The sequence below is a fragment of the Cytobacillus firmus DS1 genome (assembly GCF_000565285.1).
Taxonomy (GTDB): Bacteria; Bacillota; Bacilli; order Bacillales; family Cytobacillaceae; genus Cytobacillus; species Cytobacillus firmus_A.
In genome coordinates, this window is the sequence record NZ_APVL01000022.1 from 1 (window position 1) to 57,671 (window position 57,671).

Genomic DNA, 57,671 nt, shown 5'->3' on the forward strand with positions numbered 1-57,671 from the left:
ACATGAGCGACATGGTCAACTTTTGGGTTGACATTTACATATATAAATGATATTTTGAATTTTTCATCCAAAGTTTATTAAAAATTTCTATCGCTAAGTCCAATCTCTTTAATTTAGGCGAAACCCCAACGATTCCCAGATTATAAATACTTCCTTTTCTCTTTGGTTTTGAGAAATGAGTTGAATCCACTAAATTGTATATTATAGAGGTTTTTGAAATGGGAATATTAAATATCTTGATCAAGGACTGTCTAAGGTGAGGTGAGATAAAAATGATATGATTGACATTATTGTATTTAATTTTTTGGGGTAAACTTGAAAGTCTTTCTTGTCCAAGCATTCTAATTATTAGTTTCTGATCCCTTGTTTTATTGTTAGAATACCAGACAGCATTTCCCAGCCCCCATTCACAAAAAATGATTTCTGCCCAATTCAGTAATTCTTTGCTTTTATTAATATCATGATCCGTATGGCTTAACCATTTATCAATTCTTAGTTTATATTTCTTATTATCTTTGAGAAAATCAATGATATGTTTAGCAAACTTTAGGTCGTGTCCTGCTATTAAGATATGAATCATAAGAATCCTCCTTTGTAGATAAATGTTTTATATGGAAACAATTCTTTTGTGTCTGTTCATTTTATTGGGGACAGGCAGCCTATCATTTTTTATAAAATTGTAAGGGTCGATTGAAAATTTTGCTGTCTTTCTAAACTTCCTGTGAAAAATATCTTTGTTAAACAGATCCATTAGTCTGGTTTGATATTGTTCAATAACAGAATGATGAATGATGGCAGCAACATTCAAGACTTTTGAAGTATAAGAATACTTAAAGCGCGAATTCATTAAATCGATTTGTCCTGTTTTATCGTAAAATTGAAAATAACTTCCTTTTCCCACTATAGTAGCATTCGAATATATTGCTCCAATTAACAAATCGGTTAAGAAATAAGGACCATAATAGTTACCTGGATCCAAATATGTTATATAATCATATCTGTCTACTAAATCTGATATTTTACCCTTTCTGTTTGTGATTCTAATAATGTTGCATGCAAAAGTTTTATTGGCTATTTTTATCATGGAATTTGTAAATGAATCTCCAACAAAAACGGTTAAGGTCTTATTAGAATAGTCTTGGCTATTAAAATATTTATAAACAGTGTCGATTTGTTCCAAATTATTCGCATAAGAGATTACTTGAACTTTATGATTATAGGGTGTAATAACCGAAATCCCGCAATTTTTTGCTATTTTGTAAAGCCTATGGCCATATGTGTGCTGATCATAAATTTTTCTTATTCCCTGAAGCTCTTTTTGCTCTCTCCACCAGGTATTATTTATTGCCTTGTTTAGAATTGTATTAATATTTCTCCTCTCTTCAGCTACAGAGACGATATTCATAAACCACCTTTCGATAGCCGGAGAAGCGTTACTGACCACTTTAATGCCTGAGCCTAAAAGCTCGAATATTCTCCTTGAACACATAGAAGGGGAGTTTTTAACAGAATTAACATTGATGCATACTTTATATTCCTTACTGACGTCTACTAATTTTTTATATGGAAGGTTTCCAGCAATAAATCTTTTATATTTTGGTGGAAATCGGTAATTTGTGGATTTAACAAAATAATTTCGATCATAAATATCTAATCCATATTTTGTTGAAACATCTAAAAGCACATTCATGTCCTTTGTTCTTTCTGGATGCTGGGTCCCATAATAACTGCCGGAAAAACAAATATTTCGGTTTTTATAGTTTTTAACCCTTATTGGGTTATGAATTTTAGGCTGCGCAGCAAATGGCAGGACATCTATAGGAGTGTTATGAACTTTCTCTTGGTATTTAATCTTGGAATTTTCATCTGTTGTATAGATATAATCAAAGTATTTTGCATGATTAATAAATCTGTTAAAGTGTACTGGGTCCTCTTTATTCCAAAACACAGTTGGTATATGATTTTGTTTACACCAATGAAGCAGTTTTCTTAAAGGCTTTTCTTTATCCTCATGATAATAGCCAACTCGCCCTGTCCATTGCTGATCATTGCCTTGCCAGGCTGATTCAACAAAAAGAAGATCAGGACGTTCTTTGGTGAAAATATCCATCCAATCATTCGGTCCAATTTTTATTAAATTGCATTCTGGCCGAAAGCATTCATACGAAAACTCGTCAAGAATACAGGCAACTCTTAAATTTTTTAATGCGATAGCCATTTCTCTGCCTCCATTTCATGTTTTATTAGCGTAATGGTGTGCCGATTTGAAGGCACTTATATCCTGCAGCAATCATTGAATTTTTATTGACAATATTCCTGGTATCTATTAATATCCGATTCCTAAACAAATCGGATAGAATCTTAAATTCCTGTGTTTTATATTGATTATGATCAGTTAAAATAACTGCACAATCAGAAGTGTAAACTGCCTCTTCAATGGTTTCGCATTTCCCCTCTAACTCTTTTTGTACGTATGGATCATGCCATTTTATGTCATAGCCTTTTTTGCGAAGTTTATCATATATGACCAGGGCAGGACTCTCGCGGAGATCGTCGATATTCCCTTTATAAGCCAACCCCAATAAAGTAATAATAGGAGATGAAATGCCTTGTATAGCTGATTCTATTAAATTCACAATTCGGTCTGGAGTACTTTCATTAATTTCTCTTGCTGCTGTAATTAATTTTGTTTCATCGGGAGCTTGTTCGATAATGAACCATGGATCAACAGCGATGCAGTGTCCACCAACACCCGGTCCAGGTGCATGAATATTTACTCTTGGATGATAATTTGCAAGAGTAATGGCCTCCAGCATGTTGATTCCGTATTTCTCTCCAATCATAGCCAGCTCATTTGCAAGAGCTATATTTACATCGCGATAGGTGTTTTCAATCAGCTTTACCATTTCTGCTGTTTTTGCATCTGTCATATAAATATTCCCTCTAACAAAATGCTTGTATAAAAAAACGGTGCGAAGACAGGATTCTTCATTTATTCCACCGACGATCCGGTCATTGTTTATAAGTTCTTCAAATAATTTCCCCGGCAAAACCCTTTCAGGGGAGTGGGAAACGAAAATTTCGTCTCCTATTTTAAAGGTTGATTTCTCCAGAATAGGGATTAAGAAATCTTCTACAGTCCCAGGCGGCACGGTAGACTCTAAAATAACTAAGGAACCTTTTTTAAGATAAGGCAAAATTAAGCTGCAGGCAGAGTAAACATAATTTAAATCTGCTTTTTTGTCAGATGTTAAGGGTGTCGGAACTGCCAAAATATATGCATCTGCTTTAATAGGAGATGTTGATACAGTCAGCTTTCCTTCTTCCATTACCTTTACTAATTTATCCTGCAGGCCAGGTTCTTCAATATGAGCTTTATGCTCATTTAGTAATTTGGTTACCTCTGGATTTATATCCACTCCATGAACTTGCAGTCCGTGTTCTGCAAACATGACAGCGGTAGGCAAGCCGATATAGCCTAACCCCATTACACATAATTTCATGATGTCATCACCTATTTTTTATATTTATTCTTATTTAATATATGGCTATCAGACAAGGTTTGTATGGTTTGCTACCCACCAGCATAAAAGATAGACTAGTGACATGAATAAATAAAACCAAAAAAAATATCCTGTTTCCAGGATTCTTAAAATTGGATTCTGAATTTTCTGAAATACCAATCATCATCGTATTTTCTTCTATTAATATATTTATGCCGCTGTCTAAGAACACCGTCTTGTTTGACCTGTTTTTCAATTATAGCCGGCCTTACCCCAGTAATTAATTTCTTGCATTTCTCTATTCTTTCATAATTAAAGTGGGAATAAGCCATTCTAAGAAGATTATAGGAAACTTCTTCATTTGAAACTTGATAAGGGTGTGATTTCCTGAAAAGATGGAGAATTCGGACCTCAGGCAAAACACTGCACCTGTAACCAAACAGCCAAAGTCTGATGGAGAGTTCCACATCCTCATGCCCCCAAGTTCTAAAACCTTTTTCAAAGCCTCCAATGTTAAAGAATACCTTCTTGAAAATGATAAAGCAGCCGCCTGGAATAATTGCTGTGTCGAATAATCCCGGCCTTTTTTTATTCCATTTTATTCGTAAGTTCCTGCTTAGGGACATGCCATACCCAATAAACTTAGGATCTCCAATTGCTGCAATTGCCGGAGCAACAGCATCTGTATGCCTCTTTTCAAGAGGTACGATAAGACCGTCAAGCCAATAATCTTCAAACTCCAAGTGCGCATCACAAAAGGCCAGGTATTTTCCTTTAGTATGTTCAGCGCCAAGGTTTCTTGCTCTTGCAGCACCAATTCCGTTTGTACGAATAAGCTTTACTTTATGTTTATAGGTATCTATGAATTTGCAGCACCCATCTGAGGAGGCATCATCTGCCACAATAACTTCAAATGAAATATGGGTTTTTACTGAAAACAGGGAATCCAAGGTGCTTTTCACATTCGCTCCTTCATTTTTGACAGGGAAAATGATAGACACTTGTGGTGTCGCCGACACAATCTTCACTCCTTACAAAGTTCATTTACAGTTGTTCTTGTATCATATGATTGTGCGTATAGCATGGTAACGGCGCAGGTTAAGGGTTGTTTTGTCATATCCATCCTATTTGAATTCATACAATGAGAAAGGAATGAAATTACGGAAAAAGGTGATATCAATGAAAGTGAATGTATCGTATTTGGGTAAAGAAAAAGGGTCAGCTGATTTTTCTTCTTTGCCGTCATTGATTTTATATTGTTCCAGACATGGACTTGACACGACATGGTCAAGGGAAGAAAAGACACTATACATTGACAGCCCCCAAAAAAATCAAACTCTTCTTCTGACAATGGAAGGAGGGGAAGATTCAGATGTGCTGCAGGAAACATCCTCTATGATGAAGGAACTGCTGAAGAATTCAGGAATTGTACTAAAAACTGAAAATGACCAGAAGGAGTACGAAGGAACTGGTTTCCATGTTCATTTGGAATTTACTAATAGTGAACATATTGTCATTACATGCAAAAATTCAGAAATCATTGCGGTCATTCAAAAGCATTGCAGGAAAAAAGTTTCAAGCCGGCCATATGTCTTTTTTAAAACCGATGGAGCTCCACATAAAGGGGGCCCTTCAATATCCTGTGAAATCCCAGTCAATTTTAGTGGTTTAGAAGAATTCCTAATTCAGCTGCAGGCTGCTATTCTGGAACATTTTATCGGCAGCAGTGAGCTGCTTAACTGGGTGGGGCTCGAGACCGTAGTTGAGCTTTTCAGCAGCGGGGCGCCAGAGAAGAAAAAACAACGGCAGCAAAAAAGAACTCCAGACAATCGCCCGGCTGAGATAAAACCACAGGAAGAGGCTAAGGGTGAAGGTTACTTTAATTATACGATTCGCCCTCATTCCAACAACGAAAAATATACATTGATTACAGACCTAGTCATTAAAAATACGGGTACTGCTGTGCTTCATAATCCGATTGTTTGCCTTAGGGTTGATCCTCCGGCTCAGGTAGAAATCGGAGGGCAGATCCTCCCGCCGGAGATGGTTGAGGTATTGGCGGTTCAGGGAACAGAAGGCACGAAGGGCTGGCAGTATGCAAATGATGATTGGCTTCAGGAAGGCTATGAAAAAGGAGTGTTTTGGATCAGGCCTATTGACACCTTATCCATTAATCCTGAAGAAAATGATGGCATTTATCAATTTCATTTAAATTTTGATAAATTGGAAAAGGGAACATGTACAGTTGAAGCATTTGTTTATTTCAGGGAGCAAGATGTAGCATTTAAGGCTATGAATGACATAAGCTTCGCTTTTTAAGCTGAGGGAATCCATTATTCTGGATTCTCTTTTTTGTTTTGTAGTATTCTAGAATACTAAGCAGGAAATAAAGTTTGAGGATTGATCATACATGCTGATAAAAAAAATTAATGGGCTGCTCCTGACGTTCTTAATAGCAAGTATCTTCGCGATGCTCATTTACCAATATTTAAAACCGGCGGATTTTAAAGAAGTTCCGCCCCCGACAGCACTTCACCCTCTCGTTGCTGAAAAGAAAGATGAACTTATTGCTCTTGCTGCCGGCAAAGGCATTAATGTAGTCATTACCCAGGATTTCAGAAGCATAGAAGAACAGAATGCTTTATATGAAAAAGGCCGCACTGCTGAGGGAAATATTGTTACCCATGCAAAAGGGGGGGAATCCTACCATAATTTTGGCCTGGCGATTGATTTCGCACTGATGTCCGTAGATGGCCAGGTGATTTGGGATATGAAATATGATGGCAACGGCAACAGCCGGGCGGATTGGGATGAGGTCGTTGAAATTGCAAAGGACCTTGGTTTTGAATGGGGCGGGGATTGGACACAATTCAAGGACTATCCTCATCTTCAAATGGATTTCGGTCTTTCTATCTGGGAGCTGCAGAGAGGGAAGAGGCCGCCTGAAGCTGAAAGATAATAAAAGAAACTGCACTCGAGTGCAGTTTCTTTATTTGCTAAATGATCATCTCCGATTGTACATAGTGATACAGCAGTTTAGCCGTATTTTCAATCGAATCCTCATGTGTACGCTCAAAAGCATGTGATGAATCAATTCCTGGGCCGATCAAGCCGTGTACGATATCATGGCCGGAACGGATGGCTGCTGATGCATCAGAACCGTAAAATGGGTAAATATCCAGCTTGTACTCGATTCCATTTTCTTCGGCAAGCTGCACGAGACGCTTTCTTAATTCGTAGTGATAAGGACCGCTTGCATCCTTCACACAGATGGAAACGGTATACTCATCAGTCGATTGGCCATCACCCATCGCACCCATATCAACAGCCAGGTATTCCACAGTCTCCGGTGTGATATTGGAATTGCCGCCATAGCCGATTTCTTCATTATTTGAGATAAGGAAATGGGTTGTGTACGGCAGCTCAATGTTCTCTGTTTTCAGCTGTTTAATCAGCTGAAGAAGGATCGCAACACTTGCCTTGTCGTCCAGATGGCGTGATTTAATGAATCCTGCCGGTGTCGTCTGTACCCGCGGGTCAAAGGAGACAAAGTCCCCAACTTCAATGCCCAGTGCACGGACATCCTCTGCATTATGGACTTTTTCATCAATGCGGACTTCCATGTTTTCCTGGTTTCTTTCAGCTTTTCCGGCATCTTTATAGACATGGACTGAAGTCTGATGCATCAGGATGGTGCCGGTGAATTTATTGCCTGAAGAAGTTTCGATTTCGCAATATTCGCCTTCAATCGAGTTATATTTGAATCCGCCGATCAGGTCAATCTTCAGGCGTCCGCTCGGCTTTATTTCCTTAACAATCGCGCCAAGGGTATCAACGTGCGCAGTCAGCATTCTGTGATTATTTTCGTCTTTTCCAGGAAGGGTTGCAATAAGTCCTCCTTTCCGGTTGCGCTTCGTTTCCACATTAAGCTCGTTTAAAAAATTTTCTACATATGTAATCACTTCATTTGTATTTCCGGAAGGACTTGGAATTGAAACAATCTCTTTTAATAAGCTGATCGTTTCTTTTGTACTCGGGTACGCCATTCAAAAACTCCTCTCAAATTATTCTCACGCAATTCTTATTATACTGTTATTTGTTGGGATAAGCATGTGCTATGAATAAAAAACTGCCATAACGGCAGTCAATTTGATTAAATCTCTTCGGATAGCAGGCTTTTCCTTGTTCTTAATCGGTAAAACCTTCTGAAGTCTTTTACGAGAACCTTTATGACAGAATAAAAAGGTATAGCAATCAGGATTCCGATAAATCCATAAATCGATCCTGCTGCCATTAAGATAATAATGACTGTAAGCGGATGGAGGTTAAGTCTTTTGCCCATCACATGAGGTGAGACGAGATTGCTTTCAAGAAGCTGAACTGAAATCAGTACCATGATAATTTTCAATACCATTCCCGGTCCCTGCAATAACCCGATGAATACTGCAGGAATGATTCCGAGTACAGGACCAAGAAAAGGGACAACAGTCAGGAACATCGCAAACACAGCTAATATCAATGCGTATTCCAATCCGATAATCATATATCCGGCATACATTAGCACGCCATCGACGACTGCCACAATAAACTGACCGGTTACATAGGAAAATAAGGTCTTGTCTATATCCCCCAAAATCCGCTGGCCTTCTTCCTCGTGTTTGTCAGGAAGGTATTTTAGGAGAAAAGGCCTGAGCTTGTGGTCATCCTTAAGGAAGTAGAAAAGGATAAAAGGTACAACAACGATGACAGTGACAATACTAGTAATGGTAGAAAAAACTTTCATTACGTTTTCTCCTGCCCCTGATAAAAGTGTTTCCAGGAAGTTCAGTACTTTATTTTTTACGCTGTCATAGGAGAACATGCCCATGTTATTTTCCTCAACCACTTTCTCTGTTTCATCCGACAAGTCTTCCATCTTAGTAGGCAGATTTTCGCTGATTTCTGCTATCTGGCTGCCAATTGTTGTGCCGAGCAGATTATAACCTAAATATCCTAAACCCAGGACCGCAGCAAAAATAAGCAGAATGCTCGCTGTTTTTGGCACAGCCCTTGAAACCAGCCTGACGAGGGGTCTTAGTATATAGTAAAAAATGCCGGCAATTAAAACAGGGAAGAAAATAGTTGCAATCAGGGCACGGATCGGCCATAAGAAATAATCAATTTTCCCAAGGAGAAAAATGATGATTAACATTAATATGGTGCCTGCTGCATATTTAAAAAATGGTTTATTGATCCACATGCATATACCCCAACCCTTATATATATATTTACTACTCACTGTTCCTTTTTTTAAACAGTATTAAACACCGGTTTAAGAATCTATGTAAGAGGAATAGTTTAAGAATGAACTATAAAACAGGTGAGGGAATCTGCCGATGCAATTTTTTAAGAATGTTACCATGCAGGAAATACTGCTGTTTTTATTGTTTGCAGGAATGATATTGACTGCCAAATGGACAGTTAACTTACTAGTGAAAAAGAGGAGGGGCAAGTCGGTCCAGAATGACCGGATCATGCAGGGTGTTTCATCACTCGTGAACTGGGCTGCTTTTTATGGAATCATCATTCTATTCCTGTTCTATTTTTCAAGGGAGAAATGGCTTTTTTATACCTTGTTCACAGCAGGGGAAGTAGATATGACGCTATATTTAATAATTGTAGCGTTTTTGACAGTCTCGCTCGCAAATCGGATGGTAAAAGTATTCACCAAATATGTATTAACATCTGTATATGAATTCTATGGAGTTGATCGGGGACTCGGCTATTCATTCAACAGAATGATCTATTATACCGTCATGATTGCAGCGCTCGCCATCAGCCTGACAACGGTTGGGCTTGATTTAACAGCGGCTGCTGCCATACTGGGTGTTCTCGGTATTGGGATAGGGTTCGGAATGCGCAATATTGCCGGTAATTTTATTTCAGGCATTATCATCCTCTTTGAACGGCCAATTGAAATTGGGGAAGTGATTGAGATAAACAACAAAATCGGTAAAATAGAAAGCATCCGTCTCAGATCCACTATCGTCCGCACAGCTAAAGAGGGAACCCTGATTGTGCCAAACCAATACTTTATCGAACAGATCATTAAAAACAGGACAGGCTCAGAAATGCTTGCACAGGTTCTAATCAGCGTTGCGTATGGCACTGATACAGATAAAGTTGAAAAGCTTCTTAGAGAAGCAGTGAACGTGGAAATGCCTAAAACAGAAGGGGTTTTAAATGCACCTGCACCAGATATACGTTTTGTGGATTTCCGCAATAAGGCCATGGACTTTTTAATTGAAGTGCCTGTTGCAAACTTTGAAACCAAACAGAAATTTGAAAGCCGGCTCAGACATGTAATTGCAGAGAATTTTTATAAAAACGGGATCGAACTTGCTTCAGCCCAGCTGCTGCCTGATGAATGAAGGGTTCATGCAAAAGGGAGTAATACGAAAACACCAGCCGCTCAGGGGCTGGTGTTTCCATAAGTGTAACCTATTTCCCTAACAAAGCTTTCACGCCAAGATAAAGAATGGCAAGACCAAAGATGATCATAGCCAGACTGCCGACAATGGTGAAAAAGCTGGCAATGCCTGAAGTAATAACTGCAGAAACAGGTACCATTGTCAAGCCATAGCCTGCAAGCATACATGCAAGATATAATAATGCCAATTGATACATTATAGATCCCTCCCTTCCATACTAAAGTATGAACAGGAAGGATTCTTGCTTGGTCTAATATCCCGAATCTTCCGAATAACACAAAAACAGTTCTTTAGAATTATTTATTGATTCTTATTTGCTTCCTGTACAGCTATGATTTTCAGGGCAGTTAATTCTTCCTCCGATAATCTTTCTGTTAAAAGACTGTATAATTCATTCTGCTCTTCAGCAGTCAGTCCGCCTTTTACTTTTGAGACACTCTGCTGGATTTCATCAATCGTAAAGCTTTCTGAAATCTTTTTCACAGCCTCTTCTTTTGTCTTGATCGGCAATGATGTCTTTTGAAGATTTACAGCTTTTAAATCATCCTCACTGCTTCCAAGCAGGACTTCTACATTTGGATCACTGGCAAGCATCTCCAGATCATCCTCAGTGATGCTGCCGGCAACTTCTGTCATTACTTTATTTGATATGAAATTCATTGAAGCAAAATAGATGAGAAAACCCAATAGAATGAAAGACCCTCCAGTGATTGTCCAAAAAATAATTTTTTTCAACTTTTTGTACTGCTCAAGAAACGAACAGTTCCGTTCACACTCCTCCCATTTTTTCTTCTTATTAAATTGTAAATGGTCATTTCCTGCTTTTGCAATTCTTTCTTACCTACAGAACATATGTGCTATAATTGGGGCATAGTAAATTAAGGGGCCGTTTCAATGAATAATAAGGTAAAAATATCAGTAAGATCTCTGGTTAAATATGTATATAAGAGCGGCAGCATTGAAACAGGCTTCCGTTCTGCAGTGCCGCTTTCAGAAGGAACAAGAATTCATCAGAGTATTCAAAAACTGTATGGAGAAGAAGATCAAAAAGAAGTGTATCTGCATGCAGAATTAAACTTCAATCACCTCGAATTTCAGCTAGAAGGAAGATGTGACGGAATTATCATCAAAAATGGCGAACGGATTATTGATGAGATTAAGTCTGTATCTCTCCCTCTTTCGGACATTGATAAATTTACATATCCTGTCCATTGGGCTCAGGCTAAATGCTATGCTTTTATGTACGCAAAAGACCATAATATTCCAGATGTGACAGTTCAAATAACATATGTACATGCTAAAACAGATGAAGTGAAAAGATTTCAGCAAAGCTATTCTTTTTTTGAACTGGAAGAATTCATAGTGCATCTTCTCGAATCCTATTCTCCCTACGCAGAATTAAGGCTTCGGCATCAAAAGGATTTAATTAAAGGTCTTCAGGAACTGACTTTTCCTTTTTCAGCTTATCGAAAGGGCCAGAGGAAATTTGCAGGAGCAGTATACAAAAGCATTGCCGAAGGGAAAAACTTATTTGCCAGCGCACCTACAGGCATCGGCAAGACCATTTCAACCCTTTTTCCAGCATTAAAAGCCATTGGGGAAGGACATATTCAGAGGATTATCTATGCCACGGCTAAAACCATTACCCGTCAGGCTGCAGAAGGGGCCATTAGCCTGATGAGGGATAATGGATTGAATCTTAAATCGGTCACCATCACCGCCAAGGACAAAATTTGCTTTAAGGAAGATACCAATTGCCACAAAGACAGCTGTGAGTTTGCCAATGGATATTACGACCGGATCAACCATGCTATACTTGACCTCCTGAAGAATGAGAACATGATAACCAGAACGACAATTGAAAAATATGCAATGAAGCATAAAGTCTGCCCTTTTGAATTTTCATTGGATGCTGCATATGCCGCTGACGCCATTATCGGTGATTATAACTATATTTTCGATCCGAGGGTCTCGCTTAAGCGACTGCTTGAAGAGGAGAAAAAGAAAACGGCGCTTCTGATCGATGAAGCGCATAACCTTGTGGACCGCGGTAGGGAAATGTATTCAAGCTCGCTTGAGAAATCAGCCTTTTTTCAATTGAGCAGAAGCTTTAAGGGGAAGGATGAAAGGATTCAAAAAAGTGCAAAACAGATTAATAGAATTTTTATTAAATTAAAAAAGAAATGTGGTGAAAATCAGGAAATCGCAGAAAATGATTCTCCTGAAGAACTTTTTGAAGTTCTTGAGGAATTTGTTCAATATGCCGAAGACTATCTGGGGCAAAACAGAGACAATGCGGATGAAGAAATGCTGGAGGTATTCTTTGCTGCCCAGAACTTTATCAGAATAGGAAAACTGTATGATGAAAGGTTTGTAACGTATATTCAAAAGCAGAGGAATGACCTGATCATCAAGTTATTCTGCCTGGATCCATCGTATCTTCTACAAAAGGCCAGAAAAGGATTTAAAGCGGCTATCTTTTTTTCAGCTACCTTAATACCTTTAAATTATTATTTGGACATGCTTGGCTTTCAAGAGGGAGATTTTATTTTATCCGTTCCTTCCCCCTTCTCAAAAGATCAGGCTAAAGTTTACATACAGCCGCTTTCCACAAGATATCACGACCGGGAAGGTTCTATCGGACCTATCGTCAGTACAATTAAGAGCATGTTAAAGGAACAGAAGGGGAATTACTTGATCTTTTTTCCATCTTATCAATATATGGAGAATATCTATCGGCGGTTACTCGATGAGGAACTGCCGGTACATACAATCATTCAAAAGACTGGAATGGATGAAGGGGAAAGGGAGGAGTTTCTGGGTGCATTTCAGCCAAATCCTTCCGAAACTTTGTTGGGGTTCGCCGTCATGGGCGGCATTTTTTCAGAGGGAATTGATTTGCATGGAGATAGGCTGAACGGTGTATTCGTGGTGGGTGTAGGGCTTCCTAAGCTGGGATTTGAACGCAACATTATGAAAGCATATTTTCATCAGCAAGGAAAAAACGGCTATGATTATGCCTATACTTATCCTGGAATGAACAAGGTTCTGCAGGCAGGGGGCAGATTGATCCGTTCTGAAGACGATACAGGAATGATTGTTTTAATGGATGACAGGTATGTGCAGGCAAAATATCAGGCCATGCTGCCTGAGGAATGGAAGGATTTTAAAGTATTAAGAGGTTAAAAACATCCTGCTCAAAGAGCAGGATGTAAGCTTATTGTTTAGTAATGACAGGACCTTTTGGTGCCTGGATTTTTCCGAGCGCTCTTTCGAAAACCGGATAAAAGATTTGTACGACAAGTCCAAGTGTTAATGTTACCACGATTGTGCCTACTCCGATTGCACCTCTGAATAAAAACGCAAGCAGCAAAGCAAAGCTTTCGCTGATGATCCTTGAATTCCGTAAGTTTAATCCGAATCTTGTGTGTATGGCTACCATTAATGTATCCATCGGGCTTGCGGGAAATTTGGCCTGAAGATAGATGGCAACGCCCATTCCCATCGAAAGGATTCCAAGGAACAATGTGATTGATTGCCCTGCCAATGTCTGCGGCGATAGGTCACTAAAAATGATGAGAAGCCAAAAGTCAATCAATGCACCAATAATCAAAATGGAAATGGCTGCAAGGACTTCAGGCTTTTTTTTCATTAGAAAGGCATTTATAAAAATGAGTACGATTCCATTTATAAAAACAAAGGTGCCAACTGTTAAGTTAAACAATTGCGATTCACCAACAGCCAGGGCATCCCATGCAGATGCTCCGAGGTTTGACCTGATAATCAGCGCTACACCCATTGTCAGGATCAGCATCCCAATAATAAAAAATAATAGACGTTCTTTCATGAAGACTCTCCAATCCAACGATGTTTAATTTTAGCTTGGCCCTTTTTAAAATCAATACTCCTTCAGCAATGAAATTATGAAGGGAAAATTCATTTTACCATATAAAATATATTGGGTAACAGCACATATTATTAAAAATTGTTGGTTTTTGCAGGAAAAAGGCGAAAGATATAAAGGTTATATCCATTTTCATCGATTTAAAAATGTGCTATATTATTTTACATTCGTTCACCATTTATTAATGTGTATTTACAAAAATTTTACATAATAAAAACTTAGCCGCTGCTAAGTTTTTCGCATGTGTACAATTTAAGAGGTGAAACCAACAAATGAGAAAGTTATTTAAATCGCCAACCCAATTGGCGAAAAGCAGCCTTGCTGTATTCTTTCTGACTGTTATCCTTTTTTGGCTAAAAACGTATGTAGCCTATCGCATTGAGTTTAACTTAGGGATCAATAATGACATTCAGAGATTTTTGCTGTTTTTGAATCCGTTAAGTTCTACACTGGTATTTCTGGGATTCGCTTTGTTTTTCAAAGGGAAATGGCAATCCGGCATGCTTATTGGCTTGAATTTATTCTTATCCTTTCTGCTTTATGCGAATGTCGTTTATTATCGATTCTTCAACGACTTTATAACAGTCCCCGTATTAATGCAGGCAAAAGTAAATGGGGGACAGCTGGGAGATAGTGCTCTGTCGTTAATGTCTCCTTGGGATATTTTTTATTTTACAGATACTCTGCTGCTTCTTTTTTTGGCATTCAGGAAATGGTACAATCCTGGAAAGAAATTTAGCCGAAAACCTGCCTTGGCAGTTATGACTGCAGGGATCATAATATTCTTTATTAATCTTGAAATCGCCGAGAATGACCGCCCTGAACTACTTACACGTTCCTTCGACCGCAATTATTTGGTGAAATATCTTGGAGCATACAATTTCACGATTTATGATATTGTGCAAAATGCGAAGTCTGCGAGCCAGCGGGCTCTTGCGGACACGAACGATGTGACTGAAGTGGAGAACTATGTTAAAGCAAAATATGCACCCCCGAACCCTGAATACTTTGGAAAAGCCAAGGGCATGAATGTTATTTATGTATCCATGGAATCACTGCAGACTTTTATTATAGACTACAAGCTGAATGGAAAAGAAGTTACCCCATTCCTGAACTCACTTGCACATAGCGGCAAGACATTTTACTTTGATAATATAGTCAATCAAACCGGACAGGGAAAGACATCCGATGCCGAGTTCATCATGGATACATCGCTATATCCCATGTCACAGGGAGCCGTTTATGTAACAAAAGCTCAAAATACATTCCATGGCACACCAGCTATTTTAAAGTCACATGGTTATACTTCAGCAACTTTCCATGGAAACTACAAGACCTTCTGGAACCGTAACGAAATGTATAAAACCATGGGCTATGATAAGTTTTTTGATGCAGAATATTACGATATGAGCGATGAAAACACGAAAAACTATGGTTTGAAGGATAAGCCGTTTTTCAAAGAATCCATGCCGATGCTGACCAGTCTTCCACAGCCATTTTATACAAAATTCATTACTCTTTCTAACCACTTCCCTTTTAAGATGGATGAGTGGGATACTGATTTTCCTGCTGGAGAAACAGATAATGCTGTGGTTAATCACTACTTCCAGTCGGCGAATTATATGGACCAGGCACTCGAGCAGTTCTTTAACGATTTAAAGAATTCCGGACTGTATGATCATACAGTAGTTGTCCTTTATGGAGATCATTACGGAATTTCCGAAAACCACAATGAGGCAATGGCAGAGGTGATTGGAAAAGAAATTACTCCGTTCGAATATGCCAAGCTTCAAAGAGTGCCAGTATTCATACATGTACCTGGAGTAGATGGCGGCATTGTCCATAATGTCGGCGGACAGGTAGATGTGCGGCCGACTTTACTTCACCTGCTGGGCATTGATACGAAAAATCACCTTGAAATGGGATCAGATCTGTTATCGGCAAAACACCGTGAAGTTGTACCATTCCGAAATGGCAACTATATTTCACCAGAATATACCCAAATTGAAGAAACCTGCTATTATACGGAAACCGGCGAAATAGCTGAAGCTAATGCATGTAAGTCATTATCCGATCAGGCGAAAAAAGAGCTGGAAATGTCAGATAACATAGTTTACAAAGACCTGCTGCGCTTTTATAAGCCGGAAGGATTTGTTCCAGTCAACCGGAATGATTACTCATATGTAAAGAAAGAGCTGCCATTTAAAGAGGAAAGAAATGGGCCGGGTATACAAAAGTAAGATACAGGAGCGGAGAGATAACTCTCTGCTTTTTTTTCCTTAAATATATGCAGAAAGTATGGAGTTTACTTAGATAATGCAAGGGTAGAATATCTTTGAAAAGATATAAAGAAAGGGTGATAAGGATGTACAGTCAAACTTTTGAAGAATGCATCCAGGCTTGTTTCGAGTGCATGAAGGCCTGTAATGTATGCTATGACGCATGTTTGGGAGAAGAGGATGTTAAAATGATGGCGGATTGTATTCGTCTCGACAGGGAGTGTGCTGATATCTGTGCCTTTGCAGCTAAGGCAATGCAGTCTGACAGCCCATTTGCGAAGCAAATTTGCACTCTATGTGCAGACATATGTGAAGCGTGCGGAAACGAGTGCAAAAAACACGACCACGATCATTGCCGGCGCTGCGCTGAAGCATGCTTTAAGTGTGCTGAAGAATGCCGTAAAATGGCTGCATAAATTAGCAGACAAAACAGACATCCATCAGGGTGTCTGTTTTCAATCCAGTTTATTTGCAATATTTAGATATGAAGATTGTACATATTTTCCATCTGACAAAGCAGTATTAATTTAGAATTTTGCATCCCTGTTTCATAATTTCTGCACAATTTATTGCCATACTAACTACATGAAGAAAAGGAGGAATTGAATATGCTATCTAGAAAAAAATTCGCCATTTGGTTTGTTTCTCTTGCTGCAGCGTTAACTTTAACTGCATGCGGCGGAAATGACGGGGATACTGGAGAGGAAAGTGCCAGCAAGGAAGAGAGCACAGCGAATAATGAAAGCAGCGGCCATTCAGGAGACCATTCAGGCATGGATCATTCCGGCTCAGGAGAAGTTCCTGAAGGAATAAAGGAAGCTGAAAACCCTAAATATGAAGTCGGAAGCAAAGCCTTTATAACAGAAGGACATATGGAGGGAATGGAGGGAGCAGAAGCAACCATTTCAGGTGCATATAATACAACCGTATATACGGTCTCTTATACACCAACCACTGGCGGAAAAAAAGTTGAAAATCATAAATGGATAGTTCATGAGGAGATTGCTGATGCAGGGGAAGAACCATTTAAAGAAGGCGACGAGGTAATATTAAACGCAAACCACATGAAGGGGATGGAAGGAGCAACAGCCGAAATCGATTCTGTGCAGGAAACAACTGTCTATATGGTTGACTTTACTACAGCTGAAGGGCAGGAAGTAAAAAATCACATGTGGGTGACAGAAAACGAGCTTTCTCCTGCTGAATAATATAGAAAGTTAAAGAGCTCATCTGCCAAAGATAAGCTCTTTAACTTAATTTATAATTTTTATATAAATAGTAAATTAAAAAGAAGAACGCAGCTAAAAGAAAAATGGCTATTTGCAGCTCCCTTTCAAATTTTAGTATATGTGATACCGCAAAGGTTTCCATGAACAATGCAGGTACTTTACCGATTGTGCTGGCAATGCCAAAGGGCAGAAGCCTCATTTTGCTGTATGCAGCTGCCAGTGTGACTGCACCTGATGGGACAAAAGGCAAGACCCTCAGCAAAACAACCATGAAAAACGCAGCTGGTCCTTCCGCATTCTGGAGTTTTGAAAAAATTTCGTAATTCTTTAGCTGAGGAAAAGAGGAGGTAAGCTTGGTGATTCCTTTGCGATAAAGTATAAAACTTATAATTGCTCCGGCTGCTTCTCCTATGATCAAAAGAACTAGCCCCATTTTGAAATCAAAAACCGCAACTGTTCCAGCTGTAATAAAGGCACTTGGGAGAAATCCCGTTACCGCTGCAGCAATGTTCATGAATATGCTAAATAAAGCTGCCAATATCGGTTCATCTGAAAGCGATTCGATAATATCAGAAAACATCCATTAATCCTTTCCGGCCCATTTATAGCCTAAACCCCAGACAGTCGTCAAATACTCATCTGCAGGAAACCCGGCTTTCCTTAATTTTTCACGTAAATTTCTTACATGCGAATCAATGGTGCGGTCTTCGATTGACACCCCATAACCCCAAACAGAGCCTATTAAATGCTCACGTGAAAAAACTCTGTTCAAGTTTGAGAGGAAAAGGCTTAATATTGAAAACTCTTTTGGAGTTAAAAGGATTTCCTTATTTTTATAAGAAAGCTCAAAAGAATCTTCTTTAAGTTCCAGCCCTTTAAAGGTTTTGGTTTTTCCATCTTTTTTGCTTCTTCTCAGAACCGCTTCAATCCTAGCAGATAATTCCTCTTCATCGAACGGTTTTAAAATATAATCATCTGCTCCAATGTTCAATCCTTTTACAATGTCCGGCTTTTCGCTTTTGGCAGTAAGCATGATGATAGGAATATCCCAGTATTTTTTTATTTCCTTGCATACTTTCCATCCATCCATTTCAGGCATCATGACATCTAAAAGGACCAGATCTGCAGAATGGGTTTCCAAGTAAAGCAAGGCATCTGAACCTGAAGATACTTTTATGCAATTGTAGCCGCGGGGGGCTAAATATAAAGAAATTAGATCAAGCATTCTAGTTTCATCGTCAACCAAAAGTATTGTTTTCATCATTCCGTTTCTCCCTTAAAAACAATTTCAAATTCTGTTCCGGCACCTTCTCTGCTGCAGACAGATATAGTCCCTCCATGGGCATGGACAAGTTCCTTAACAATGGCGAGTCCAAGACCTGTACCTCCTAGAGCTCTTGCGCGTGATTTATCCACCCGGTAAAAACGATTAAAGATAAAAGGCAGTTCCTCTTCAGAGATTCCTCTTCCGGAATCCTTTATTTTAATGATGACACGTTTCTTGGTCCTGCTTACGTCTACTGTTGTTTTATCTCCAGTTGAGGAATACTTAAGCGCGTTATCCAGAAGATTAAATATGATTTGCTCCAGCCTTGATCCATCCGCATAAAGGGTGATAGGTTCACGGCAGCTGACAGATAGTTTCATCCCTTTTTCAGCGAAAGCCGGAGAAAATTTTGTTTCAATTTTTTTCGTCAATTCCTTCAGGTCTATTGGTTTTTTTATAATATCAAAGGTGTTTTTATCGATCTTAGCCAAATCGAAAAGATTTTTAACCATATCTGAAAGCCGGTTGGTTTCCTCCAGGATAATCGTTAAATACTGATTTCTTTCTTCGGGGCTCAGGTTCCGCTTCTGAACTATATCTGCATATCCTTTTATATAAGTAAGAGGAGTGCGAAGCTCGTGCGATATGCTGGACAAAAATTCACTGCGTTCTTCTCTGAGATAATTCAAGTCGTCCGCCAATAACTGGATGGACCGTGCTAAATCCCCAAGTTCATCGTCACCGGTTTTAGGAAGGGAAACTGAAAAATCACCGCAGCTGATTTGTGAGGTGGCTTCCTTCATTTTAATCAGCGGTTTCGCAAGAGCCTTTGATAAAAAGATGATGATAGTAATGGTAAAAATGACAGCAATGAACCCGGCGATTAAAAATTGTTCATTTAAGCGTGAGATTAACGACTGAATCCAGGCTGTATCCTGAAACATATATACATGTCCAATCAGGACTCCATCCTGTTCGATCGGGCTGACAGTTGAGATAAAATCTTCTTCCTTCCAATTGTCCCCGATGGTTTTGCCTTCCCTTTCAGAAGATGTAATCGGCTTTTCTATGTACCTTTGGATCAAACTGCTGTCAACAGAAGAACCAAGGATCTCTTTGTTCGAATTTGTAATTACTACATCTGTAGTTGCTTCAGATTCCATCAGAGCTACATGGGAAATGGTATTTTCATCAAAATGATTTTCGAGTATAGCACGGTGTGAATTACCGCGTGTCTGGAGAGCTATGAGTTCTTCTTCCACACGTGATTCAACAAGGGTACTATATAAAAAGAAGAACATAGTTGTTTCAAGCCCGAAAAGGATCAGAAGAAACAGCAGGCCCAGTTTCATGGAAAGCTTTTTCAAAGAACTCACTCATTTCAAATCAATTACTTCTATTATAGTCGAAATGTTTGAAGAAACTATGCAGAAGAGGTATATGTTTTAATAGGACTGTAGAAGGTAAAATAGAATAATGATTAATACTAACAAAAAACAAGTATACAGTCATACAGGAGGTTTTTAAATGAGCGAATGTAATTTGGATCATACTCCGGAAGATGTTCAAAAAAAATTTGAACAGCAGAGAGGTTTCCTTCCGGAAGATATGCAACCGCTGTTTCAGGCATTTTTCCAGCAGGAACATACACAGGATATCTTAAATGAGGTCTTCCATCTGCTGAAAAAATTTGATCTTGCTTCTGATGAAGAACGAACAGAGCGTGTCAGCAGGCTTTATCTTGTCCTGAAGAATGTATAACATTGAATTGCCGCATCTGATTGAGTCTGCGGCAATTTTTTATGGACTTACAATATTTTTGTAGCTATTAAAATTTTATTTTAAATATGTTTGTTTCTATGTTAAGATGCAATTATAGAGAAATATAGAGTAGTATAATATTGAAAGCGATTTCATAAAGGGAGTGATAAAGTTGAAGGAATGCCATAGACCTGTTTTTGATTTGGCGATCCGGACTGCAGATATGCTTGTGCGAATGTTTGGTTCCCGCTGTGAAGTGGCCGTGCACGATTTCAGCGACTTAAAAAAATCGCTTATCCATATAGCAGGAGATATAACAGACAGAAAAATCGGCTCACCCATTACCGATCTTGTATTGAATGAATTAGCCAAACATAAAAACGAGGTAAATGATATAGCCAATTATAAAACACAGTCCAAAAAAGGAAATGTCATGAAATCATCTACGATTTTTCTCCGTGATGATGAAAATAAAGTAATTGGCGCTTTATGCCTAAATTATGATATTAGTCTGCTCATGCAATTCGGAGGGGAAATCGAAGAGTTTATCAGCTTTGATGAACATTCCTCTAAATCGGAAACCTTTTTTAATTCCGTTCAGGATGTTATTCACGAGATGGTAGATCAGGTTCTTCAGGGCTTTAAGAAGGCACCTTCACTGATGACACTCGAAGAAAAAGTTGAATGTGTACGCCAGCTTGAAGATAAAGGGACCTTCCTCATAAAAGGGGCAACTGATTATGTTGCATCGGTTCTGGGGGTTTCGAAATTTACCATCTATAATTACCTTCAGAAAATCAGAACGATTAATGAGCTCCAGCCGGAAGCAGCCCTGGAGCATAAATAGATGAGACTTTAAAATAGCTGCTGATATTTTTACAGCTATATCCATTTAAAGACCTTAAAAGTAAAGGGGCATACAAAATGAAATACAGATCAGCATTTGATATTATCGGCCCGGTTATGATCGGACCTTCTAGCTCTCATACAGCAGGAGCTGCACGCATTGGACGTGTTGCCCGGACTCTTTTTGGAAAACAGCCATCCAAAGCAGAGATTTCCTTATATGGTTCTTTTGCAAAAACCTATAAAGGACATGGCACGGATGTGGCTATTGTTGGAGGTATCCTCGACTTTGATACCTTTGACGAGCGAATCCCTTCAGCCCTTCAATTAGCTGAAGAAGCGGGGATTGAAGTCATTTTTACAGTTGAAGATACCGTTACAGACCATCCTAATACGGTAAGAGTGAAGCTTACTGAAGGTGATCGTGACATTGAACTTGTAGGAATTTCCATTGGCGGCGGAACAATTGAAATAACTGAACTGAATTCTTTTGAACTTAAATTATCCGGTGAACATCCTGCCATTTTAGTTGTTCATAACGATCAGTTTGGAGTTATCTCCGCTGTAACGAACATTTTATCCAAGCACCAGATCAACATTGGCCATATGGAAGTATCACGCAAGGAAAAAGGGAAAATGGCCATCATGGTCATTGAAGTGGATCAGAAGATCGGCCAGGATGTGATGACGGAGCTTGAAGGGCTTCCGAATATAACGCAAATTATCAGAATGGTTGACTAATAGTTAGCAGGTCATCAGGAGGGAAAGTCTAATGTTATTTAGAAATGTTGCTGAGCTTGTAGAGCTCGCTGAAAATAAAGGTGTAAAAATAGCTGAAATCATGATTCAGCAGGAGATAGAAGTAACGGGATTAACACGTGATGAAATTATTGCCAAAATGGACCGAAACCTGACTGTCATGGAACAGGCAGTGGAGAGGGGACTTAAAGGGGTAACATCTGTTACAGGACTTACAGGCGGTGATGCAGTTCTTCTGCAAAAATACATTCAGAGCGGAAAGGCTTTATCTGGGAATATTTTATTGGATGCTGTCAGCAAAGCAGTCGCAACCAATGAAGTGAATGCAGCAATGGGTATAATCTGTGCCACACCGACAGCAGGTTCGGCTGGCGTTGTGCCGGGTACATTGTTCGCTGTTAAAGAAGTCCTCAAACCAACACGCATGGAAATGATTGAATTCCTGTTTACCTCCGCGGCATTTGGCTTTGTCGTCGCAAACAATGCCTCTATCTCTGGTGCAGCTGGAGGATGTCAGGCTGAGGTCGGGTCTGCAAGCGGCATGGCGGCAGCTTCCATCGTAGAAATGGCAGGCGGAACACCAAAGCAGGCCGCCGAAGCGATGGCAATCACACTTAAGAATATGCTGGGCCTTGTATGTGATCCAGTTGCGGGACTAGTAGAAGTTCCATGTGTAAAGCGGAATGCCATGGGTGCATCCAATGCCATGACAGCTGCTGATATGGCACTTGCCGGAATTACGAGCAGAATTCCATGTGATGAAGTCATTAACGCAATGTTCCTTATCGGGCAAACCATGCCTTCAGCACTAAGGGAAACAGCTGAGGGAGGGCTCGCTGCAACCCCAACCGGCAGAAGACTGCAGGAAGAGATTTTTGGAAAAAAACAGTAAATTTAAATTGACTGTTTTGAAAGATTGTTAACAATTTGAGTTGATTGCAGAGGAAATCAACGGCCGGGTTCATAAGCAAACAAAATTTTGAGAAAAGAGCTTATGTTTAACACCAGTTCTTTAGTGAATTGGTGTTTATATTTATGTGGAAAAAAGTTATGCCAATTTAGGATAATTTTTAAAAGGGGAGAGAAAAAAGAGTTTGAAAGTTATAAGATGGACTATTATCACTATTGCTATTGTGTTTATGCTGTTAATGAGCATAGCTGCTCCTGCAGCATTTATCGGGTTAGCTGTCTTTTTAATTGGTTTATATTTAAATAGCCAGCACCGTAAATCTAGAATTAATTTTAAAAAATCGGGCTGGTTAATGGCAGCAGGCTTCATTTTATCCATTTTTTTAGCAGCTGCAGACCCCGATGCAACTGAAACTGTTAATGATCCTGAAAAGGAACAAATACAATCAGAAGACAATGAAGCAGATAAGAAAGCTGAAGAAGAAAAGCTTGCCCAAGAGAAGGCTGAAGAAGAGGAAGTAAAAAAGCAATCGGAGGAGCAAGCAAGGCTAGAAGCAGAACAGGAAGAAAAACAGAAGCAGGAAGAGGCTGAAAAGCAAAAACAGGAACAGGAACAAAGTCAGGCTGCAGAGAGCTTGGGCCTTGAATTAGTTACCGTTGGCAGAGTAGTTGACGGTGACACAATTGAAACATCTGACCTGAGGAAAGTCCGCCTTATTGGAGTGAACACTCCCGAATCAACAACAAGAGTAGAAGAATACGGAAAAGAAGCAAGCCAATTTACCACATCTGAACTGACTGGCAAGAAAATCTGGATGCAAAAGGATGTCTCAGACACAGATCGGTATGGCCGCCTGCTGAGAATCGTTTGGCTGGACATCCCGGCGGATGATATGGACGAAGATGAAATACGTGAAAAAATGTTCAATGCCCATTTGGTTCTGAATGGTTATGCGGAACCATCCACCTACAATCCGGATGTAAAATACAGTGAATACTTCAGAAAATTCGGCAGGGAAGCAAGAGAAGCCCACAAAGGGTTATGGGCTCTCGGAGATGAAGGAACGACTAAAGGGGACCTGGATTCTGCAGCTGCGAGCGGTACGTCAAGTATTACCGGTAATAGCGGGTCGAATGACAGCAGCAGTACAGCCGGCGATACAAATTCTTCAGAAAGCGGTTCAGAGTCCTATCAAAACTGTACAGAGTTAAGGAAAGTATATCCTGATGGTGTGCCATCTACACATCCTGCTTATGACTCAAAGCATGATAGAGATAAGGACAATTATGCTTGCGAACGATAAGAGAAAGGCTGGCTCCTGATATAGAGCCAGCCTCTTTTAAATGGCTGCAATAGTAAAAAAAATAAAAATTAAGAACACTGGCGCCTGCCCAGTGCTCTATGAGGTCCTTTTATGGTGCCCATTCAATTTTATAAGAGAACCTCTTTTAATCCAATAATGAAAGTTTTCTGCAGGGAAAACTCCGCGTCCATTCGATCTGTCCATCTGAATGACAACGCTGTTCTGGGTCACCTCCAGAATTTTAAGTGTTTGGGAGCGGTAAAGATTTGGCATGAAAGTACTTGTGATTTCAAATTGCATATCCTTATCCAGGTTCAACGGTGGCACCTCCTACTTGTTTTATTAAAATTATTATCTCCATACAAAGTTTTTCTATCCAATTATTGGCCAGTATATTTTGGTCTATGTTCTATGAACTATAAGATGGATTAAACTTTTGAATGTTTTGAATTAAAGGTATAATTCAACTAAGTACATGATTTTTTATAAGAAGGTGAAGTATGTGAGAGAAATGATTAAAGTTGGATTAATAGGGATGGGTGCCGTAGGGGAAAGAATACTCCGTCAATTTCGGCAGCATGAGGAGTTTGATATTGCAGCACTTTGTGATCGAAATGCCGGACGATTAGATAAATTTAGGGCTGAGCTGCCGGATGCTGCAATGCATGCAAATTATTTGGATTTGCTTCAGGATGAAACCATCAAGCTTATCTATTTAGGGGTTCCACCAAAATTTCATCATTCAATAGCAATGGATATTATAAAGAGCGGCAAGCATCTTCTTTGTGAGAAGCCTTTAGCCAATTCCATTGAAGAGGCAAAAGAAATGTGTGAAGCGGCTGAGAATGCCGGGATGATCCATGCAATGAATTTTCCCATGGCATATAGTCCGGCTTTTAAAATGTTTAGGAATAAGATACATAATGGTGAACTTGGTAAGATTAAGAAAGTCGAACTGCACCTGCAGTTTAAGCAATGGCCGCGTGAATGGCAGCAGAACGATTGGATATCAAACAGGGAACAGGGAGGCTTTATCAGGGAAGTAGCGCCACATTTTATTCACATGATTCACGATACATTCGGAGAACTGGACATTGTCCATTCTTCTGTTGAATACCCTGAAGATGAACGGTTATGTGAAACAAGCTTTTCCACTTTATTAACGCTGCCAGGCGGCATTCCAGTTCTGTTTAGCGGAATAGCCGGAATCGGACAGCAAGAACACCTGTCTTTTAAAGTATTTGCTGATAAAGGCACTTTGGATATGCAGAACTGGAGTATTCTGGTTCAAAGTACCACTGAAAACAGCGGAGAAATTATAAAGCTAGATGAACCGGAAACCAGTCTTCCAGCAGAGCTTCTCAAAGCACTAAGAGGAGATAAAGCGTTATTAGTATCCTTCAAAGAAGGGCACCAGGTGCAAAAGGTATTAGAAAGAATCCTATTGAGCTGATCAGAGGCACATTTGTGTCTCTTTTTTCACTTATAAGCCAACAGTCATTATCAAGAAACAATGCTCGAAAAAAACAGGTGTCTTAATGTATAATAATTTAGTGAGAGTTATTCAGAATACTGAAGACTCTATTACTTATTTGATCCAAAGTTGAAAGAGAGTGGGACATATGGGCCGTAAATGGAACAATATCAAAGAAAAGAAAGCATCAAAAGACGCAAATACGAGCCGTGTATATTCCAAGTTTGCACTTGAAATATATGTGGTTGCCAAGCAAGGTGAGCCTGATCCGGAAGCAAACCAGGCTTTAAAATTTGTGCTCGAACGTGCAAAAACATATAACGTGCCAAGAAATATCATTGATCGTGCAATTGAAAAAGCGAAAGGCGGAGCGGAAGAAAACTATGATGAGCTTCGCTACGAAGGATTCGGGCCAAGCGGATCCATGGTTATAGTTGATGCATTGACTAATAACGTAAATCGCACAGCATCTAACGTACGTGCTGCATTCGGAAAAAATGGCGGGAATATGGGTGTGAGCGGATCTGTTTCCTATATGTTCGACTCAACCGCTGTTATCGGCATTGAAGGCAAATCTGAGGAAGAAGTGCTGGAAATCCTGATGGAAGCAGACGTGGATGCACGTGATATTCTGGAAGAAGATGATACGGTAATCGTCTATGCAGAACCCGATCAGTTTCATGCAGTTCAGGAAGCATTCAAGTCAGCAGGCATTATTGAGTTTGCTGTTGCTGAATTAACAATGCTCCCGCAAAATGAAGTCACCCTTGAAGCTGATGCAGAGGCACAATTTGAAAAGCTGATTGACGCCCTTGAAGACCTGGAAGATGTCCAGCGTGTATATCATAATGTAGACTTTGGTGAATAATGGAGAAGAGGAGTCCGCTTAATTGCAGGACTCCATTTTTATTGAGTCCTAATTACCATAACTTTATTATGTAAACTTGAAAATAAGTATTCCATTATCATCTCGAAGAAATGAAATAGTATTATTGGAGAAATATGATTTTCTATTAAAATTGGTGGCGGTAATTGCAGTTTTATGGTGATATTACTTGATATCTGTCGAATAGCGGATTGATAGCATATGCTATCTTCCTGCCTGATACAGATAATGACTTTAACTTCCCGTTGTAAGCTTTTAATTCTGGTAATTGGAAAATAACTGAAATAAGTATTTCTGTGTTTTAATCACTGCAGTGATGGGAACAAAAATAGGGAAAGGAGAGTTTTACACACATGAATACGTTTAAGGTTATTTATACTTTTGAAAAAGGTGTTACCGTAACAGAAGAGATTGAGGCAGAAAATAAATCCGAGGTAATCGGGAGCATTAAAGATCTGGAAGGGTATGTAGAACTGACATGTACTGAAGGTCACTATCACCGATTTGATTTCGCTGATGTAAAACTAGTCACAATCACAGAATAAAAGGAAGGCCGGAATCGGCCTCCCTCAAAGCCCGCCTGATTAGCGGGCTTCTTTACTTTCTTACGAGGTCTCCAATCAGAATGTACCTCTGTGGTGCATCTCCAATAAAATTAAATGGGTAACAGGTGGTTACAGTCAGAGTTGCCCTGGGTTTAGGGACAATAACTGTTCTGTCGTCTGCGTCGACAATTCTAATTTTACGCACCTTGTAGGTAAATTCTCCTGCAGAAGTCCTCACCACAAGCAGATCGCCTGTCTCTAATTCGCCAAGTTTACGAAAGACGGTATCCCTGTGGCCGGACAGGACAGAATTGTCTTCTTCTCCAGGAAGGACGCTGCCTGCATAATGGCCAACGCCTTTTTCCAGCTCATCCTCATCCGTGCCATGAAAGATTGGCAAATCCGCTGATATCCTCGGTATTGACAAAACACCCATTTCTTCGCCAATTTTAGGACGGACAGTGTAAAGGTTGTTTGGCTCCGTTTTTTGTGCCGCCTTCACTTCTGTTTTAACATTGCTGCTGGGGGAAGCTATATGGGCTGAAGTCTTTTGATTATTCAAATATGGCATAAGATTTGAGGCAGCAAGCCAAATCCCGCCCAAAATAAAAGCCAGACCGATAACTCCTTTTATCGTGAGTTTTCTTATCACGCCTCTTTCACTTTCCGTCTGAGTAAAATGGCAATTCCTATAAGGAGAAGTCCTATGCCTGCTAAAACTCCTTCAAAATAGTTTCCTGCTGTATTTGGCAGTTTTCCGCCTTTAACAGTTTTTACATGCTTTGAAACTTGTTTCACTTTATCAGGATCTTGTTTTTTAATTACCGTTTCGGCCTGATTCAAATCTGTCACTGTGTCTTCAATTAGCTCAGAACTGAACATATCTGCTGTAATAATCATATCTGCCAGGAACTGGCCTTGTGTATTATAAAGCTCTATAAGCAGGTCATAGCCGTTTGTGTCTTCTAAAGCAACCATTTCAGCTGTTGTTAAATGGATTTTATCACCATTTTTAACAAGGTAAAACTCGGCATCAAGCTGGAACAGATTCATCATTTCCTGCATAATGCTGATAAGTTCAGCAATTTCTGTTTCTGTTAAGTCGTCGGCACTGTCAAATTCGCCAAATGCCATTAACCGGCTTTCAAGGTTCATCATTTTATCGAGCAATTCCGGATTCTCGAAATCCAAGGTCATAAAATGTGCAAATAATGCTTCAAGTTCTTCATCAGTAAGATCTATGTCTCCAAGTATTTGAGTCATTTCGTCTTCACCGGGCAATTCATCGGCGCCCAGATAAATCGAAACCATTATATCAAGATCCTCAATATATTCGTAGTTTTCTAGGGAGTCATCGTTCTCTTTAAGCAGAGAAAGGAGCTCCTCTTTTGTCAGTCCGTAATCAGTTAAGAGCTGCTGAAGAGTTTCGTCATTAATTTCGGTACCTGTATAGGTTAAAAAAGAAACAGTGGAATCCAATGCATCAATATATCTGAAAACATCGCGAACATCATCAGTTGTTTCCATTTCTCCATTCTCCACCAGCAGTGCCGTTAATTCTTCCTCATTTTCAAACCCATAGCCAGCTAAGAGCTGCTGAAGGTTTTCTTCAGAAATAGGCTCGCCAAGATATTCAATCATTTCTTCGATGGTCTCGAAATCTTCAATACTCATATCCCAAAAGTATTCCAAATGATCATTTAAGCCTTCTTCAGACCAATTTGTTTCCTCCAGGAATTCAGCCACTTCCTCATCGCTTGGTGCTGCAAGGCTGACAGCGGGAAACAGGCTCAACAAAAGGATCGATGCTATAACTATACTTAGTCTTTTCAATGGTGGTTCCTCCAAATAAGATAATTAATTCTAGAATAATATAATGGAAAAAATATTTTACGGATAGAATTGTTATTTGTGATTTTATTAGCTATAATATTTGGATTTTTTTGCAGCAGAAAAGGACGGAGGAAATGCTTGTTTAACAAGGGGTTTAATAATTTGGGCATAGAATTCAATTCAAAAAATGAGCGTGAAATTCCTTATTAAACCATTTCTTCCTGTAATTAAATAAGGTTTATATACCCATGCCGGAAGTAATAAATGCCAAAACAGGGATTGATTAATTGGTTCTAAATGTGTAAAATTACACTAATAAATCTGAATGAATAATATTCTATCTAAAAGAGGTGGATCCCTTGAACTCAGCAACAGAAAAATATCACCAGAACATATTTCAAGTTGAACTCACGAAATTGAAAGAGAAAGACTATATTTCATCAGAACATTATCAAATAACCATGAAAGCCCACTATCAGTACTATCAAGACCTTGAAGAGCTGAAAAGAGAGCACATAAAGGCTGCAAAGGAAATCAGTCAAAAGCCCATTCAGCAGGCAAAAAAAATTGAGAAAAAGAAATTATCTCAGGAAGAAATCCGGGAAAGGAATATTTCCTGGCTGCTGAATATTGGAGTCATCCTGCTCCTTATCGGAGGACTTTTTGTGGCAACAAGCAACTGGGCAACAATGTCAAATTTCATGAAAAGTGCATCCATTGCAGTTGTTTCACTTCTTTTCTATGGATTTGCGTTTATTTCAGGAAAGGTGTTGAAAATTGAAAGAACATCGTTTGCTTTCATTGTTCTCGGGAGTTTATTTTTGCCAATATTTATTTTGTCTATCGGCTGGTTTGAATTGCTTGGTTCGTACCTTTCCTATTATGGGGAAGGACGCTATATACTCGGAGCGGCAGGCAGTTTATTGATCTTTCCAGTATACAGTATATTTGCACAGAAACTGGGTTCACGGCTTTTTGTCTGGTTTGCTTTTATTGCCCTGTCTGCATGTGCTGGTTATGCTCTGGCAGCATTCAGCCTTGAAAATGACAGTTTTTATTTTGGATTGATGCTTTTTAATGCTCTTCTGTCTGCAGCCTTTCATCGTATGAAAAAGTATGCTTTTCTTAAATTGTTTACAAAAGAAATGGTTTACTTTGCTCAAATCAATTTAGTGATCTCTACTTTAATGATGCTTGTTTTTTTCAATAGCCATGTTTTTTACAGTGTGAATATCCTTCTGACAGCAGCCGTTTATTTATCAATGGTGTATGTAACTGGCAGGAAGGAGTTTCATTTCGTATTCAGCTTATTGGTTGTCTATGGTGCCTATCAGCTGATTGAAAATACGGTGTTAAATAAAGCTGGCCCAATTTTCTTTGCGATTGTCGGAATTGGTTTTCTGTTTGTTCCTAGAGTTATGGATAAGCAATACTCCTGGGAGAAGATTTTTAGACTGACCAGTGCAGCCGTTTCTATACTTGCTTTTCTCTATATTTCATTTGAAGGAATTCTTTTAATGGCCGGCGAACCCTCTGCATCACTTCTGCTGGCTTATATAATACTCGCGGTGCAATTTATATATTTGGCAAATGTTATGGCAAACGGGCTATTTGCCTACCTGGCACCTGTATTTTTAGCTGCTGCCCTATTCGAAGCAGTTCTTATGCTGGATGAAGCCGTTCCGTTCAACAATCTGGCTTTACCTGTTTTCTTCATTGGCTTTGTGCTTTTTATCAGTTTTGGGTATCTGCTTAAATATCCGATCTTAAAAGTCGTGGAATCAAGCTCACGGGATGTGGCTGTCAGTGTTATGTTGTTTTCGGTTGTGATTGCTTCAGGACTTCTTGATTGGCTTGCTGCAGGGACCATGCTATTAATCTTCAGCTTTGTCCTGTACCTCATGAATAAGGCTGAAAATCGGATCTTTTATAAAGAAGCGATTCCCTGGGCTATTCCATTGTCAATCGGGTTTGCCTTTATGTTTTATGGTGAACATCAGCGAAGCTATTCAAGCTTTTATCAGAATGAGCTGGGTATGGCCATGAATACCATATTGGCAAGTATAGCCCTCCTTATCCTTTATGGCATTCTTTCTAAGAGAGGGCACAAAAATCAAGCCAGAAACGTGTTTTTAATTTCGCTGGGATTTTATACAATCTCACTGTTTACATCAGCTGCTTTGACAATCAATGAAGTCTGGATGAGACCCGCAGTATTCATAGGCGGTATTATTATGTATCTTGCCCTGTACCGCATCCATAAGCAAAGCTGGATTCCGTATGCGTCAGCGTCGATTTCACTTTTAGCTTACTTTATGATCTTGATTGGTTTACCATTTAATTTAACAATTTTTAATTGGGTCCAATTTCCGCTAGGGGCATGGATTCTGCTTGGTGCGGCTTTCTATATTTCTAAAAAAGACTGTGTCCTGGCAAGAGGGTTCAGCTCGATTGGCCATATTTACATGCCTTTTGCCATGATCCTGACATTTTTCATTTATAGGGAAAACAGTATATGGGCCTTAATGGTCACCCTGGCAGTCTATTGGATCAGTTTCAGGGTTTCTGCAAAAGAGTGGAAAGTAAAGATATTCCTCTACAGCTCATTTATAACTTTGTTTTTGGTGATCTTGACGGGTATGGATCATATTTGGGAGGAGAGCAATAGTGAGTATGCCATATTATCAGTCAGCTGTGCCGTATTCATATTCTGGATGACTGGTAAAACTCAGGATAAACAGAGAAGTGTTTACTTTCTTATACCCTGGTCTGTGATTGGGATATTGGCTTTTCTGGCGTCATATCCCTTTGGGGTTCTGCCGTTTATCATTTCTATTATCTATACAGCAGGGTTAATCTTATATCTGCATAGAACCAGGCTTGATATCTTGGGTGCTATTCCATTGTTTTTATTGTATGCAGCAGTACTTAAATTCCTATTCATTAACGGTATTGCTCCAGATATGAAAATTGTGATTTCCGCAGGCTTCGGCCTGGCTGCGGTTTTCATCGGCAAAATGGTTTATGCCAAAATTTTTATGGGCAAAAAAGCGGATAGCTACACCATTATTTCCCTGCTATTTTTGCTTACCGCTTATCTTTTTCCGGCGGATTCCCTATGGGCGGAGGTTCTCCCTGGACTCCTGATCAGTGCGTTTTTATTTTTACAGAGGGGCAGGGTGGCATCCAAATACTATAGGCTGCCTGGATTGCTGGCAGGAGCGGTATTACTGGAGCCTTATTATAGTGTATTAAGAAATATTGAAATCCCGGATCTTTTTATAAGAGAGGCATATGTTCTCCCTTGGATCATCCTGATTATATTTGTCAGAAAAGTCCTGAAGGGACAGTACGCAAAGCTGACCAGCAAAATTCAGTGGGGAGTTCTTATAGCAGTATCCCTGCTGCTTGTACAGGATGCTCTTGCAAGTAATACGGTTTATGATGCGCTTATAGTCGGTACGCTCTCACTGATCTCGATGCTTGCTGGCACTTTTTGGAGGATAAAGTCTTATTTCTTTGTAGGTTCAGGAGTTCTGCTCCTGAATGTACTGCTTCAGACCAGACCTTATTGGGGGAACCTTCCTTGGTGGGCGTACCTTTTAATCGCCGGCTCTATTCTCATTTCTGCCGCAAGCTATAATGAATGGCAGAAACAAAAAACAGCAAGAGGTGAAGAGCCTTTAATTTCTAAATGGAAAAATAACATAATGAATAAATTAAAAGAATGGTCATAAGAAATTTAACCTAGCCTTTCAAGTACGTGGGCTAGGTCTTTTTATTAACTTTAGAATAAATAAGTAAATTTTCAGAAAATAAGTTGACTTTTTCCGGTTTACACGGTATCTTTGTGTTAAATATATAACACTTATTTTATCTAACGATAATTAAACGTTATATTAAATTATTATCCTAATATTCTGGGAGGTCATGTCTTGATTCTGCATGATATAGAAACGGAAAGCCGCGATATGATAGAAGAATTGCAGCTGTACCGGCTCAGGCAGACAGTGGAGAGAGTAAATAACCATGTGCCTTTTTATCGGAAAAAGTTTTTGGAAAGTAATATTGCACCTCAAGACATTACCAGCCTGGATGATATTCAAAAGCTGCCCTTTACTGTTAAAGCAGATTTGCGGGAACATTACCCATTCGGGCTTTTTGCTGTGGATAAAAAAGAAATTGTGCGTCTGCACGCTTCTTCAGGAACGAGCGGAAAGCCGACTGTAGCGGGCTACACCCGGAATGACATCGAAATGTGGAGCAATCTGATAGCCAGGGCAATCTCCATAGGAGGAGGCGAACCTGGTCAGACATTGCATAATGCTTACGGATACGGGCTGTTTACCGGCGGATTGGGACTGCATTATGGCAGCGAACAGCTTGGCATGGCAACCGTACCTGTTTCTGGAGGAAATACTGAGCGACAAATTATGCTGATACAGGACTTTAAGCCGGAACTTATTTGCGGAACTCCATCATATGTCCTCAATTTAGCAGAGAAGATGGCGGAGCAGGGAATCGACCCGGCAAGTACATCATTAAAGTTTGGGATATTTGGTGCTGAGCCCTGGTCTGAAGAAATGCGGAGAGCGCTCGAATCTAAGCTTGGAATTAAAGCATGCGATATTTATGGGCTGAGTGAAGTTATGGGACCGGGTGTAGCTATGGAGTGCCATGAAGCTCAGGATGGGCTGCATATTGCAGAAGATCATTTCTATGCGGAGGTGATTGATCCGATAAATATGAAACCGCTTTCATATGGAGATGAAGGTGAGCTTGTTTTTACCAGTTTAACGAAGGAAGCTTTTCCTGTGATCCGCTATCGTACTGGTGACATTGCCTCCCTTTCTAAAGAGAAATGTGCGTGCGGGAGAACCACGATACGCATGAGCCGGGTGAAAGGACGCATTGACGATATGCTCAATGTTAATGGTGTAAACGTCTTTCCGTCCGAAATTGAACGGTGTATTCTTCAAGTGCCTGAGCTTGCTCCCCATTATCAGATCCACGTCCATAAAAAAGGAAGTTTAGAAGTTTTAGAGCTTCATGCTGAATGGAGCGAAGAGTTTTATAGGGATATGGGAGAAGCGGAATTCGTAAAAAAGAAGATTCAGGAAGCATTGAAACAAAACTGCTTTATTACCATCAGACTTGTTCTCCATCCGCCTAAAACGCTGCCGAGATCGGAAGGGAAGGCTGTCAGGATTGTAAGCCCGGCAGTGGGAAATGCAGTAACCTGAATGAATTATTTTAAACTCACTGGGGGTGAAACACATGTCAGAAGCTCTTTTCTTTCAAGAAATGACGGAAGAACAAAAATACGGGCAGTTCATGAAACGCATTAATGCAGGAGAAAAAATTGAAGCGGATGATTGGATGCCGGAAGATTATAGAATGACATTAATCAAATTAATTTCAATGCATGGTATCAGTGAAATTATGGGAGCACTTCCTGAAAAGGAATGGGTGCCGAAAGCTCCTTCATTAAAACGCAAGCTGGGCATCATGGCAAAGGTGCAGGATGAGATGGGACATGGTCAGCTGCTGCTTCGTGTTGCGGAGGATTTAATGAAGCCCCTCGGCAAAACCCGTGAAGATATTATGCAGGATTTATTCAGCGGCAGACTGAAATTCCATAATGTCTTTCATATGGAAGCACCAACATGGGGGGATGCCGGTCTGATTGGCTGGCTGGTTGACGGTGCAGCGATCATTACCCAGACCAATATGCTTAACGCTTCTTATGGACCTTATGCAAGAGCCCTTAAGAGAATTTGCGCTGAGGAGGTTTTTCATGCCCAGCATGGTGAAGCCATAATTATGGCCCTGGCTGAAGGAACCGGCGAGCAAAGAGCGATGGTTCAGGATGCGGTTAACCGATGGTGGGAAGCGCTGTTAATGTTCTTTGGCCCTGGTGACGCCTCTACAACAGGCACTTCCAAACAGGACACAACGATAAAATACAGAATTCGGACAAAGACGAACGAAGACTTAAGACAGGACTTTTTTACAAAATATATTCCACGTGTTCTCTCGCTTGGCCTCACTCTGCCGGACGAGACGATGCATTTCGATCAGGAGCGGGAGCTTTGGGTTTATAAGCAGCCTGATTGGAATAGGTTCAAGGACATTATTAAAAATAATGGGCCAAAATCTCAGGAGCGGCTCGGCCTCCGGCGCACAGCTTATGATACTAACAAATGGGTGCGGGAAGCTCTCAATACTGCAAACTAAACCGTTCATATGGGAGGGGTACCTTTGGGTAACGAAGGATTTTATCAGGAATATGAAGTTTTTAGTCAAAGAACAGATACCTCGCCTCTGCAATACCAATTTTCCCTGCTGGCGCCAAATCGGGAGCTTGCACTCGTCATGGCGCAGGAAAATTTTATGAGGAGAGAGCCGGCTGCTGATATCTGGGTCGTTAAACGCTCTGATATCCGAAAGCTGACTCCGGAAGAAAAGCAATCACTTCAGCGTCTGGACAACAAAGAATACCGCACGACAAAAGGATATGGCTATCTGAAGAAAAAGTGGCGCCAATATGAGCAGGAAATGCTTGATGAAAAGGAAATTCTTTCATGGGGAGGGATGAAGAAAGGTGACTGAGCCAGCAGGAAATATGCCTATCGACGCTAAGATTAAGCCGCCAATGACATCATTATTGTATCAGCTGGCTGACGATGATTTCATTCTTGCCTACCGTGGATCAGAGTGGCTTGGCCTGGCGCCTCACATAGAAGAGGATGTCGCCTTTTCATCCATCAGCCAGGATACCATGGGCCATGCGGCCATGTTTTATCAGCTGCTGGCTGATCTCGGGGAAGGCAATGTAGACAGTCTTGCTCATGCAAGAAAAACATCTGAAAGGAGAAATGCTGTCCTTTTGGAATTGGTAAATGGACCAGGTCATTATCTGTCTTCAGCACAATATGACTGGGCATTTGCGGTTGTAAGAAATTATTTTTATACCCAAGCGAAAAAAATCAGAATGGATTCTCTGAAAAACTCTTCTTATCAGCCTTTAGCCGAAGTGGCATTAAAGGTCAATATGGAGCTTTATTACCACCTACTTCACTGGAAAACATGGTTTATACAGCTGATGCAGGCTGGCGGGGAAGCCAGAACGAGAATGGAAGCGGCCATTGGAAGGGTATTAGCGGATTTCGAAGGAGTCCTGAATTTGGGACCCCTGGCAAAAGAAATGGCTGAACATGGCCTCATTGAAAAGGAAGAAGTTTTAAAGCAGCGCTGGCTGTTTATCATGAAGCCTGTTTTTGAAACTGTCAAACTGGCAGTCTCAGAAGCAGACCTGGCTATGAAGACTGGAAACGGACGTATAGGAGAGCATACTGCCGACCTTGATGACGCTTTATCCACTTTGAGCGAGGTGTATAACATAAATCCAGCTGCAAGCTGGTAAGTTTTTTAAAGGGTGATGTAAATGGAGCAGGATCAAATATTGCTAAAAACCGCGTTAGAAGCGCTTCATAATGTTAAAGACCCTGAAATAGAAACCATTTCAATCGTTGATTTAGGAATGGTAGAACAGATTAAGGTGGAGGGTCAGTCAGTCTTGGTTAAACTGCTGCCTACTTTTATGGGATGCCCTGCCCTGGATATTATTCAAAAAAACGTTGAAGGAGAGCTGGGGAAAGCAGGGATTTTTGAAAAAATAGAAGTCCAGTTTATCTATCATCCGCCATGGACGTCTGACCGGGTAACAGAGACAGGCAGGATAAAGCTAAAGGAATTCGGAATCGCGCCACCTCCAAAATTCATGAGTGAAACGGGCGAATGGCATGTGGATTGTCCTTTTTGCGGGTCCGCATACACGACGATGGATAACCTTTTTGGCCCCACAGCCTGCCGCAGCATCTTATACTGCAAATCCTGCAGGAACCCTTTTGAAGCTATGAAACCAGTATCGACTATGATGTAGCAGATATCTTTAAAAAATAAAATCAAGTACGCAAAACTATTAAAAATTGAGAGGAAGTTGACAAATGGTAAAATTAATCGCTCTTTATAAGCATCCTGAAAATAAGGAGGCATTTGATGATCATTATTTTAACACGCACGCGCCCCTTACAGCCAAAATTCCGGGTCTCCGAAAAATGGAAGTTACAAAAATTGTGGGCAGCCCTATGGGAGGCGAAGGGAAGTACTATTTGATGTGCGAAATGTACTATGACAGCCATGAAGCATTGCAGGAAGCCATGAGAACAGACGAAGGCAAGGCATCAGGCAAAGACGCCATGAAATTTGCAGGTGATATTATCACACTTATGATCGGTGAGGAAGCAGATGAGTAAAAGCTATGAAACCATTGAAGTTTCACAGCAGGGAAAACTTGGTTTAATCGCTTTGAACCGGCCCAAGGTTCTAAATGCTATTAATAGTACGATGGTTTCAGAGATTCTTGCTGCAATGGAGGGCTTTGAGGCAGACTCAGCCGTCAAGGCAATCGTATTAAGCGGCAATGGTAGAGCCTTTGCAGCCGGGGCAGACATTGATGAAATGGCAAATGATCATGCGATCGATTTTGAGCTTCGCAATCAATTTAAAGATTGGGATCGGCTGGCCATGATCAAGAAACCGATTATCGGAGCGGTGCAGGGCTTTGCCCTTGGCGGAGGCTTTGAGCTAGCGTTATGCTGTGACTTACTTTATGCGGCGGATAATTCGGAATTTGGGTTTCCGGAGGTTAACCTTGGCGTAATGCCTGGTGCAGGCGGCACGCAAAGGCTTACTAAGCTTGTCGGAAAAACGAAAGCAATGGAATGGCTTTTTACCGGCAAAAGAATCTCGGCGAGGGAAGCCCTTCGCCACGGCATCGTCAACCAGCTTATAGCAGAAGAGCTTCTGCTCGAGGAAACAATGAAAGCGGCTGAGCAAATTTCCAGCCAGGCGCCAATTGCCATACGTCTTATAAAAGAAGCGGTCCTAAAGGCAGTTGACACACCTTTAAATGAAGGAATGGAATTCGAAAGAAAGAACTTCTACCTGTTATTCTCGACAGAAGATCAAAAAGAAGGAATGAATGCCTTTTTAGAAAAACGCAAGCCTCAGTTTAAAGGAAAGTAGAGGAGGTGTACATAGCGAATGTTTGAAACTGTTAAATACGAGGTCGAAAACGGTGTAGCATGGATTACCTTAAACCGGCCGGATAAGCTGAATGCGTTCACCGAACAGATGAATAAAGAGGTTCAGCATTCCGTAAAACAGGCAAGCAGAGATAAAGAAGTCAGATGTCTTGTCATTACAGGTGAAGGACGTGCATTCTGCTCCGGCCAAGATCTTCAGGGTGTAAATGAGGATATGAATCATGGTGAGGTTCTCCGGCGGTTCTATAATCCAATGGTGATGGAGATTCATAGATGCGAGAAACCTATTATCGCAGCTGTTAATGGGGTGGCAGCAGGTGCCGGCATGAGTCTTGCTTTAGCCTGCGATTTCAGGCTCCTGTCTGAAAAAGCCAGTTTTTTAGAAGCTTTTATTCATGTCGGGCTTGTGCCTGATGCCGGAAATCTATACTTTCTGCCAAAACTGATCGGTCATGCCAAAGCTATGGAGCTTGCTGTGCTTGGTGAAAAAATTAATGCAGAGGAAGCCAAAGAGCTGGGCCTTGCTACTAAGGTAATTCCTATGGAGCAATGGCAGGCTGAAATAACTGCTTTTGCAGAAAGGCTTGCCAGTATGCCGACAGCGGCGATTGCCGTAATCAAGAAAAACCTGAAAGCGAGCTGGCATTCAACTCTGGAAGAAAGTCTGGAGCGGGATGCACAAGGACAGCGGATTGCGGGCCTTACTCTTGATCATAAAGAGGGTGTAGCGGCATTTATGCAAAAGCGGAAGCCTGTGTTTCAAGGGAAATAACCTTTGTAAAACTATAAAACTTAGACACACTTTTAGAATATTTGCCCGTTATATGGTTTGCGAGCATCTCGTATCGGGTGCTCGTCTTTTTTTAAACTGAAAGGAGGAGTATACCTTGAAAAATATTGTCGTGATCGGTTCAGGTGTCATGGGGCGCGGGATTGCGTATGTAAGTGCAGTCGGGGGCTTCCATACAACCCTTGTAGATATCAGCCAGGAGCAATTAATCCGGGCGGAAAAAGAGATTGACAGCATCTTTGAAAAAGGGCTCGAGAGGAAGAAAATTACAGCCGTTGATATGGAAGAAAGCAAGAACCGGCTTAACTATTCTGTAAGTCTTGCACAGCATGTAAGTGAAGCAGATCTTGTTATTGAAGCCGTCCCTGAAGTGATGGATATAAAGAGAAATATTTTTGAAGTCATCGATCAGCACGCTTCAGAGCATTGCTGTTTTGCAACAAACACCTCTACCATGAGTCCAACTGAGATTGGGTCCTTTACCAATCGCCCGGACAAAGTGATTGCCATGCATTTCTTTAACCCGGTCCATAAAATGCCGCTTGTAGAAATTATTAAAGGACTTGAAACGAGCGAAGAAACAGCACAGTTAATAAAACATGCTGCCGAGCAAATGGGAAAAGAGACAGTCGTCATTAATGAGTTTCCGGGCTTTGTGACGAGCAGGATCAGCGCGCTCGTGGGAAATGAGGCATTTTATATGCTCCAGGAAGGTCTTGGTACTCCCGAAGAAATTGATAAAGCCATTAAGCTTGGTCTGAACTATCCCATGGGCCCTTTCGAACTGGGCGACCTTGTCGGCCTCGATACGCGCCTGAATAATTTAAAATACCTTCACAGCAAGCTGGGTGAAAAATACCGGCCGGCACCGCTTCTTGAACAATATGTAAAAGCAGGCAGGCTTGGACGCAAAACAGGCAGAGGTGTTTATGATTACACTGCCAGAGAGGAGGTCAGGCAATGAGAAAAGCGGTAATTATTGATGCTGTCAGGACTCCGATTGGAAGATATAAAGGCGGGTTAAAGGATATCCGTCCCGATGATTTGGGAGCTATCGTTATTAAGGCCCTGCTGGATAGAAACCCCATAGTGGACCCTTCAGAAATTGAAGAGGTCATAATGGGAAATGCAAACCAGGCAGGAGAAGATAATCGCAATGTCGCCAGGATGGCAGCCTTGCTCGCCGGTTTGCCTGTCGAAGTGGCTGCTTCAACGGTTAACCGGCTTTGCGGATCTGGGTTAGATGCGGTTAATTATGCTGCACGCGCTATTTTGGCAGGAGAAGGAAATATTTTTATTGCCGGTGGTACGGAAAGCATGACCCGTGCACCATTTGTCATGGCAAAGCCAAGCAGCGAGTTTCCAAGAGGGAATATGGAAATGTATGACACAACCATCGGCTGGCGATTTACAAACAGCAGGCTTGAGAATATGTATGGTGCCGAAAGCATGCCTAAGACGGCAGAAAATGTTGCAGAGAAATATGGTATATCCCGAGAAGAACAGGACCAGTTTGCATTTGAAAGCCAGAAGAGAGCAAAATCAGCTATTGAAAACGGGTTACTTGACGATGAAATCATTCCTGTTACATACATGGATAAAAAAGGGGAAGAAATCACGATTTCACATGATGAGCATCCCCGTCCGGAAACAACTTATGAAAAGCTCTCAAGTTTAAAGCCCATCTTCCAGGGGGGAACTGTTACGGCCGGCAATGCTTCAGGGGTTAACGACGGTGCCTCTGCATTGCTGCTGATGTCTGAGGAAAAAGCCCGTGAACTGGGGTTAAAGCCCCTCGGATCTTATATTGTTTCCGCAGCAGCAGGGCTTGAGCCGTCGATTATGGGAGCAGGTCCTGTTTATTCCACTCAGAAAGCCTTAAAGAGGGCGGGACTTACCATGAGTGATATAGATTTAACCGAATTAAATGAAGCGTTTGCTTCACAATCCCTCGCCTGCATCAAAGAACTGGGCGCAGATCCGGAACGGGTAAACGTGAATGGAGGAGCGATTGCATTTGGCCATCCGCTTGGGGCGAGCGGCGCACGTATCCTGACAACATTATTGCATGAGATGAAGCGCAGGAATTCTAAATATGGCCTGGCAACGATGTGTGTGGGTGTCGGGCAGGGGATATCAACAATTGTTGAGCGCTGACCATACAGATGTTAGTCTCTATGGTTTTTAAATTTTTTATAGATTCTATAGATGATGCATCAATTATTTAGCATGCCGAAAAAGTATTTTCAAAACTGCCTAATTTTAGTACAATAATATATAACGAAATTTTTCCGTTCAACCGACATGATGAAATGAGGATGAAGGCAAGTTGAATACGAGATCAATGATTTTTACACTTTATGGTGATTATATTTCACATTATGGAAGCAAAATTTGGATCGGCAGCCTTATAAAGCTTTTAAGTGAATTTGGGCACAATGACCAGTCCGTCAGAGCGGCTATATCAAGAATGAATAAGCAGGGCTGGGTAAGTGCAGAAAAGATCGGCAATAAAAGTTATTATTCCTTAACGCCAAGAGGCCAGAAAAGGATTGAGGAAGCGGCTAAGCGTATCTTTAAATTAAAGCCTGAGGAGTGGGATGGCGAGTGGCGCATCCTGATGTATACAATCCCCGAGGAAATACGCAGTGTGAGGGATGAATTGCGCAAGGAGCTTGTATGGAGCGGTTTTGGATCGATGTCCAACAGCTGCTGGATCTCTGCTAATAATCTTGAGAAACAAGTATTTGATTTGATTGAGAAATATGATATTGCCAACTATGTTGATTTCTTTATTGCCCGTTATGCAGGTCCGCATAAAAATATCGAAATTGTAGAAAAAAGCTGGAACCTGACAGAAATCAACGAAAAATACCAGGAGTTTATTTCCCAATACAGCCAGAAATATATCATTGATAAAAATAAGATTCTGAAAGGAAATATGACTGATGCAGAATGTTTCGTAGAAAGAACGAAGCTTGTGCATGAATACCGGAAATTCCTGTTTGTGGATCCTGGACTCCCTGAAGAGCTTCTTCCTGATAAGTGGCTGGGCAGTCATGCTGCTGCCTTATTCAGTGAATATTATAAAGAACTCGCAGAACCCGCATCCAGATTCTTTGAGAGTGTATTTAAGGAAGGCAATGAACTTAAAAACCGAGATGCTGATTATGACGCATTAAATCACCCTTACATGGTTGAGTGAAAATAAGCCATCCTGCTGAAGAGGAAACAGGATGGCTCTTTTTGTGGTGGCTCTCCAATTGTCAAACTATTGAGATCAGCATAACATTATTTTAACGAAGGAGGAATTTAATTGAATGGGTTAACGGACATCTTAACTATTAAATATCCAATTATTCAAGGCGGCATGGGGAATATCAGCAATGCCATTTTAACAGCGGCAGTCTCGGAAGCCGGCGGGCTTGGTACGATCGGAGCAGGAACAATGCCTCCTGAAGAAGTGGAAAGAATAATTGAGGAAACTAAGAGTTTAACAGATAAGCCATTTGCTGTTAACGTTGCATTAAGTGTCTCCCCATATGTAAAGGAAATCCTTTCTCTTGTCATTAAACATAAGATTCCTGCAGTTTCCCTTTCGGCCGGAAACCCTGCTCCTTTTATTCCAAAGCTTCATGAAAATGGGGTGAAGGTCATAACTGTGGCTGCTTCCGTAAGACAGGCGATGAAAGCAGAGGCAGCAGGAGCTGATATCATTGTTGCTGAAGGGTATGAGGCAGCTGGAATCAATAGTGCTCTTGAAACAACTACACTCGTATTGATCCCTCAAATAATAGAAAAGGTGTCAGTTCCGGTCGTGGCTGCAGGAGGAATCGGTGATGGAAAAGGGCTTGCTGCCATGCTTGCCCTGGGGGCGAGCGGTGTACAAATGGGCACCAGATTCATTGCAACCAAAGAAGCGCCATTTCATCCGCAGTATAAAAAGAAAATTATTGAAGCATCCGATCATGAAACCCTTATAGTGGGGCGTTCAGTTGGAAGAATACGCAGAGTGCTTTCCACCGGATATGTCAATAAATTACTGGATTACGAAAAACAAGGGATTTCTCTTGATGAGTTTAATAAGCTCACTTCAGAAGACTTTCATAAAATTGGAGCGATAAATGGAAACGGTGACGAAGGTTTTATGAACAGCGGCCAGATAGCTGGCCTGATTGCGGATCTCCCGAGCGTAAAGGAACTTTTGGATAAAATGATAGAGGATGCTGAGCTCCAGCTTCAAAAGGCTAAGCAGCTATTAAATTAGCAAGCAGGGTTAGATGCACCTGCTTGCTTTTTTGCAAAGAGAATTTATTAAAATATATCAAATTTTTAGAATATTATTGACACTCTTGGGTTCAGGGTGATAATATAACGTTGTATTTACGATATCTAAAGTAAATATCATATAAATGGTAATAACCATTTATTCACTTCATTATGTAAGCGCATACATAAGATGTAAGCTATCAGCAAACTGATAGTTAATAAAGTTGTATAGGGGGTCATATAATGAAAAAATCGTTGAAAGCTTTTTCTTTTCTAATGGCTGCTGGCATGCTTGTTTTGAGCGGCTGCGGCCAGGAGAAATCCAGTGGTTCTTCTTCAGAAGGTAATGAAAAGAAGCAGTACACAATTGGCATCACACAATTTGTCGAACACCCTTCCTTGGATGCAGCAACAGAAGGATTTAAAAAAGCTTTGGAAGATGAAGGTTTTAAAGAAGGCGAAAACGTGAAATTTGATTTCCAAAATGCTCAGGCTGATATGAACAACACACAAACGATTGCTAATAATTTTGTCGGCGATAAAGTGGATATGATTTTTGCAAATGCTACTCCCAGTGCCGTAAGTGCTCTTAATGCGACTAAAGATATTCCAATTCTCTTTACATCTGTTACAGACCCTGTTGGAGCCGGTCTTGTTGAATCATTTGATCAGCCTGGAGATAATATTACAGGCACAACTGATAACCACCCGGAAGGAACTTCTAAGACCATTGATTTTATGATTGATGAAGCGGGTGTTAAAAATATTGGCATCATCTACAATTCCGGAGAGCAAAATTCCGAGGTTCAGGTTAAACAAGTAAAGGATCTTGCAGAACCAAAAGGAGCCAAGATAGTTGAAGCCTCTGTTTCGACCTCTGCTGAAGTAAAACAGGCTGCCGACTCCCTTGTTGGAAGAGTGGATGCCATCTATATTCCTACGGATAATACAGTTGTGTCGGCTTTGGAATCCGTTATCTCTGTAGCTGACAGCAAAAAGATTCCTTTATTCGTAGGTGAGCTTGATTCGATGAAACGCGGAGCTATAGCAGCAAGCGGATTCAACTACTTTGATCTGGGTTACCAGACGGGCAAGATGGCCGCGGAGATTTTAAATGGGAACAAAAAGCCTTCTGAAATCCCGGTTGAGCTTCCTGGAAGCCTGAAACTGGTCATTAATAAAAAAGCAGCTGAAGCACAGGGACTTGAAGTAAAAGAAGAATGGGCTGATTTCGCAGAGTTCCATGAAGAGTAAAAAATCCGCCGGCTGGAACGCAAATATCCGGCCGGCTGCTTTTTAAGCTAAAACTAAAAAGAATTAATTAAAGGGCGTGATTCTTAGTGTTTACAGCGATATTCGGTGCATTCGAGTCAGGAATTATATACGCGATTATGGCACTTGGAGTATATCTTTCGTTCAGGGTCCTGGACTTTCCGGATTTAACGGTGGATGGAAGTTTTGTGACTGGAGCGGCTGTAGCTGCAACCATGATTGTCAGCGGGGCTAATCCTTTTCTTGCTACAGTCACTGCATTATTTGCCGGTTTTATTGCCGGATGCCTTACGGGTATTATTCATACTTTCGGAAAAATTAATGCTCTCTTATCAGGAATCCTGATGATGATTGCTCTGTATTCGATAAACCTTCGTATCATGGGTAAATCAAATGTTCCCCTCCTGAACACAGAAACAGCCATTACACATGTAAGGGATTTTTGGGATAAAACAGGAATCGATTCTTTTTTCAATGCTATCTTGTCCATGATTGGACTGGGTGACAGCCTCCCGAGAACATGGGGCATCATTCTCTTTATGTTAGTTGTCACATTGGCTATAAAATTTTTGACAGATCGCTTTCTTCAGACTGAAATTGGTTTAGCTTTAAGGGCAACAGGTGACAACAAGAGGATGATCCGCAGTCTTTCTGCCAATACCAATATGATGGTGATTTTAGGGCTGGGCCTTTCCAATGCGATGGTCGCTTTCTCAGGGGCACTGATTGCCCAGCAGGGCGGATTCGCCGATGTTGGTATGGGTATCGGAATGATTATTATCGGACTGGCTTCAGTTATCATCGGTGAAGCCCTGTTCGGAACAAAAACAATTGCCAGAACGACTTTAGCGGTTATTGGCGGAGCAATTATCTATCGTATCGTGGTTACCATGGCGCTTAGGGTAGAGTTCCTTGAGCCGGGTGATATGAAGCTGATTACAGCAACAATCGTCATTCTCGCATTAATTATGCCGAAGATAATAGACCGCACTAAAGAAAAGAAACGGAAAGCTAAGCGGCTGGCAGGAAGCATGAACATTAGTGAATTGCCATCAGGCAGAAAGGGTGAGGCTGGTGCTGCAATTAAATCAGATTCATAAAGTCTTCAATGAAGGAACACCAGACGAAAAAATCGCACTTGATACGATCAATCTTACATTGAATGAGGGAGACTTTGTCACTGTCATCGGAAGTAATGGGGCAGGGAAATCCACTTTAATGAATATTATCTCGGGCGTCATGATTCCTGATGTTGGGTCTGTTTTTATAGACAGCCAAAATGTCACAGGCATGTCGGAATATAATCGGGCAAAGCTGATAGGCAGGGTTTTTCAGGATCCGATGGCTGGCACTGCCCCGTCCATGACAATTGAAGAAAATCTGGCCATGGCATATTCAAGGAATAAAACAAGAACATTACGAAAAGGAGTGACAAAAAAGCGCAGAGACTATTTCCGTGAAGTTCTTGAGACCCTTCACCTTGGCCTTGAAAACCGTTTAAATGCAAAGGTCGGTTTATTATCGGGAGGAGAACGGCAGGCACTTTCATTATTAATGGCAACCTTCACAGAGCCTTCCATTCTTTTGCTGGATGAGCATACAGCTGCTCTCGATCCGGCACGTGCAGAGCTTATTACGAATCTCACAAAAGAAATTGTTCAAAAATACAATTTAACAACTCTCATGGTCACTCATAATATGCAGCAGGCGCTGGATTTAGGAAACAGGCTGATTATGATGGATAAAGGCCAGATTATACTTGAAGTAGATGATGGACAGAAACAGCATCTGACAATTGAACAGCTATTGAATGAGTTTCAGCGAATCCGCGGAACAAAAATGGCAAGTGATCGCGCACTGCTTTCTTAGAATAATAAAAAGGATTAGCCAATTTGCCGGTTAATCCTTTTTACATGGGCTCGAATAAAAAGAATTTTTAAAGTTTTTACAATTTATTGACTATTTATTTAACGTAATGGTATCATATCGTTAAATAAACGTCATACATATTTTTATGATCAAAAAGGGAGGGGTGTTATGAAACCTGGGCTTCAGATTGGGAACCGGGCAGTTATCCGTGCAGTGGTTTCCCCTGAGATGTTCGCACAATTTGAAGGAGAGATCATTCATCCTGTCTATTCAACTGTAACCATGATCTATCACATGGAGTGGGCCTCCCGCCTCCTGATCACCCCGTATTTGGATAAGGACGAAGAAGGGATGGGGGGAGCTGTTTCTGCCAGGCATTTATCACCATCACCTGAAGGATCCTCGATCCTCATAACAGCTACCGTATCCAAGCTGGATGGAAATTCAGTTTACTCAACTGTAACCGTCCATAATGGAGAAATGCTTGTTGGTGAAGGTGAAGTCAAACAGGTGATTCTGAAGAAAAGCAGGATTGCAAAATTGTTAAAGATAGACTAAGAGAACAGAAGTATCTTAGCTTTAATAAAAAAATGCATTTTAATTTAATTTTATTGTAAGCGCTATCATATATAAAGGGGAGAATGAAATGACAGATATGTTTCAAAAAATTAAAGATCATGAACAAGTCGTTTTCTGCAATGATGAATCTACCGGACTAAAGGCAATCATTGCAATCCACAGCACCAGGCTTGGTCCGGCATTGGGAGGCTGTCGCATGTTTCCGTATAAAAGCGTCGATGATGCCCTTGAGGATGTCCTCCGATTATCAAAAGGCATGACCTATAAATGTGCGGCTTCTGATTGTGACTTCGGAGGCGGGAAAGCCGTAATCATCGGGGATCCATTAAAAGATAAAACCCCTGAGCTGTTCCGTGCTTTTGGCCAATTTGTTGAATCATTGAACGGACGCTTCTATACAGGAACAGACATGGGTACATCAACAGAGGATTTTGTTCATGCCCTAAAGGAAACGAATTGCATTGTGGGGGTCGATGAGGTATACGGCGGAAGCGGAGATTCTTCCGTACCAACGGCTCATGGTGTTATTTACGGCCTCCAGGCAACAAATAAAGCACTGAGCGGAACAGATGACCTTTCAGGCAAAAGTTATGCTATTCAGGGACTTGGCAAGGTTGGATATAAAGTGGCAGAAAGGCTGCTGGAGGAAGGGGCAGATTTATTTGTGACAGATATCAGCCAGCAGGCAATAGACCAGCTTCTCAGCAAGGCGAAAGAAATTGGGGCCGGTGTGAAGGTTTTATCCAGCAATGAGATATATGAGGCCGAGGCCGACTTTTTCGTTCCTTGTGCAATGGGCGGCATCATTAATGATGACACAATCGACCTGCTTAAAGTAAAAGCAATCGTGGGCTCTGCCAATAACCAGCTAATGGATATGCGCCATGGCCAAATTCTTAAAGATAAAGGTATTTTATACGCTCCTGATTATATTGTAAATGCAGGGGGATTAATACAGGTTGCAGATGAATTATATACACCTAATAAAGAAAGGGTACTCCGCAAAACGAAAGCAATTTATAACTCTCTTCTGAACATCTACGAACATGCTGAAGCAAATGGAATTACAACAGTTGAAGCATCCAACCAATTCTGCGAGAGCCGTATTGAAGCACGTACACGCAGAAACAGCTTTTTCTCCCATATGAAACGCCCGAAGTGGGCAGTAAGAACCTAATTTTTTTGCATGGATAACAATATTTGTACCGTATAAAAGTTTTAAAAATAATTTACCAGCCAAAGGGTGAGAAGATGGAAAATCACTTTCCGATCAGGCGCATAATGGACGAAAATGGAACGATCATCAATTCAGAATATAAAGAAAAAGTAACTGAAAAGCTTGTAAAAGAGCTTTATAGACATATGGTTAGAATCCGTACCTTTGACCGCAAAGCTATTTCACTTCAGCGGCAGGGCAGGATAGGCACATATGCTCCTTATGAAGGACAGGAGGCTTCCCAGGTCGGAACTGCTGCTGCACTCGGGGAGAATGATTGGATGTTTCCTACCTATCGCGACCACGGAGCAGCTATGACCTTTGGCCACTCACTGCGAAACATCCTGTTGTTTTGGAACGGAAGAAATGAAGGGTGTGTGCCGCCTGACGGGAAGAAGATTTTCCCTCCAGGCATCCCGATTGCGACACAAATCCCTCATGCAGCAGGAGCAGCATTCGCAGAAAGGAAAAAAGGCACTGCCAATGCTGCTATTGCATATTTTGGTGATGGTGCCACCTCAGAGGGAGATTTCCATGAAGGCTTGAATTTTGCCAGCGTTTTTAAAGCCCCGGTTGTCTTTTTCAATCAGAACAATCAATACGCCATTTCTGTTCCTATTGAGAAGCAGATGAATACAAAAACGATTGCCCAGAAAGCCCTGGCATATGATATTCCTGGAGTCAGGATCGATGGGAATGATATTTTCATGGTTTATTTTGAAACATTAAAAGCCTTGGAGAGGGCCCGTAAAGGTGAAGGGCCGACACTAATTGAAGCCGTGACATGGAGGTATGGTGCACATACTACAGCAGATGATCCATCCAAATACCGCGATCAATCTGAAAGCAATAGCAGAAGACAGGAGACTGACCCTGTTTTAAGGCTGGAGCGCTGGATGAAAAATGAAGGGATATTTGATGAAAAATGGCAGCAGGCAGCAGAAGAGGAAGCAGCGGCTGAAATAGATAAAGCTGTAGCTGAAATGGAAGATTTTCCTCCTGCAGATCCTGCGGTTATTTTTGACCATGTCTTTGCTGAGCCTACATGGCAAATCAAGCAGCAAAAAGAAGAATATCTGAAGCTGATTGGAGGCGGCCGATAATGAAAACAGCAGTTGGAGCAAAAACCATGACATTAGTTCAAGCCATTACGGATGCTTTAGATACCATGCTGAATGAAAAAGAAGAGGTTTTGCTGCTTGGCGAGGATATCGGCAGGAACGGCGGAGTTTTCCGTGCAACCGATGGGCTCCAGGCTAAGTATGGCGATGGGCGTGTTATCGATACGCCTTTAAGTGAAGCCGGTTTTGTCGGAGCGGGAATAGGAATGGCTGTTAATGGATTTTTGCCGGTGATCGAAATTCAGTTTCTCGGCTTTATCTATCCCGCATATGAACAAATCATGACCCATGCTTCAAGGCTCCGGATGCGGACAATGGGACATTTTACTGTTCCGATGGTTATAAGGGCTCCATATGGTGCGGGGGTTAGGGCTCCGGAAATTCATTGTGATTCAACAGAAGCTATTTTCACTCATATGCCCGGCATCAAGGTCGTCTGCCCATCCACTCCTTATGACGCCAAAGGACTGCTGATTGCTTCGATTGAAGACCCGGATCCGGTTCTATTTCTTGAGCCGATGCGCTGCTATCGGTCTGCCAGAGAGGAAGTGCCTGAAGGGAAGTATACGGTTGAAATAGGAAAAGGCAAAAAACTCATGGATGGGGACGATGTAACGGTCATCACGTGGGGAGCAATGGTGCCAGAGGCTATGAAAGCGGCAAAGCAGATGAAAGAAAATAACGTACATTGTGATGTAATTGATTTAAGAACCCTATTTCCGCTGGATAAAGACATGATTGCAGAATCTGTCCAAAAGACAGGGAGAACGGTTATTGTCCATGAAGCTCATGCCACCGGCGGAGTCGGAAATGATGTGCTTGCCATCATTAATGATACATCCTTTTTATATCAGAAGGCACCAGTAGAACGGGTTACCGGATTTGATGCACCAGTTCCATATTTCGGTTTTGAGGATCATTACCTGCCAACTCCTGCAAGGATTAAGCAGGCAATAGAAAAAGTTATGAAGTTTTAGGAGGGGAAGCCGTGGAGGTGAAACTGCACGATATTGGAGAGGGAATGACCGAAGCTGATATTAATTGCTTTTTAGTCAAGCCGGGGGATGCAGTGAAAGCAGACGATCCGCTTGTTGAAGTACAGACTGATAAAATGACCGCTGAAATACCTGCCCCGAAAGCAGGCATTATTAAGGAATTTACAGTGCAGCCTGGCGATACGGTTAAAGTGGGTTCGACCATTTTAATTTTAGAGACGGCTGGTGAGGAAGGCGCTGAAAAAGAGAATGCCGTTTCAATTCCTGATTACTCACAGCCGCCGCAGAAGCAAAAGCAATCTTTTGTGGCATTCAAAGGAAAACGGGTTCTTGCTTCTCCTTTCACAAGAAAAATAGCGCGCGATAATGATATTGATATTGAGAAAATCACGGGAACAGGTCCTGCTGGCCGTATTTTAGATGAAGATATCTATCAATACATAGCTTCCCTTCAGACAAAGCCGGCCCATGATGAACAGGAACAAGCAGTTTTGAATGAAAATATAAAAAGCCTCCCTGGTGAGAAAGATATCATTCCGTTTAGGGGCAGACGGAAGCAGATTGCCAGGAAAATGGCACAATCACTTTTTACCATTCCCCATTGTACCCATTTTGAAGAGATTGATGTAACCGAGCTGATTACTTTCAGAAAAGAACTTAAGCTTCTAAACCAAAACTTGTCTGCTACAGCCTTTTTCCTGAAGGCTTTGTCAATTTGTCTGAAAGAATTTCCTGTGTTCAACGCTGTACTGCATGAAGAAAAGGAAGAAATACATTTGGCAGGTGAACATCATATCGGTATTGCAGTTGATACCGACGAAGGCCTAATCGTTCCGGTCATAAAGCATGTTGAGAATAAAACAATCAGAGAAATTCATGCAGAAATGAAAAAGCTTACGGAAAAAGCATTGGAAAATAAGCTTTCTGTTAAAGAAATATCTGGCGGGACATTCACAATCAGCAATGTGGGGCCTCTTGGCGGCAGCTTTGGAGCGACTCCGATTATCCAGCATCCGCAAACCGCGTTGGTATCTTTCCATAAAACAAAAAAGATGCCTATTGTGACCGATGATGACCAGATTGTCATTCGGTCAATGATGAATATATCAATGTCTTTTGATCATAGAGTTGCAGACGGGGCGACAGCAGTACGCTTTACAAACCGATTTGCTGAATTGATTAAAAATCCGAAAATGCTTGTTCTGGAGATGGTATAAATGGTAGTTGGAGAACTGGCACATGAGCGGGATATCATCGTAATCGGCGGCGGCCCTGGGGGCTATCATGCCGCAATCCGTGCTGCACAGCTTGGACGCAATGTTACATTAGTAGAGCAGGATCAGCTTGGCGGAATCTGTTTAAATAAAGGCTGCATACCTTCCAAGATCCTCACACAGTCTGCTGAAAAATTCACTTCATTCCAGGAAGGTGAAAACTGGGGGCTTGAAGGAGGAAATATATCCTTAAACTTAAACAAGCTTAAGGAATACAAGCAAAAGAAAATTGAGCAGCTCCGGGCAGGAATTGAAGCCCTCTGTCAAGCTAATAAAATAGAAGTTCTTAATGGTTCGGCCTTTTTTCTGTCAGAGGATAAGATTGGCATCGAAAAAGGAGACCAATTTGATGTTTTTCGATTTCAGAATGCCATAATTGCGACCGGCGGGAGACCGGAAAAACCTCTTTGGTCCAGAGAAATAAGTGAATTAGTATTCGATCAGCATTCTATTTCCGATTTGAGTGAAATACCCGATAAACTATTAATCTATGGCAGTGATTACATTGCTCTCGAAATAGGTATGGCTTATCAGGCTCTGGGATCTTACGTTACTCTGATCCTCGAAGATGGGAAAGAGGATTTTGATTTTGATCAATCCATTTGCCGGGAACTGAAGAGGATATTAAAAAAGAAGAAAATAGATATTGTAAGAAATTCGGTTGTATTGGAACTGCAGCATAATGAAGGAATGGTAACAGTCACTTTTGAGTGTAAAGGAAAAAGAGAAACCATTTCAGGCACACATTTATTTGTTTCATCTTCCATTAGACCAAACACTGACCAGTTGGGGCTTTCCCGTATAGGGGTGGAACAATCTGAAGCAGGGTTTATAAGGGTTGACTGCCAAAGCCGTACAACACAGAAACATATTTTCGCAGTCGGTGATGTAACAGAAGGTCCTGCACTTGCTGTAAAAGCTATTAAACAAGGAAAAACAGCCGCAGAAGCAATTGCGGGAATTAAATCCGAATCGGATTTCCATTTCATTCCGATTGCTGCACATACACAGCCCCCTATTGCGAGTGCCGGGTTAACCGAACAGGAAGCCATTAACATGGGCTATGACATTGAAATTGGTGTATCGTCATTATCTGCCAACGGATTCAGCGTATTGAGCGGGAAAAAAGGCGGATTTGTAAAGGTGATCAGCTGCAGGGAAAAACAAGTTCTTCTGGGGATCCACATGGTAGGCTCCGGAGCAATAGAACTAATTTCAGCCGGAATTACTGCATTGGAAATGGGAGCAAGGGAAGAGGATTTAATTTTCCCTAACTACCCGCATCCCAGTGTAAATGAAGGCTTGCTTGAAGCTGTAGAAGCTTTAAAGAATTTAGCTATTCACAGTCCGCCCCAAACCAAAAAAACGCAAAAAGTAAGAGTGTAAATTCCTTTAATGCAGAAGTGCATTATAGCTTTAACTTGAACTCTTGAGAACCTTTACACGTTTCCTATATGATAAATTCAAAATATTATTAATATTAAAACGGAGGGGTTAGCATGCAAGATGAAAAATTGTTAAAGGCACAAAAGATTGCCGATTTCTTTCCTGTGAAGGAGGTAGATTATTTAGAAATCTACTCTGGAAATGCAAAACAGTCCTGCCATTATTTCTGCACGGCTTTCGGCTTTAAGCCAGTTGCTTATTCCGGGCTGGAAACCGGCAATAGAGAAACAGTGTCTTATGTTCTTCAGCAGAGAAAGATTCGCCTTGTGATCACAGGAACGTTAAAAGACAGCTCCAGAGTATCAAATTTCATTAAAAAGCATGGAGACGGTGTAAAAGATATAGCTTTAGCTGTTGACGATGTTGAAAAGGCATACAAAGCGGCAGTTGATAGAGGTGCAATCGAAATACAGCCTCCAGCTGAGATAAAGGATGAACACGGCACAGTCAAAAAGGCAGTAATTGGTACATATGGAGATACCATTCATACACTTGTTGAACGGAATAACTATACAGGAGTATTCATGCCTGGCTTTGAGCCATATCAAACTGAAGTACCATTTGAGGATGCAGGTTTTATCGGCGTCGACCATGTTGTTGGAAACGTAGAGAGAATGGAAGAATGGGTGAATTATTATGCAAATGTAATGGGCTTCAAGGAAATGAAGCACTTTACAGATAAAGACATTACAACAGAATATTCCGCACTCATGTCCAAGGTTATGCATAATGGAGGCAGAATTAAGTTCCCAATTAACGAGCCTGCAGAAGGGAAGCGCAAATCCCAGATTGAAGAATACCTTGAATACTTCAACGGGGCTGGTGTACAGCATCTGGCCATTCTGACAGAAGATATTGTCAGCACTGTCAGCATCCTCCGCAAAAATGGGGTAGAGTTCTTAAGTACTCCAGATTCTTATTATGAAATGCTTTCTGAGCGCGTAGGGAAAATTGATGAAGAGATAGACAAATTGAAGGAATTAAATATTCTCGTTGACCGCGATGACGAAGGCTATTTGCTTCAAATTTTCACGAAACCAATCGTAGACCGTCCGACCTTATTCATTGAAATCATTCAGCGTAAAGGTGCCAGAGGGTTTGGTGAAGGCAACTTTAAAGCACTCTTTGAATCTATAGAACGTGAGCAGGAAAGACGGGGGAATTTATAACTTTTAAGCTTAAAAGGGAGAAAGCATTTCTCCCTTTTTTAATAAATTGAGAAGGAGGCAGACCAGATGGCCAGAATCCAGACAAAAAGCGCTGTGGAGAAGATTGTTTCTTATCCGCTTGGCAGCTCGCCGGAAGAGATTAAAGAAAAGTACAATTTAATGGCTGTCCGGAAAATGTCTGATAATGAAAATGTGTATGGCTGCTCATCCGAAGTCAGGAACAGCATCAGCAAAGCGATGAACAGTCTTTACTTTTATCCGGATGGCACTGTTTCCCTGCTCAAACGCAAGCTGGCCGGATTCTATAATATAAGTGAAGATAACTTTTTGGTCAGCAATGGTTCAGAAGAGATCATCCGATTATTGACTAGAGCATACATAAGTGCTGGAGATGAAGCTGTCATGGCTCAGAATACATTTCCACGATATGAAACAAACGTCCTTATTGAAGGAGGCAGTGCGATAACAGTATCGCTGGAAAATGGAACACATAACTTAAGAGCTATGTATGAAAAGATGAATGAAAAAACAAAAATGGTGTTTATCTGCAATCCCAACAATCCCACAGGAACCATAGTCGGAAAAACAGAACTGCTGCAATTCATTGATAAAGTTCCTTCAAACATCCTGATTATTCTTGATGAAGCATACTATGAATATGTGAATTCCGAGGATTATCCTGACTCTATTCCGCTTCTTGCACAGAGGCCTAACTTAATCATCCTAAGGACTTTCTCTAAAATCTATGGTCTTACAGGACTCCGTGTCGGCTACGGAATCATGCATCCGGAGATCGTGAATGACCTTCATAAGGTAAAAGATGTTTTTAATGTCAACCACCTGGCACAGGCAGCAGCTTCTGCAGCACTAAATGATCAGGACTTTATAAAGGATTGTGCACAAAAAAATGCCGAAGAGATGAAATTTGTGCGCCAAAAGCTAACTGAATTACATGTCGGCTATTTTCCTTCCCAAACTAATTTTATATATATTTTCAGCCAGCTTCCTATTGCTGACAACTTGATTGCAAATGGCTTGGTTGTCCGGAAAATGAAGCTTGACGGCTATCTTGATGCTTTTCGGATGACGTTAGGAACAAGGGAAGATAATGAAGCAGCATTGGCTGTGATAAACAAACTTCTGAATGAAAAGGCGGTGTAGGGCATATGGAATTAAATCCACAGAGTCTCGAGTGGAAAGACGCATATAAGCTGATGGTTGGCTCAATTCTGCCGCGTCCCATTGCGTTTGTTACCACTATGGACACAGAAGGAAATGTTAATGCAGCTCCATTCAGCTTTTTTACAGCCATATGTGCAGATCCGATGCTGATTTGCTTTTCACCTATGCGAAAAGGGACAGATGGCTCTAAGAAAGATACGCTTGCTAATATTGAAGCCACTAAGGAATTCGTTATTAACATCGTCAGTGAAGACTTTACTGAAAAGATGAATATTTGTGCAGCGGATTATCCGGCTGGTACAGACGAACTGGACGCAGCGGGTCTCGAAAAAGAAAAAAGTGCTGCTGTGAAGCCACCTCGGGTTAAAGAATCAAAAGTCCACTTAGAATGCAGTCTCTATCAGGTGCTTCACTTTGGAGAACAACCCGGTTCAGGAAGCCTGGTGATTGGAAAAGTGGAGCATGTGCATGTTGCTGAAGAGCTTTACGAAAATGGAAGGATTAATTCAGAAAAGCTGAAGCCTGTTGGCCGGATGGCAGGACATATCTATACGAGGCCAATGACTGATGTATTTGAATTGATCCGAAAAACGGACCCAAGGTGATGCTATGAAATTCATAACCTTTCAAAAACCGGATGGATCTATAAGAGCGGGCTGGCTGAAGAATGAGGAGTATGCTGTTGATATGCATGAAGCGACCAATGGTGTTCTGCCCAAAACAATGCTGGCATTCCTTGAGAATCATGAGTTTTTTATGGAATACCTATCTTCCAGCAAAAAACTGAAGAACACGGATAAAGGGGTATATCCTTTATCCGAGGTGAACTTAATGGCTCCACTGCCAAATCCAAAAAGCTTTCGGGATTTCTATGCTTTTGAAGAACACGTGAAAACGGCAAGAGATAACCGCGGACTTGACATGATACCCGAATGGTATGAAATACCCGTCTTTTATTTTTCAAATCATTTGAGCATTAAGGGTCCAAATGAAGAAATTTCGCGTCCAAAGCATTGTGAATGGCTTGATTACGAGCTCGAAATTGCCTGTATCATCGGCAAAGAAGGCAAGGATATTAAAGCTGCCGAAGCGGATGATTATATATTTGGGTATTGCATCCTGAATGACTGGAGTGCAAGAGATATTCAGCGAAAAGAAATGAAGATAGGGCTTGGCCCTGCCAAAGGGAAGGATTTTGCCACTTCTGTCGGGCCATATATCGTTACAAAGGATGAGCTTGAGAATTTCCGTGTTGAAAATGGCTATGATTTGCTGATGACAGCAAAAGTCAACGGAACTCTTCTTTCAGAAGGAAATATGCAGGATATCTACTATTCCTTTTACGAAATGCTTGAGCGGGCTTCAGATGGTGTAACCCTCTGCCCAGGTGAAATGATAGGCTCCGGGACTGTTGGCAGCGGCTGCATTCTTGAGCTGGGCACTGATGTGCACCGCTGGCTGAAGCCTGGAGATGAAGTTGAGCTGGAGATTGGCAATCTCGGAATATTAAAAAATCGGATCGCAAATGAGTGAGGTGGAAATATGTTTTATCGCCAAATGGGTAAAATCCCGCACAAACGCCATACAACCTTCAAAAAATCGGATGGAACTCTTTTCAGGGAACAGGTAATGGGGACAAAAGGTTTTTCCGGCACCCAATCCATTCTTTATCATCACTATATGCCGACAGAAGTAGCACGAACTGAACTGATCGGAAAATATGTTCCAGAGTATGAAGAACAGGAGAGCTTAAAGCATCGGCATTTGTTTACAGATCAAATTGAAAAGAAAGGGGATGCACTTTCAGCAAGGGAATATCTGCTCGGGAATGATGACCTTTTAATAGGCACCATAAATATTACTGAGCCAATGAAAAGCTTTTACCGGAATGGCGAAGCTGATGAGATGCTCTACATTCACTACGGAACCGGAAAAGTTGAGACCATGTTCGGAACTTTATCCTATCGCCAGGGAGACTATGTCATTATTCCGATTGGCACCATTTACCGCGTAATTCCGGATAAAGAGCAGATGACTAAAGTGCTCCTTGTTGAGTCTTTCAGCCAGATTACAACACCAAGAAGATACCGGAATGAGTATGGGCAGCTGCTTGAACATAGTCCAATTTGTGAACGGGATATCAGGGGACCGGAAACACTGGAAACATATGATCAAAAAGGAGAATATGAAGTTATCACCAAAACCAGGGGATATTTACATTCTCATATTCTGAACCATCACCCGCTTGATGTGGTGGGCTGGGATGGCTATCTTTATCCGTGGGTTTTTAATATAGAAGATTTTGAACCGATTACCGGAAGGGTGCATCAGCCTCCGCCGGTCCATCAGACTTTTGAAGGACATAACTTTGTTGTGTGTTCCTTTGTTCCCAGATTATATGACTATCATC

The 57,671-nt window shown here is 41.1% G+C and carries 57 protein-coding genes (1 of these 57 running past the window's edge); 42 read left to right on the forward strand and 15 right to left on the reverse strand.

The genetic code is table 11. The annotated features are described in order from the left end of the window. Window positions 1-34 precede the first annotated feature (34 nt). The 4 genes from PBF_RS20660 to PBF_RS20675 form a co-directional block, all read right to left on the reverse strand. Window positions 35-580, reverse strand: coding sequence for a hypothetical protein (locus PBF_RS20660; RefSeq protein ID WP_035332557.1), 546 nt, complete (start codon window positions 578-580; stop codon window positions 35-37). A gap of 27 nt (window positions 581-607) precedes the next feature. After that, entirely contained in the window at window positions 608-2,218 is a 1,611-nt protein-coding gene (locus PBF_RS20665; protein WP_051488963.1) for a CgeB family protein, read from the reverse strand. 25 nt (window positions 2,219-2,243) lie between these two features. Beyond that, entirely contained in the window at window positions 2,244-3,503 is a 1,260-nt protein-coding gene (locus PBF_RS20670) for a nucleotide sugar dehydrogenase (protein WP_035332487.1), read from the reverse strand. Between the two features lie 146 nt (window positions 3,504-3,649). Then, window positions 3,650-4,525, reverse strand: coding sequence for a glycosyltransferase (locus tag PBF_RS20675; protein ID WP_035332560.1), 876 nt, complete (start codon window positions 4,523-4,525; stop codon window positions 3,650-3,652). Between the two features lie 157 nt (window positions 4,526-4,682). Here PBF_RS20675 and PBF_RS25025 point away from each other — a divergent pair, with 157 nt between their 5' ends. Then, the gene (locus PBF_RS25025; protein ID WP_051488964.1) at window positions 4,683-5,822 is read left to right on the forward strand and encodes a hypothetical protein; all 1,140 of its coding nucleotides are present in this window, start codon (window positions 4,683-4,685) and stop codon (window positions 5,820-5,822) included. A 151-nt stretch (window positions 5,823-5,973) separates the two neighbouring features. Continuing rightward, window positions 5,974-6,462 (forward strand): M15 family metallopeptidase, encoded by a 489-nt coding sequence (locus PBF_RS20685; protein WP_235192304.1) that lies wholly within the window; start codon window positions 5,974-5,976, stop codon window positions 6,460-6,462. A gap of 37 nt (window positions 6,463-6,499) precedes the next feature. Here PBF_RS20685 and PBF_RS20690 read toward each other — a convergent pair whose 3' ends face one another. Together PBF_RS20690 and PBF_RS20695 are read right to left on the reverse strand one after the other, a co-directional pair. Beyond that, complete coding sequence (locus PBF_RS20690; protein WP_035332491.1) at window positions 6,500-7,549, reverse strand: M42 family metallopeptidase; 1,050 nt, start codon at window positions 7,547-7,549, stop codon at window positions 6,500-6,502. Between the two features lie 107 nt (window positions 7,550-7,656). Then, a complete protein-coding gene (locus PBF_RS20695) occupies window positions 7,657-8,742 on the reverse strand; it encodes an AI-2E family transporter (protein WP_035332493.1) in 1,086 nt (361 codons plus the stop codon). Between the two features lie 136 nt (window positions 8,743-8,878). Between PBF_RS20695 and PBF_RS20700 the strand changes: the two genes are divergently transcribed. Then, window positions 8,879-9,913: a mechanosensitive ion channel family protein gene (locus PBF_RS20700; RefSeq protein WP_035332495.1), complete on the forward strand. Its 1,035-nt coding sequence runs from the start codon at window positions 8,879-8,881 to the stop codon at window positions 9,911-9,913. A 70-nt stretch (window positions 9,914-9,983) separates the two neighbouring features. On the opposite strand, the gene PBF_RS20705 is transcribed toward PBF_RS20700, so the two are convergent. Together PBF_RS20705 and PBF_RS20710 are read right to left on the reverse strand one after the other, a co-directional pair. Next, window positions 9,984-10,169 carry a hypothetical protein gene (locus tag PBF_RS20705; RefSeq protein ID WP_009334788.1) on the reverse strand — a complete coding sequence of 62 codons (186 nt, stop codon included), beginning with the start codon at window positions 10,167-10,169 and terminating at the stop codon, window positions 9,984-9,986. 104 nt (window positions 10,170-10,273) lie between these two features. Further along, on the reverse strand, window positions 10,274-10,708 hold the full coding sequence (locus PBF_RS20710) for a hypothetical protein (RefSeq protein ID WP_035332497.1): 435 nt from the start codon (window positions 10,706-10,708) through the stop codon (window positions 10,274-10,276). Between the two features lie 159 nt (window positions 10,709-10,867). On the opposite strand from PBF_RS20710, the gene PBF_RS20715 reads away from it, so the two are divergent. Further along, entirely contained in the window at window positions 10,868-13,159 is a 2,292-nt protein-coding gene (locus tag PBF_RS20715; protein WP_035332499.1) for an ATP-dependent DNA helicase, read from the forward strand. Window positions 13,160-13,190: 31 nt separating this feature from the next. Here the strand turns inward: PBF_RS20715 and PBF_RS20720 are convergent, their stop codons facing one another. Then, entirely contained in the window at window positions 13,191-13,820 is a 630-nt protein-coding gene (locus PBF_RS20720) for a YczE/YyaS/YitT family protein (RefSeq protein WP_035332500.1), read from the reverse strand. 329 nt (window positions 13,821-14,149) lie between these two features. On the opposite strand from PBF_RS20720, the gene PBF_RS20725 reads away from it, so the two are divergent. From PBF_RS20725 to PBF_RS20735, 3 genes are all read left to right on the forward strand, one after another. After that, entirely contained in the window at window positions 14,150-16,117 is a 1,968-nt protein-coding gene (locus PBF_RS20725; RefSeq protein WP_035332501.1) for an LTA synthase family protein, read from the forward strand. Between the two features lie 125 nt (window positions 16,118-16,242). Next, the gene (locus PBF_RS25585; protein WP_081757338.1) at window positions 16,243-16,572 is read left to right on the forward strand and encodes a four-helix bundle copper-binding protein; all 330 of its coding nucleotides are present in this window, start codon (window positions 16,243-16,245) and stop codon (window positions 16,570-16,572) included. A gap of 192 nt (window positions 16,573-16,764) precedes the next feature. After that, window positions 16,765-17,364, forward strand: a complete 600-nt coding sequence (locus PBF_RS20735; protein ID WP_035332503.1) for a YdhK family protein — start codon at window positions 16,765-16,767, stop codon at window positions 17,362-17,364. Window positions 17,365-17,404: 40 nt separating this feature from the next. On the opposite strand, the gene PBF_RS20740 is transcribed toward PBF_RS20735, so the two are convergent. Genes PBF_RS20740 through PBF_RS20750 form a run of 3 tightly spaced genes read right to left on the reverse strand, consistent with a single transcriptional unit; the run spans window position 17,405 to window position 20,019 of the window. After that, on the reverse strand, window positions 17,405-17,965 hold the full coding sequence (locus tag PBF_RS20740) for a TVP38/TMEM64 family protein (protein WP_035332504.1): 561 nt from the start codon (window positions 17,963-17,965) through the stop codon (window positions 17,405-17,407). A 3-nt stretch (window positions 17,966-17,968) separates the two neighbouring features. After that, complete coding sequence (locus PBF_RS20745) at window positions 17,969-18,646, reverse strand: response regulator transcription factor (protein WP_035332563.1); 678 nt, start codon at window positions 18,644-18,646, stop codon at window positions 17,969-17,971. Beyond that, window positions 18,646-20,019, reverse strand: a complete 1,374-nt coding sequence (locus PBF_RS20750; protein WP_035332505.1) for a HAMP domain-containing sensor histidine kinase — start codon at window positions 20,017-20,019, stop codon at window positions 18,646-18,648. Before PBF_RS20750 ends, PBF_RS20745 begins: the two co-directional genes overlap by 1 nt. Window positions 20,020-20,179: 160 nt before the next feature. Between PBF_RS20750 and PBF_RS20755 the strand changes: the two genes are divergently transcribed. The 5 genes from PBF_RS20755 (at window position 20,180) to PBF_RS20775 (ending at window position 24,231) form a co-directional block, all read left to right on the forward strand. Next, the gene (locus PBF_RS20755) at window positions 20,180-20,413 is read left to right on the forward strand and encodes a hypothetical protein (protein ID WP_035332506.1); all 234 of its coding nucleotides are present in this window, start codon (window positions 20,180-20,182) and stop codon (window positions 20,411-20,413) included. A gap of 172 nt (window positions 20,414-20,585) precedes the next feature. Continuing rightward, window positions 20,586-21,260, forward strand: coding sequence for a helix-turn-helix transcriptional regulator (locus tag PBF_RS20760; RefSeq protein ID WP_206698167.1), 675 nt, complete (start codon window positions 20,586-20,588; stop codon window positions 21,258-21,260). 77 nt (window positions 21,261-21,337) lie between these two features. Further along, window positions 21,338-22,000, forward strand: coding sequence for an L-serine ammonia-lyase, iron-sulfur-dependent subunit beta (sdaAB, locus tag PBF_RS20765; protein WP_035332508.1), 663 nt, complete (start codon window positions 21,338-21,340; stop codon window positions 21,998-22,000). A gap of 31 nt (window positions 22,001-22,031) precedes the next feature. Then, window positions 22,032-22,910, forward strand: a complete 879-nt coding sequence (gene sdaAA, locus PBF_RS20770) for an L-serine ammonia-lyase, iron-sulfur-dependent, subunit alpha (protein WP_035332509.1) — start codon at window positions 22,032-22,034, stop codon at window positions 22,908-22,910. Window positions 22,911-23,112: 202 nt separating this feature from the next. Continuing rightward, window positions 23,113-24,231: a thermonuclease family protein gene (locus PBF_RS20775; protein WP_035332510.1), complete on the forward strand. Its 1,119-nt coding sequence runs from the start codon at window positions 23,113-23,115 to the stop codon at window positions 24,229-24,231. A 96-nt stretch (window positions 24,232-24,327) separates the two neighbouring features. On the opposite strand, the gene PBF_RS20780 is transcribed toward PBF_RS20775, so the two are convergent. Continuing rightward, on the reverse strand, window positions 24,328-24,558 hold the full coding sequence (locus PBF_RS20780) for a hypothetical protein (protein WP_235192302.1): 231 nt from the start codon (window positions 24,556-24,558) through the stop codon (window positions 24,328-24,330). A 184-nt stretch (window positions 24,559-24,742) separates the two neighbouring features. On the opposite strand from PBF_RS20780, the gene PBF_RS20785 reads away from it, so the two are divergent. From PBF_RS20785 to PBF_RS20795, 3 genes are all read left to right on the forward strand, one after another. Further along, window positions 24,743-25,684 carry a Gfo/Idh/MocA family protein gene (locus PBF_RS20785; protein WP_035332565.1) on the forward strand — a complete coding sequence of 314 codons (942 nt, stop codon included), beginning with the start codon at window positions 24,743-24,745 and terminating at the stop codon, window positions 25,682-25,684. A 169-nt stretch (window positions 25,685-25,853) separates the two neighbouring features. Beyond that, a complete protein-coding gene (locus PBF_RS20790) occupies window positions 25,854-26,573 on the forward strand; it encodes a YebC/PmpR family DNA-binding transcriptional regulator (RefSeq protein ID WP_035332512.1) in 720 nt (239 codons plus the stop codon). Between the two features lie 371 nt (window positions 26,574-26,944). Further along, a complete protein-coding gene (locus tag PBF_RS20795) occupies window positions 26,945-27,136 on the forward strand; it encodes a hypothetical protein (protein ID WP_035332513.1) in 192 nt (63 codons plus the stop codon). Between the two features lie 52 nt (window positions 27,137-27,188). Here the strand turns inward: PBF_RS20795 and PBF_RS20800 are convergent, their stop codons facing one another. Together PBF_RS20800 and PBF_RS20805 are read right to left on the reverse strand one after the other, a co-directional pair. Next, complete coding sequence (locus tag PBF_RS20800) at window positions 27,189-27,788, reverse strand: class D sortase (RefSeq protein ID WP_035332514.1); 600 nt, start codon at window positions 27,786-27,788, stop codon at window positions 27,189-27,191. Then, complete coding sequence (locus tag PBF_RS20805) at window positions 27,785-28,969, reverse strand: processed acidic surface protein (protein ID WP_035332515.1); 1,185 nt, start codon at window positions 28,967-28,969, stop codon at window positions 27,785-27,787. The genes PBF_RS20800 and PBF_RS20805 overlap by 4 nt, the downstream gene beginning before the upstream one ends. 350 nt (window positions 28,970-29,319) lie before the next feature. Here PBF_RS20805 and PBF_RS20810 point away from each other — a divergent pair, with 350 nt between their 5' ends. The 27 genes from PBF_RS20810 to PBF_RS20940 form a co-directional block, all read left to right on the forward strand. Next, complete coding sequence (locus PBF_RS20810; RefSeq protein WP_235192303.1) at window positions 29,320-32,706, forward strand: hypothetical protein; 3,387 nt, start codon at window positions 29,320-29,322, stop codon at window positions 32,704-32,706. Between the two features lie 198 nt (window positions 32,707-32,904). Then, window positions 32,905-34,212, forward strand: coding sequence for a phenylacetate--CoA ligase family protein (locus PBF_RS20815; RefSeq protein ID WP_035332517.1), 1,308 nt, complete (start codon window positions 32,905-32,907; stop codon window positions 34,210-34,212). A gap of 34 nt (window positions 34,213-34,246) precedes the next feature. Further along, on the forward strand, window positions 34,247-35,206 hold the full coding sequence (paaA, locus tag PBF_RS20820; protein WP_035332518.1) for a 1,2-phenylacetyl-CoA epoxidase subunit PaaA: 960 nt from the start codon (window positions 34,247-34,249) through the stop codon (window positions 35,204-35,206). 9 nt (window positions 35,207-35,215) lie between these two features. Further along, a complete protein-coding gene (gene paaB / locus PBF_RS20825; RefSeq protein WP_035332519.1) occupies window positions 35,216-35,581 on the forward strand; it encodes a 1,2-phenylacetyl-CoA epoxidase subunit PaaB in 366 nt (121 codons plus the stop codon). 13 nt (window positions 35,582-35,594) lie between these two features. Next, window positions 35,595-36,395, forward strand: coding sequence for a 1,2-phenylacetyl-CoA epoxidase subunit PaaC (gene paaC, locus PBF_RS20830; RefSeq protein ID WP_200870078.1), 801 nt, complete (start codon window positions 35,595-35,597; stop codon window positions 36,393-36,395). Window positions 36,396-36,416: 21 nt separating this feature from the next. Beyond that, on the forward strand, window positions 36,417-36,914 hold the full coding sequence (gene paaD, locus PBF_RS20835) for a 1,2-phenylacetyl-CoA epoxidase subunit PaaD (RefSeq protein WP_051488966.1): 498 nt from the start codon (window positions 36,417-36,419) through the stop codon (window positions 36,912-36,914). A gap of 64 nt (window positions 36,915-36,978) precedes the next feature. Beyond that, entirely contained in the window at window positions 36,979-37,287 is a 309-nt protein-coding gene (locus tag PBF_RS20840; protein ID WP_009334759.1) for an EthD family reductase, read from the forward strand. Continuing rightward, complete coding sequence (locus PBF_RS20845) at window positions 37,280-38,059, forward strand: enoyl-CoA hydratase-related protein (RefSeq protein ID WP_035332521.1); 780 nt, start codon at window positions 37,280-37,282, stop codon at window positions 38,057-38,059. Before PBF_RS20840 ends, PBF_RS20845 begins: the two co-directional genes overlap by 8 nt. A gap of 18 nt (window positions 38,060-38,077) precedes the next feature. Next, window positions 38,078-38,851 (forward strand): enoyl-CoA hydratase-related protein, encoded by a 774-nt coding sequence (locus PBF_RS20850; protein WP_035332522.1) that lies wholly within the window; start codon window positions 38,078-38,080, stop codon window positions 38,849-38,851. A 115-nt stretch (window positions 38,852-38,966) separates the two neighbouring features. Next, window positions 38,967-39,833 (forward strand): 3-hydroxyacyl-CoA dehydrogenase, encoded by an 867-nt coding sequence (locus tag PBF_RS20855; RefSeq protein ID WP_035332524.1) that lies wholly within the window; start codon window positions 38,967-38,969, stop codon window positions 39,831-39,833. After that, window positions 39,830-41,026 carry a thiolase family protein gene (locus tag PBF_RS20860; protein WP_035332525.1) on the forward strand — a complete coding sequence of 399 codons (1,197 nt, stop codon included), beginning with the start codon at window positions 39,830-39,832 and terminating at the stop codon, window positions 41,024-41,026. The genes PBF_RS20855 and PBF_RS20860 overlap by 4 nt, the downstream gene beginning before the upstream one ends. Before the next feature lie 172 nt (window positions 41,027-41,198). Further along, window positions 41,199-42,074 carry a phenylacetic acid degradation operon negative regulatory protein PaaX gene (gene paaX / locus PBF_RS20865; RefSeq protein WP_035332527.1) on the forward strand — a complete coding sequence of 292 codons (876 nt, stop codon included), beginning with the start codon at window positions 41,199-41,201 and terminating at the stop codon, window positions 42,072-42,074. Window positions 42,075-42,185: 111 nt separating this feature from the next. Next, a complete protein-coding gene (locus PBF_RS20870; protein ID WP_035332528.1) occupies window positions 42,186-43,136 on the forward strand; it encodes an NAD(P)H-dependent flavin oxidoreductase in 951 nt (316 codons plus the stop codon). Window positions 43,137-43,381: 245 nt separating this feature from the next. Next, entirely contained in the window at window positions 43,382-44,392 is a 1,011-nt protein-coding gene (locus tag PBF_RS20875) for an ABC transporter substrate-binding protein (RefSeq protein WP_035332530.1), read from the forward strand. Between the two features lie 86 nt (window positions 44,393-44,478). After that, a complete protein-coding gene (locus tag PBF_RS20880) occupies window positions 44,479-45,510 on the forward strand; it encodes an ABC transporter permease (RefSeq protein WP_035332532.1) in 1,032 nt (343 codons plus the stop codon). Then, window positions 45,485-46,279 (forward strand): ABC transporter ATP-binding protein, encoded by a 795-nt coding sequence (locus PBF_RS20885; RefSeq protein ID WP_035332534.1) that lies wholly within the window; start codon window positions 45,485-45,487, stop codon window positions 46,277-46,279. The genes PBF_RS20880 and PBF_RS20885 overlap by 26 nt, the downstream gene beginning before the upstream one ends. 168 nt (window positions 46,280-46,447) lie before the next feature. Continuing rightward, window positions 46,448-46,837, forward strand: a complete 390-nt coding sequence (locus PBF_RS20890; RefSeq protein ID WP_035332535.1) for a thioesterase family protein — start codon at window positions 46,448-46,450, stop codon at window positions 46,835-46,837. Between the two features lie 88 nt (window positions 46,838-46,925). Further along, window positions 46,926-48,035 carry a Leu/Phe/Val dehydrogenase gene (locus PBF_RS20895; protein ID WP_035332539.1) on the forward strand — a complete coding sequence of 370 codons (1,110 nt, stop codon included), beginning with the start codon at window positions 46,926-46,928 and terminating at the stop codon, window positions 48,033-48,035. A gap of 74 nt (window positions 48,036-48,109) precedes the next feature. Next, on the forward strand, window positions 48,110-49,177 hold the full coding sequence (gene pdhA / locus PBF_RS20900) for a pyruvate dehydrogenase (acetyl-transferring) E1 component subunit alpha (protein ID WP_035332569.1): 1,068 nt from the start codon (window positions 48,110-48,112) through the stop codon (window positions 49,175-49,177). Next, window positions 49,177-50,172 carry an alpha-ketoacid dehydrogenase subunit beta gene (locus tag PBF_RS20905; protein ID WP_035332541.1) on the forward strand — a complete coding sequence of 332 codons (996 nt, stop codon included), beginning with the start codon at window positions 49,177-49,179 and terminating at the stop codon, window positions 50,170-50,172. The genes pdhA and PBF_RS20905 overlap by 1 nt, the downstream gene beginning before the upstream one ends. A gap of 11 nt (window positions 50,173-50,183) precedes the next feature. Next, entirely contained in the window at window positions 50,184-51,407 is a 1,224-nt protein-coding gene (locus PBF_RS20910) for a dihydrolipoamide acetyltransferase family protein (RefSeq protein WP_035332543.1), read from the forward strand. Continuing rightward, window positions 51,408-52,850 carry a dihydrolipoyl dehydrogenase family protein gene (locus PBF_RS20915; RefSeq protein WP_035332544.1) on the forward strand — a complete coding sequence of 481 codons (1,443 nt, stop codon included), beginning with the start codon at window positions 51,408-51,410 and terminating at the stop codon, window positions 52,848-52,850. A gap of 113 nt (window positions 52,851-52,963) precedes the next feature. Beyond that, complete coding sequence (gene hppD / locus PBF_RS20920; protein WP_035332546.1) at window positions 52,964-54,079, forward strand: 4-hydroxyphenylpyruvate dioxygenase; 1,116 nt, start codon at window positions 52,964-52,966, stop codon at window positions 54,077-54,079. Between the two features lie 66 nt (window positions 54,080-54,145). After that, window positions 54,146-55,240, forward strand: coding sequence for a histidinol-phosphate transaminase (gene hisC, locus PBF_RS20925; RefSeq protein ID WP_051488967.1), 1,095 nt, complete (start codon window positions 54,146-54,148; stop codon window positions 55,238-55,240). Between the two features lie 5 nt (window positions 55,241-55,245). Further along, complete coding sequence (locus PBF_RS20930) at window positions 55,246-55,866, forward strand: flavin reductase family protein (RefSeq protein ID WP_035332547.1); 621 nt, start codon at window positions 55,246-55,248, stop codon at window positions 55,864-55,866. A gap of 4 nt (window positions 55,867-55,870) precedes the next feature. Beyond that, window positions 55,871-56,794, forward strand: a complete 924-nt coding sequence (locus PBF_RS20935; RefSeq protein WP_035332549.1) for a fumarylacetoacetate hydrolase family protein — start codon at window positions 55,871-55,873, stop codon at window positions 56,792-56,794. Between the two features lie 9 nt (window positions 56,795-56,803). Beyond that, a protein-coding gene (locus PBF_RS20940) for a homogentisate 1,2-dioxygenase (protein ID WP_035332551.1) crosses the window boundary here: on the forward strand, window positions 56,804-57,671 show its 5' portion. The gene runs 287 nt beyond the window's last position; 868 of the gene's 1,155 nt are visible here — the first part of the coding sequence; its start codon is at window positions 56,804-56,806; the stop codon falls past the right edge of the window.

Bases quoted from the DNA above. Each gene is read 5' to 3' on its own strand.
- PBF_RS20660 (WP_035332557.1), bottom strand. From the start codon at position 580: ATGATTCATATCTTAATAGCAGGACACGACCTAAAGTTTGCTAAACAT.
- PBF_RS20665 (WP_051488963.1), bottom strand. From the start codon at position 2,218: ATGGCTATCGCATTAAAAAATTTAAGAGTTGCCTGTATTCTTGACGAG.
- PBF_RS20670 (WP_035332487.1), bottom strand. From the start codon at position 3,503: ATGAAATTATGTGTAATGGGGTTAGGCTATATCGGCTTGCCTACCGCT.
- PBF_RS25025 (WP_051488964.1), top strand. From the start codon at position 4,683: ATGAAAGTGAATGTATCGTATTTGGGTAAAGAAAAAGGGTCAGCTGAT.
- PBF_RS20685 (WP_235192304.1), top strand. From the start codon at position 5,974: ATGCTCATTTACCAATATTTAAAACCGGCGGATTTTAAAGAAGTTCCG.
- PBF_RS20690 (WP_035332491.1), bottom strand. From the start codon at position 7,549: ATGGCGTACCCGAGTACAAAAGAAACGATCAGCTTATTAAAAGAGATT.
- PBF_RS20695 (WP_035332493.1), bottom strand. From the start codon at position 8,742: ATGTGGATCAATAAACCATTTTTTAAATATGCAGCAGGCACCATATTA.
- PBF_RS20700 (WP_035332495.1), top strand. From the start codon at position 8,879: ATGCAATTTTTTAAGAATGTTACCATGCAGGAAATACTGCTGTTTTTA.
- PBF_RS20705 (WP_009334788.1), bottom strand. From the start codon at position 10,169: ATGTATCAATTGGCATTATTATATCTTGCATGTATGCTTGCAGGCTAT.
- PBF_RS20715 (WP_035332499.1), top strand. From the start codon at position 10,868: ATGAATAATAAGGTAAAAATATCAGTAAGATCTCTGGTTAAATATGTA.
- PBF_RS20720 (WP_035332500.1), bottom strand. From the start codon at position 13,820: ATGAAAGAACGTCTATTATTTTTTATTATTGGGATGCTGATCCTGACA.
- PBF_RS20725 (WP_035332501.1), top strand. From the start codon at position 14,150: ATGAGAAAGTTATTTAAATCGCCAACCCAATTGGCGAAAAGCAGCCTT.
- PBF_RS25585 (WP_081757338.1), top strand. From the start codon at position 16,243: ATGTACAGTCAAACTTTTGAAGAATGCATCCAGGCTTGTTTCGAGTGC.
- PBF_RS20735 (WP_035332503.1), top strand. From the start codon at position 16,765: ATGCTATCTAGAAAAAAATTCGCCATTTGGTTTGTTTCTCTTGCTGCA.
- PBF_RS20740 (WP_035332504.1), bottom strand. From the start codon at position 17,965: ATGTTTTCTGATATTATCGAATCGCTTTCAGATGAACCGATATTGGCA.
- PBF_RS20745 (WP_035332563.1), bottom strand. From the start codon at position 18,646: ATGAAAACAATACTTTTGGTTGACGATGAAACTAGAATGCTTGATCTA.
- PBF_RS20755 (WP_035332506.1), top strand. From the start codon at position 20,180: ATGAGCGAATGTAATTTGGATCATACTCCGGAAGATGTTCAAAAAAAA.
- sdaAB (WP_035332508.1), top strand. From the start codon at position 21,338: ATGAAATACAGATCAGCATTTGATATTATCGGCCCGGTTATGATCGGA.
- sdaAA (WP_035332509.1), top strand. From the start codon at position 22,032: ATGTTATTTAGAAATGTTGCTGAGCTTGTAGAGCTCGCTGAAAATAAA.
- PBF_RS20785 (WP_035332565.1), top strand. From the start codon at position 24,743: ATGATTAAAGTTGGATTAATAGGGATGGGTGCCGTAGGGGAAAGAATA.
- PBF_RS20790 (WP_035332512.1), top strand. From the start codon at position 25,854: ATGGGCCGTAAATGGAACAATATCAAAGAAAAGAAAGCATCAAAAGAC.
- PBF_RS20795 (WP_035332513.1), top strand. From the start codon at position 26,945: ATGAATACGTTTAAGGTTATTTATACTTTTGAAAAAGGTGTTACCGTA.
- paaA (WP_035332518.1), top strand. From the start codon at position 34,247: ATGTCAGAAGCTCTTTTCTTTCAAGAAATGACGGAAGAACAAAAATAC.
- paaB (WP_035332519.1), top strand. From the start codon at position 35,216: ATGGGAGGGGTACCTTTGGGTAACGAAGGATTTTATCAGGAATATGAA.
- paaC (WP_200870078.1), top strand. From the start codon at position 35,595: ATGCCTATCGACGCTAAGATTAAGCCGCCAATGACATCATTATTGTAT.
- paaD (WP_051488966.1), top strand. From the start codon at position 36,417: ATGGAGCAGGATCAAATATTGCTAAAAACCGCGTTAGAAGCGCTTCAT.
- PBF_RS20840 (WP_009334759.1), top strand. From the start codon at position 36,979: ATGGTAAAATTAATCGCTCTTTATAAGCATCCTGAAAATAAGGAGGCA.
- PBF_RS20845 (WP_035332521.1), top strand. From the start codon at position 37,280: ATGAGTAAAAGCTATGAAACCATTGAAGTTTCACAGCAGGGAAAACTT.
- PBF_RS20850 (WP_035332522.1), top strand. From the start codon at position 38,078: ATGTTTGAAACTGTTAAATACGAGGTCGAAAACGGTGTAGCATGGATT.
- PBF_RS20860 (WP_035332525.1), top strand. From the start codon at position 39,830: ATGAGAAAAGCGGTAATTATTGATGCTGTCAGGACTCCGATTGGAAGA.
- PBF_RS20875 (WP_035332530.1), top strand. From the start codon at position 43,382: ATGAAAAAATCGTTGAAAGCTTTTTCTTTTCTAATGGCTGCTGGCATG.
- PBF_RS20890 (WP_035332535.1), top strand. From the start codon at position 46,448: ATGAAACCTGGGCTTCAGATTGGGAACCGGGCAGTTATCCGTGCAGTG.
- PBF_RS20895 (WP_035332539.1), top strand. From the start codon at position 46,926: ATGACAGATATGTTTCAAAAAATTAAAGATCATGAACAAGTCGTTTTC.
- pdhA (WP_035332569.1), top strand. From the start codon at position 48,110: ATGGAAAATCACTTTCCGATCAGGCGCATAATGGACGAAAATGGAACG.
- PBF_RS20905 (WP_035332541.1), top strand. From the start codon at position 49,177: ATGAAAACAGCAGTTGGAGCAAAAACCATGACATTAGTTCAAGCCATT.
- PBF_RS20915 (WP_035332544.1), top strand. From the start codon at position 51,408: ATGGTAGTTGGAGAACTGGCACATGAGCGGGATATCATCGTAATCGGC.
- hppD (WP_035332546.1), top strand. From the start codon at position 52,964: ATGCAAGATGAAAAATTGTTAAAGGCACAAAAGATTGCCGATTTCTTT.
- hisC (WP_051488967.1), top strand. From the start codon at position 54,146: ATGGCCAGAATCCAGACAAAAAGCGCTGTGGAGAAGATTGTTTCTTAT.
- PBF_RS20930 (WP_035332547.1), top strand. From the start codon at position 55,246: ATGGAATTAAATCCACAGAGTCTCGAGTGGAAAGACGCATATAAGCTG.
- PBF_RS20935 (WP_035332549.1), top strand. From the start codon at position 55,871: ATGAAATTCATAACCTTTCAAAAACCGGATGGATCTATAAGAGCGGGC.